The organism is Ensifer sp. (assembly GCF_035999185.1).
Taxonomy (GTDB): domain Bacteria; phylum Pseudomonadota; class Alphaproteobacteria; order Rhizobiales; family Rhizobiaceae; genus Ensifer.
Genome location: NZ_DASYHB010000163.1, coordinates 1 through 51034 on the forward strand (window position 1 = coordinate 1; position 51034 = coordinate 51034).

At 62.9% G+C, this 51034-nt stretch carries 43 protein-coding genes and 2 pseudogenes; 26 read left to right on the plus strand and 19 right to left on the minus strand.

Features of this window, described 5'->3' with window-relative positions:
* Positions 1 to 192 precede the first annotated feature (192 nt).
* The 5 genes and pseudogenes from VGO04_RS20495 to VGO04_RS20515 all read left to right on the plus strand — a co-directional run bounded on the left by VGO04_RS20495 (position 193) and on the right by VGO04_RS20515 (position 9443).
* Positions 193 to 450, plus strand: coding sequence for a glycine zipper domain-containing protein (locus VGO04_RS20495; protein ID WP_034802400.1), 258 nt, complete (start codon positions 193 to 195; stop codon positions 448 to 450).
* A gap of 199 nt (positions 451 to 649) precedes the next feature.
* Positions 650 to 1879: an MFS transporter gene (locus VGO04_RS20500; protein ID WP_327497802.1), complete on the plus strand. Its 1230-nt coding sequence runs from the start codon at positions 650 to 652 to the stop codon at positions 1877 to 1879.
* A 270-nt stretch (positions 1880 to 2149) separates the two neighbouring features.
* A complete protein-coding gene (locus VGO04_RS20505) occupies positions 2150 to 4063 on the plus strand; it encodes an autotransporter assembly complex family protein (RefSeq protein ID WP_327497803.1) in 1914 nt (637 codons plus the stop codon).
* 1534 nt (positions 4064 to 5597) lie between these two features.
* Positions 5598 to 8348, plus strand: a pseudogene (locus VGO04_RS20510) (translocation/assembly module TamB domain-containing protein); the annotation flags it as partial.
* A gap of 315 nt (positions 8349 to 8663) precedes the next feature.
* On the plus strand, positions 8664 to 9443 hold the full coding sequence (locus VGO04_RS20515; protein WP_327497805.1) for an APH(3') family aminoglycoside O-phosphotransferase: 780 nt from the start codon (positions 8664 to 8666) through the stop codon (positions 9441 to 9443).
* A gap of 66 nt (positions 9444 to 9509) precedes the next feature.
* On the opposite strand, the gene VGO04_RS20520 is transcribed toward VGO04_RS20515, so the two are convergent.
* Positions 9510 to 9992 (minus strand): VOC family protein, encoded by a 483-nt coding sequence (locus VGO04_RS20520; protein WP_327497806.1) that lies wholly within the window; start codon positions 9990 to 9992, stop codon positions 9510 to 9512.
* Between the two features lie 112 nt (positions 9993 to 10104).
* Positions 10105 to 10539, minus strand: coding sequence for an Lrp/AsnC family transcriptional regulator (locus VGO04_RS20525; RefSeq protein ID WP_173517699.1), 435 nt, complete (start codon positions 10537 to 10539; stop codon positions 10105 to 10107).
* 155 nt (positions 10540 to 10694) lie between these two features.
* On the opposite strand from VGO04_RS20525, the gene rocF reads away from it, so the two are divergent.
* From rocF to VGO04_RS20545, 4 genes are all read left to right on the plus strand, one after another.
* A complete protein-coding gene (gene rocF, locus VGO04_RS20530; RefSeq protein ID WP_327497807.1) occupies positions 10695 to 11618 on the plus strand; it encodes an arginase in 924 nt (307 codons plus the stop codon).
* A 26-nt stretch (positions 11619 to 11644) separates the two neighbouring features.
* Positions 11645 to 12850 carry an ornithine--oxo-acid transaminase gene (gene rocD / locus VGO04_RS20535; RefSeq protein WP_327497808.1) on the plus strand — a complete coding sequence of 402 codons (1206 nt, stop codon included), beginning with the start codon at positions 11645 to 11647 and terminating at the stop codon, positions 12848 to 12850.
* Between the two features lie 299 nt (positions 12851 to 13149).
* Entirely contained in the window at positions 13150 to 13629 is a 480-nt protein-coding gene (locus tag VGO04_RS20540) for a chemotaxis protein CheW (protein ID WP_034803080.1), read from the plus strand.
* Between the two features lie 433 nt (positions 13630 to 14062).
* Positions 14063 to 15847, plus strand: a complete 1785-nt coding sequence (locus tag VGO04_RS20545; RefSeq protein ID WP_327497809.1) for a PAS domain-containing methyl-accepting chemotaxis protein — start codon at positions 14063 to 14065, stop codon at positions 15845 to 15847.
* A gap of 155 nt (positions 15848 to 16002) precedes the next feature.
* Here VGO04_RS20545 and VGO04_RS20550 read toward each other — a convergent pair whose 3' ends face one another.
* The 7 genes from VGO04_RS20550 to VGO04_RS20580 all read right to left on the minus strand — a co-directional run bounded on the left by VGO04_RS20550 (position 16003) and on the right by VGO04_RS20580 (position 24103).
* The gene (locus VGO04_RS20550; RefSeq protein WP_327497810.1) at positions 16003 to 16236 is read right to left on the minus strand and encodes a formate dehydrogenase subunit delta; all 234 of its coding nucleotides are present in this window, start codon (positions 16234 to 16236) and stop codon (positions 16003 to 16005) included.
* The gene (gene fdhD, locus VGO04_RS20555; protein ID WP_327497811.1) at positions 16226 to 17065 is read right to left on the minus strand and encodes a formate dehydrogenase accessory sulfurtransferase FdhD; all 840 of its coding nucleotides are present in this window, start codon (positions 17063 to 17065) and stop codon (positions 16226 to 16228) included. Before fdhD ends, VGO04_RS20550 begins: the two co-directional genes overlap by 11 nt.
* A gap of 21 nt (positions 17066 to 17086) precedes the next feature.
* Positions 17087 to 19966, minus strand: coding sequence for a formate dehydrogenase subunit alpha (gene fdhF, locus VGO04_RS20560; protein WP_327497812.1), 2880 nt, complete (start codon positions 19964 to 19966; stop codon positions 17087 to 17089).
* Between the two features lie 11 nt (positions 19967 to 19977).
* Positions 19978 to 21534 carry an NADH-quinone oxidoreductase subunit NuoF gene (locus VGO04_RS20565; RefSeq protein ID WP_327497813.1) on the minus strand — a complete coding sequence of 519 codons (1557 nt, stop codon included), beginning with the start codon at positions 21532 to 21534 and terminating at the stop codon, positions 19978 to 19980.
* Positions 21531 to 22010 carry a formate dehydrogenase subunit gamma gene (locus VGO04_RS20570; protein ID WP_327497814.1) on the minus strand — a complete coding sequence of 160 codons (480 nt, stop codon included), beginning with the start codon at positions 22008 to 22010 and terminating at the stop codon, positions 21531 to 21533. The genes VGO04_RS20565 and VGO04_RS20570 overlap by 4 nt, the downstream gene beginning before the upstream one ends.
* A gap of 173 nt (positions 22011 to 22183) precedes the next feature.
* Complete coding sequence (locus tag VGO04_RS20575; protein ID WP_275021702.1) at positions 22184 to 23080, minus strand: LysR family transcriptional regulator; 897 nt, start codon at positions 23078 to 23080, stop codon at positions 22184 to 22186.
* Between the two features lie 255 nt (positions 23081 to 23335).
* On the minus strand, positions 23336 to 24103 hold the full coding sequence (locus VGO04_RS20580) for an SDR family oxidoreductase (RefSeq protein WP_327497815.1): 768 nt from the start codon (positions 24101 to 24103) through the stop codon (positions 23336 to 23338).
* Between the two features lie 170 nt (positions 24104 to 24273).
* On the opposite strand from VGO04_RS20580, the gene VGO04_RS20585 reads away from it, so the two are divergent.
* The 8 genes from VGO04_RS20585 (at position 24274) to VGO04_RS20620 (ending at position 32921) form a co-directional block, all read left to right on the plus strand.
* Positions 24274 to 25038 carry a DeoR/GlpR family DNA-binding transcription regulator gene (locus VGO04_RS20585; RefSeq protein WP_077967971.1) on the plus strand — a complete coding sequence of 255 codons (765 nt, stop codon included), beginning with the start codon at positions 24274 to 24276 and terminating at the stop codon, positions 25036 to 25038.
* 131 nt (positions 25039 to 25169) lie between these two features.
* Complete coding sequence (gene glpD / locus VGO04_RS20590; protein WP_327497816.1) at positions 25170 to 26687, plus strand: glycerol-3-phosphate dehydrogenase; 1518 nt, start codon at positions 25170 to 25172, stop codon at positions 26685 to 26687.
* Between the two features lie 139 nt (positions 26688 to 26826).
* Complete coding sequence (locus tag VGO04_RS20595; protein ID WP_327497817.1) at positions 26827 to 27897, plus strand: ABC transporter ATP-binding protein; 1071 nt, start codon at positions 26827 to 26829, stop codon at positions 27895 to 27897.
* A gap of 21 nt (positions 27898 to 27918) precedes the next feature.
* Positions 27919 to 28989 carry an ABC transporter ATP-binding protein gene (locus tag VGO04_RS20600; protein ID WP_327497818.1) on the plus strand — a complete coding sequence of 357 codons (1071 nt, stop codon included), beginning with the start codon at positions 27919 to 27921 and terminating at the stop codon, positions 28987 to 28989.
* A gap of 2 nt (positions 28990 to 28991) precedes the next feature.
* A complete protein-coding gene (locus VGO04_RS20605) occupies positions 28992 to 29858 on the plus strand; it encodes a sugar ABC transporter permease (RefSeq protein WP_327497819.1) in 867 nt (288 codons plus the stop codon).
* Positions 29859 to 29880: 22 nt separating this feature from the next.
* Complete coding sequence (locus VGO04_RS20610) at positions 29881 to 30699, plus strand: carbohydrate ABC transporter permease (protein ID WP_275021709.1); 819 nt, start codon at positions 29881 to 29883, stop codon at positions 30697 to 30699.
* Complete coding sequence (locus tag VGO04_RS20615) at positions 30699 to 31121, plus strand: DUF2160 domain-containing protein (protein WP_327497820.1); 423 nt, start codon at positions 30699 to 30701, stop codon at positions 31119 to 31121. Before VGO04_RS20610 ends, VGO04_RS20615 begins: the two co-directional genes overlap by 1 nt.
* A gap of 78 nt (positions 31122 to 31199) precedes the next feature.
* Entirely contained in the window at positions 31200 to 32921 is a 1722-nt protein-coding gene (locus VGO04_RS20620; protein ID WP_327497821.1) for an ABC transporter substrate-binding protein, read from the plus strand.
* A gap of 97 nt (positions 32922 to 33018) precedes the next feature.
* Here VGO04_RS20620 and VGO04_RS20625 read toward each other — a convergent pair whose 3' ends face one another.
* Both VGO04_RS20625 and VGO04_RS20630 read right to left on the minus strand, forming a co-directional pair.
* Positions 33019 to 34242 (minus strand): MFS transporter, encoded by a 1224-nt coding sequence (locus tag VGO04_RS20625; RefSeq protein WP_327497822.1) that lies wholly within the window; start codon positions 34240 to 34242, stop codon positions 33019 to 33021.
* 105 nt (positions 34243 to 34347) lie between these two features.
* A complete protein-coding gene (locus VGO04_RS20630) occupies positions 34348 to 34713 on the minus strand; it encodes an antibiotic biosynthesis monooxygenase (RefSeq protein WP_327497823.1) in 366 nt (121 codons plus the stop codon).
* Positions 34714 to 34873: 160 nt separating this feature from the next.
* Here VGO04_RS20630 and VGO04_RS20635 point away from each other — a divergent pair, with 160 nt between their 5' ends.
* Positions 34874 to 35785: a LysR family transcriptional regulator gene (locus tag VGO04_RS20635; protein WP_327497824.1), complete on the plus strand. Its 912-nt coding sequence runs from the start codon at positions 34874 to 34876 to the stop codon at positions 35783 to 35785.
* Positions 35786 to 35799: 14 nt separating this feature from the next.
* Here the strand turns inward: VGO04_RS20635 and VGO04_RS20640 are convergent, their stop codons facing one another.
* Entirely contained in the window at positions 35800 to 36255 is a 456-nt protein-coding gene (locus tag VGO04_RS20640) for a hypothetical protein (protein WP_327497825.1), read from the minus strand.
* A gap of 296 nt (positions 36256 to 36551) precedes the next feature.
* Here VGO04_RS20640 and VGO04_RS20645 point away from each other — a divergent pair, with 296 nt between their 5' ends.
* Together VGO04_RS20645 and VGO04_RS20650 are read left to right on the plus strand one after the other, a co-directional pair.
* Positions 36552 to 38036, plus strand: a complete 1485-nt coding sequence (locus VGO04_RS20645) for a nucleobase:cation symporter-2 family protein (RefSeq protein ID WP_327497826.1) — start codon at positions 36552 to 36554, stop codon at positions 38034 to 38036.
* 125 nt (positions 38037 to 38161) lie between these two features.
* Positions 38162 to 39109, plus strand: a complete 948-nt coding sequence (locus VGO04_RS20650) for a DMT family transporter (protein WP_414650573.1) — start codon at positions 38162 to 38164, stop codon at positions 39107 to 39109.
* A gap of 70 nt (positions 39110 to 39179) precedes the next feature.
* On the opposite strand, the gene VGO04_RS20655 is transcribed toward VGO04_RS20650, so the two are convergent.
* Positions 39180 to 39608 (minus strand): Fur family transcriptional regulator, encoded by a 429-nt coding sequence (locus VGO04_RS20655; protein WP_065774062.1) that lies wholly within the window; start codon positions 39606 to 39608, stop codon positions 39180 to 39182.
* Between the two features lie 121 nt (positions 39609 to 39729).
* On the opposite strand from VGO04_RS20655, the gene VGO04_RS20660 reads away from it, so the two are divergent.
* The 4 genes from VGO04_RS20660 to VGO04_RS20675 are packed head-to-tail and all read left to right on the plus strand — an operon-like array spanning position 39730 to position 43272.
* Complete coding sequence (locus VGO04_RS20660; RefSeq protein WP_327497827.1) at positions 39730 to 40635, plus strand: metal ABC transporter substrate-binding protein; 906 nt, start codon at positions 39730 to 39732, stop codon at positions 40633 to 40635.
* Positions 40632 to 41567, plus strand: coding sequence for a manganese/iron ABC transporter ATP-binding protein (locus VGO04_RS20665; RefSeq protein WP_327497828.1), 936 nt, complete (start codon positions 40632 to 40634; stop codon positions 41565 to 41567). The genes VGO04_RS20660 and VGO04_RS20665 overlap by 4 nt, the downstream gene beginning before the upstream one ends.
* On the plus strand, positions 41564 to 42424 hold the full coding sequence (locus VGO04_RS20670) for a metal ABC transporter permease (protein ID WP_327497829.1): 861 nt from the start codon (positions 41564 to 41566) through the stop codon (positions 42422 to 42424). The genes VGO04_RS20665 and VGO04_RS20670 overlap by 4 nt, the downstream gene beginning before the upstream one ends.
* Positions 42421 to 43272, plus strand: a complete 852-nt coding sequence (locus VGO04_RS20675) for a metal ABC transporter permease (RefSeq protein ID WP_327497830.1) — start codon at positions 42421 to 42423, stop codon at positions 43270 to 43272. Before VGO04_RS20670 ends, VGO04_RS20675 begins: the two co-directional genes overlap by 4 nt.
* A 39-nt stretch (positions 43273 to 43311) precedes the next feature.
* Here the strand turns inward: VGO04_RS20675 and VGO04_RS20680 are convergent, their stop codons facing one another.
* Both VGO04_RS20680 and VGO04_RS20685 read right to left on the minus strand, forming a co-directional pair.
* On the minus strand, positions 43312 to 44061 hold the full coding sequence (locus tag VGO04_RS20680; protein ID WP_327497831.1) for a F0F1 ATP synthase subunit A: 750 nt from the start codon (positions 44059 to 44061) through the stop codon (positions 43312 to 43314).
* Between the two features lie 324 nt (positions 44062 to 44385).
* Positions 44386 to 45291, minus strand: coding sequence for an aminoglycoside phosphotransferase family protein (locus VGO04_RS20685; protein ID WP_327497832.1), 906 nt, complete (start codon positions 45289 to 45291; stop codon positions 44386 to 44388).
* A 288-nt stretch (positions 45292 to 45579) separates the two neighbouring features.
* On the opposite strand from VGO04_RS20685, the gene VGO04_RS20690 reads away from it, so the two are divergent.
* Entirely contained in the window at positions 45580 to 46488 is a 909-nt protein-coding gene (locus VGO04_RS20690) for a DUF6030 family protein (protein WP_327497833.1), read from the plus strand.
* A gap of 34 nt (positions 46489 to 46522) precedes the next feature.
* Here the strand turns inward: VGO04_RS20690 and VGO04_RS20695 are convergent, their stop codons facing one another.
* Positions 46523 to 46954, minus strand: a complete 432-nt coding sequence (locus VGO04_RS20695; protein WP_327497834.1) for an Lrp/AsnC family transcriptional regulator — start codon at positions 46952 to 46954, stop codon at positions 46523 to 46525.
* Positions 46955 to 47081: 127 nt separating this feature from the next.
* Between VGO04_RS20695 and VGO04_RS20700 the strand changes: the two genes are divergently transcribed.
* Positions 47082 to 48185: a saccharopine dehydrogenase family protein gene (locus VGO04_RS20700; RefSeq protein ID WP_327497835.1), complete on the plus strand. Its 1104-nt coding sequence runs from the start codon at positions 47082 to 47084 to the stop codon at positions 48183 to 48185.
* Between the two features lie 94 nt (positions 48186 to 48279).
* Here the strand turns inward: VGO04_RS20700 and VGO04_RS20705 are convergent, their stop codons facing one another.
* The 3 genes and pseudogenes from VGO04_RS20705 to VGO04_RS20715 form a co-directional block, all read right to left on the minus strand.
* Positions 48280 to 49707 carry a mannose-1-phosphate guanylyltransferase/mannose-6-phosphate isomerase gene (locus tag VGO04_RS20705; RefSeq protein ID WP_327497836.1) on the minus strand — a complete coding sequence of 476 codons (1428 nt, stop codon included), beginning with the start codon at positions 49705 to 49707 and terminating at the stop codon, positions 48280 to 48282.
* A gap of 189 nt (positions 49708 to 49896) precedes the next feature.
* A complete protein-coding gene (locus tag VGO04_RS20710) occupies positions 49897 to 50298 on the minus strand; it encodes a F0F1 ATP synthase subunit epsilon (protein WP_327497837.1) in 402 nt (133 codons plus the stop codon).
* A gap of 118 nt (positions 50299 to 50416) precedes the next feature.
* Positions 50417 to 51034: pseudogene (locus VGO04_RS20715) on the minus strand (F0F1 ATP synthase subunit beta); the annotation flags it as partial.

The window sequence follows — 51034 nt, forward strand, 5'->3', positions numbered from 1 at the left end:
TGTCCCGTTCAGGAACGATATCCTTATCTTGCACGCGGGAAGAAACCGCCGGGACCCCGGTAGACTTTCGCGGGACGCGGCGTATTTTCCGGTTTGCAAGTTCAGGTGGAGCGGGATGTGCCCGGCTTCGCCATCATCCACTGGACGGACCGAGCGACAGGCTTGAGATCCGTAGACATCGGAGAGAACAACATGAAGAAAGCCATCGCACTTGTGCTGGTCGCCCTGGCGGTCGCAAGCTGCACCCAGACGGAAAAGGGCGCCGGCATCGGTGCCGTTTCCGGCGCGATCATCGGCGGCGCTGTCACCGGCGACGTCCGTGGCGCAGCGGTCGGCGCGGCTATCGGCGGCGTTTCGGGCGCAGTCATCGGTAACGTCACCGAACAGCCCGGCCAGTGCTACTACCGCGACCGCTACGGCCGCCGCTACATCGACTCCTGCCCGCGCTAAGCAGCAGACAGCCGCCCGTCGGCCGCGCCTGAGCGCCGTCCGATGCCTTCGGCTTACATCTCCCCCCTCACGGCTGACGGCCTTGAGGGGGTTTTTCGTTGGAGCGACGCCGATCCGAGCCCCGGCGATCCGGAATCGGGTGGCGACCGGTGGCGCAATCCCTTCATCTGACCTCGACAGATCACGTTCGAGGTTCTCCATGTCGAAACTGCCAGACGCAACGTTGCCGCCAGCCTTCAAACGGATCGGCTGGTCCAATCTGTTTGCACAATTCTCGGAGCAGATGGCGCTGGCCGCAGCACCGCTTGCCGCCGTCCTGCTGCTCGCTGCGGGTCCGGCGGAAACCGGATGGCTGCAGATGGCCCAGACGCTTCCGTTCCTGCTCCTGTCCATTCCCGCAGGCCTCATCGCCGACCGCGCATCGCGGCGCACGCTGATGGTCTCGTCGGAAATGCTGCGTTCCGTGTCGCTGGTTGCCACACTGCTCCTGCTCGTCGGCGGCGTCTTGTCCTTGCCGCTTCTGGCGGTGATGGGCTTCGTCGGCGCGATCGGCACCGTTTGCTACAATGTCGCAGCCCCCGCTTTGGTGCCGGCGATCGTGCCACGCCACCAGCTTTCCGACGCCAACCGCTGGCTGGAACTTGCCCGCAGCCTCGCCTATTCCGGCGGGCCGGCGATCGGCGGCGCGATCGTCGCCTGGATGGGCGCATCGCTCGCCTATATCGCAGCCACCATTCTTTCGCTTCTCTCCGTTGCTCTCCTTGCCGGCCTCAGCGACCAGATCCGGCCCGCCCCGGTGAAGCGCAAGCTTCTTCAGGATCTGGCCGAGGGCGCGCGGTTTCTTGCCGGCCACACGCTGCTCAGGCCGATCCTCGTCACCGCCATCGTCTTCAACACCGCATGGTTCGTGCTGCAGGCTGTCTATGTCGCCTACGCCATTCAAAACCTCGGCCTGACCGCGACCGGCGTCGGTGTTACCCTCGGCATCTACGGCGCCGGTATGATGATCGGAGCATTGGCCGCTCCTGCGATTGCCCGCCGTATCCCGTTCGGCGTGATGATTGTGCTCGGCCCGCTCGGCGGTCTGGCGGCCGCCGCAGTGATGCTCGCGACGATCTGGTTGCCGTCAGGCATCCTTGCCGGCCTGAGCTTTTTTCTCTTCGGCGCGGGGCCCGTGCTCTGGTCGATCGCCACCCTTACCCTGAGACAGGCGGTGACACCGAACGCCATGCTCGGCCGGGTATCGGCCTTCATCACCACAGCCACGTTCGGCGCAAGGCCGATCGGTGCGGCGCTCGGAGCTGTGGTTGCCACACGCTTCGGCGTCGAGGCCTGCCTCGCCGTCGCGGCCACCGGTTTCCTGGTCCAGTTTCTTGTCATCATAGCTTCTCGCGTGCCGCAATTGCGGGCACTTCCCGAGGCCGCGTAAGGCCGGAGAACTGCGTGCAACGTCGGCCGGACATGCGATCGGACGGCGTTGTTCTTGTCCGATCGCCGGTCCTTACGGAGTTGGCCGTTGTGCTGCGTTGACAACAATCCGGCGCTTTTTCGAGGAAATCGGCACGGAATCTCGACATCGGGGGTGGATGCTGCGGGCTGTCATCGTTAACAGATGGAAAACCTTAAGCATGCGATAGTGACCCGGCCGCATAAGCAGGCAGTTTGTATTGGGTCGCCTGAAGACGGGATGCGGAAGCGAATGTCCCCACCACGGTCGAGTATTGCGTACTGGAAGGCAGCGACTGCGTTTGCTGTTGCCTTCGCGTGCGCGCTTGGCCCGTTTTCCGCTGAAAAGGCCCATGCCTTCAAGCTGTTCGGCATGAAGTTTTTCGAAAGCGACGAGGACGAGGCGCCGGTCATCGATCCGGTCAACTACACCCTCACCTTCGACGCCGGCACCGAAGACAAGGAACTGAAGGAAGCGCTGGAGAACAGTTCGCAACTGGTCCAGGGCCAGGAAAAGCCTGTCTCCGGTGATCTCGGCCTTGCGATCCGGGCGCGTGACGATCGCGACCGGCTGCTTGCGGCGCTCTATGAAAAGGCCCGCTACGGCGGCACGATTGCCATCCGCGTCAACGGCCAGGACATCGACAGCCTGCCGCCGGATCCCTCCTTCCCGGACGGCAAGCCGATCCCGGTCACAGTCACCGTCACACCGGGTCCGGTCTTCACGGTCGGTTCGGTCACGTTTGAAGGCGACGCTGTCGGGTTCAATCCCGCCGACTACGACCTTGCCGCCGGCGCACGCGCCGACTCGACGCTGATCATCAAGGCCGGCGAAAAGGTCGTGAACGACCTGCGCGAGCAAGGCCGTCCGCTTGCCAAGCTGACCGAACGCAGCGCCGTTGCCAATCACGCCAACTCGACCGTCGACATCGTCATCGGCGCCACCGGCGGACCGGTCGCGCCCGTCGGAGAGGTCAGCGTCGACGGCACCAAGACCGTCGATCCCGGTTTCGTGCGCGACTATTCGCGTCTCAACGAGGGCCGCCCCTATTCGCCCGAGGATATCCGCAAGGCGTCCGAACGGCTGCGCCAGCTCGGGGTCTTCTCAAGCGTCACCATCAAGGAAGCCGACGCGCTTTCGCCTGACGGGTCGCTGCCGATGAAGATCGAGGTCTCCGAGGGCAAGCACAAGTATTTCGGTTTCGGCGCCCAGGTGTCGACCACCGACGGCCTCGGCCTTTCGGGCTATTGGGGACACCGCAACCTCTTTGGCCGCGCCGAATCGCTGCGCATCGAGGGCTCGGTCGACCGCATCGGCGAAACCAAGGAGCTGGACAAGCTCGACTATTCGGTCGGCATCCTCTTTGCAAAGCCCGGCGCCTTCGGTCCCGCCTCGACCTTTACCGCCAGCCTCAAGGCCAACATCCAGGATCCTGACGCCTACCGCGCCAAGATCCTGACGGGGGCGGCTGGCGCGACGTTCGAGCTCTCCGACACCGATACGTTTTCGGGCGGCGGCGAACTCAGCTGGGCCAACATCGACGACGCCTTCGGCTCGAATTCCTACCTCACCGCCGCCATCCCGCTCGAATATGTGCGCGACACCCGCAACGACAAGCTGAATGCGAGCGAAGGCTACCGGGCGATGATCAACGCCAAGCCGAGCTACGAGATCAAGGGCCAGACCTTCTTCTCGTCCTTCGAGGCGTCGGCATCGGGTTACCACGCGCTCGGCGACGAGAAGCGCTTCGTTCTCGCCGGCAAGATCGGCGCGGGCATGCTGGTTGGCGGCAGCGGGCTTGAGGATATCCCGGCCAACCGGCGCTTCTATCTCGGCGGCGGCGGCTCGGTGCGGGGCTATTCCTACCAGGAGATCGGCCCGCGGAACTCCGAAAACCGGGAGACCGGCGGTCGCTCCTATGTCAACGCCTCGCTTGAAGCCCGCTTCGCCATCACAGACACGATCGGCGTCGTTCCCTTCATCGATGCCGGCACGGTTTCCGCAAAGACGACGCCGGATTTCTCCGACATCCGCGCGGGCGCGGGCATCGGCCTGCGCTATCAGACGCCCTTCGGGCCGATCCGACTCGACTTCGCCGTACCGCTCAACAAATATCCCGGCGGCACCAAGTACGGCATCTATGCCGGCATCGGCCAATCGTTCTGATCCGGGTCGTTTCTTCCACCAGAACCGGCAAATTGCCGTCTTCGGCGGATAGTTTCTGCCTGCAGCGATTCCGCTGCAGCGCAACTTGCGTTATGGGTAACTCATGAATCAGGTCGTCCGCTTCCTTGGTACGACGCTGCGCTATGGCCTTCGTGTGCTTGGCGTCATCGCGGTCGTTGCCCTCCTTCTCGTCGCCTTCGTGGGCTTCACCACACCCGGCGCGCGGCTCGTCGCCTGGGCAATCGAGAAATATGCGGCAACCCCTGACCAGATCGTGCGCATCGCCGATCCGAGCGCGCTGTTGACGGGAGAGTTTACAGCGGGAAGCATCACGCTCTTCGACGGCGAAGGCGTCTATGCCGAGGTGCGCGACCTCAAGCTCGACTGGTCGCCGAGAGCATTGCTTGCCTTCCGCTTTGACGCCGCGGCCATCTCTGCCGGCCTGGTGCGCGTCGAACGCCTGCCGAAACCGTCCACCGAAACCAAGGAAGTCCGATCGACCTTCGTGCTTCCCGTTGACGTCAAGATCGACGCAATCGATCTCAAGGAAATCGTCATCGGCAAGGCGATTTTGGGCGAGGACCAGTTCCTGACCGCCAGCGGCAAGGTGAACGCCACCAACGAGAGCATCGCCCTTGGCCTGACGGCAGCCCAGCGCGACCGGCCGGACGCCCGCGCCATCGCGGATATCGTCTTCAACCCGGCGGGCAACGAACTCGAGCTCGAGGCAACCGTCAACGAGCCTCAAAACGGCGTGCTTGCAAAACTCCTGCGCCTGCCAAACGAGCCCGCGGTCAACATCAAGGTGACCGGTCAAGGTCCGCTCTCCGACTGGGCCGGCGCCGCGACGGCAGCACTTGACGGCAACGAGATCCTCAAGCTCGACGGCCGCCACGTCCAGACACCGGATGGCATGCACCGGCTGACGGTCGATGGCGGTGGCGGTTTCGGCTCGCTGATGCCGCCGGCACTGCGCCCGATGTTTGAAGGCGAAACCAGCCTCGACATCGCCGCCGCCTTCAATGGCCAGGGCCTGATCCGCATCGACAAGGGACAGGTGAGAACCGGCGCCCTGACCTTCGGCGCATTCGGCACTTTCGACAGCAAGGGTGACAACAACCTGCAGGCCAGGCTCGCGGGCACCAATGGCGCCATCGACTTCCGCTGGCCGCTTGAGAAAGGCGAAGCGCAGGCCAAGATCAACACCGTCAACCTGTCGCTGGTCGGCGAGGCGCAAGCGGCCATCCTGGATGTGGCGGCGGACCTCGCGTCTGTGTCGCTGCCCGATATGACGCTCGGCCGCATCAGACTGTCTGCCCAAAGCGACGGCTTCAATCTGCAGGCGCAGTCGGGTCCGCTGAAAACGAAGATCGAGGTCGGTGACGCCGGTTTCAACAACGCCAACCTCGCCCGCCTGGTACAGGCGCCGCTGAAGGTGGACGCCACACTGTCGGTGACGAAGGAAAACATCGCCTTCAATCCGGTGACGATCGAAAGCCCCGCGGTCGGCGGGTCGGTCACCGGCGCGTTCTATCGTGACGAGAACACGCTCTCCGCCGCCTTCAAGCTCTTCGCCATTCCGGATGCATTGCCGCCGGCTGCAGCCGCGAAGTTCGACGGCACGATTGCGATCGCCGGCGAAGTAAAGACGGCAAGTGACGGCAGCGTGACCGTCGAGGGGCTCGACCTGAAATCGAGCACGATCGAGGCGGCCGGCACGGTCGCCTTGGCCCAGAGCAACCTGACCGCAGACATCAAGGGCACCCTGCCCGATCTCGGCAAGCTGCTCGCCGACGCCAAGGGCAAGGCCGATTTCACCGCCGCCGTGACCGGTCCTCTTGCCGAGCTTGGCATCAAGGCGGAACTGTCCTCGAGTGGCGCGACGCTTGCCGGACGCACGCTCAGCGACCTCTCGGTCAAGGCCGATGCCAAGGCCAACCCGTCGAGCCCGCAGGCAAGCCTGACGGCAACCGGTGCGCTTGACGGTCAGGCGATCGACGTCAAGGCCGACGTCGTCTCCAAGGATGGCCGCACGTCCGTTCCGGTGCTCGAAGCGAAGATCGGCGAGAACAGGCTGAACGGATCGCTCAGCTTCACGCCCGATTTCAAGCCCGACGGCACTGTTGATTTCGATCTGCCCGACCTCGGCCTGCTCGCCGCCATGGCCGGACAGAAAGCGTCGGGCGACTTGAAAGGTTCGGCCGCGATCAAGACCGCAAGCGGCATTACCTCCGTCGTCGTCAAGGCCGGCGGCAGCGGCATCAAGCGCGATGCGCTGACAATTGCCAAGCCGACCGCCGACATCACCATCGCCGATGTCGCAGCACTTGCCATCAAGGGCAGCATCCGCGCCGAAACGGTTGCGCAAGGCGAGAACCGCGTGTCCGACCTTGCCGTCGATTTTGAGCAACAGGCCGGCCGCACCGGCTTTGCCGTCGACGGCAAGTACGACGGCGGTCCGCTGACCGCCAAGGGTGATCTCACCAGCGCCAAGGGCCGCACCGAAATCCGCCTTTCATCCTTCGGTGCGACACCAAAGGGTCTGCCGCTGAAGCTCGCCCAGCCGACGGTCATCGCCATCGAGAACGGCACCGTTCGCCTCAACGCCCTGACGATCCAGGCATCGAAGGGCACCATTGCCGTCAACGGCACCGCCGGCGAGAAGCTCGACATCACCGCCAAGCTCAACGCCCTGCCGGCGGCACTGATCAATACCTTTGCGCCGGAGCTCGGTGCCGACGGCACGATTGCCGGCACCGTCGATGTCGATGGATCGGCGTCCGCTCCGGTCGTCGCCTACGACCTGAAATGGTCCGCCGCGTCGCTCGCTGCCGCCCGAACCGCAGGTGTCACCGCCTTCGACATCACCGCGGACGGCAAGTTTGCCAACAACAAGGTGACGCTCGACACGACGCTGTCGGGCGCCGGTGGCCTTTCCTTCAAGGGCGGCGGCAATGTCGATATCGGCGGCAACATGCCGATAGCAATGAAGTTCAACGGCAACGTTCCCTTTGCGCTGATCGCCAACCTGATGGCGGAAAAAGGCTTCACGCTGACGGGCCAGGCAACCGTCGACGTCTCGATCTCCGGTTCGGCCAAGGCCCCGCAGATCACCGGCACCATCACCACATCAGGTGGTCGCCTCGTCGATGTCCGCCGCAACCTCGCGCTCAACAACCTGACCGCCAATGTCGCGCTCGACGGCAAGCAGGCGACGATCTCGAAGCTCTCGGCCAATCTGGCAACCGGCGGCTCGGTTGAAGCGTCCGGTACCGTCGGGACCGTGCCGGGATCCGGTTTCCCCGCCAACCTGACGATCAAGTTGAACAACGCAACCTACGTCGACGGCACGCTGTTTAACGCCAACGTTGCCGGCGACATGACACTGACTGGCCCGCTCGTCGCCACGCCGACGCTTGGCGGCAAGGTGACGATCCGCAAAGCGTCGATCACCATTCCTGAGAAGCTGCCGACCTCGCTTTCGGCGATCGATATCAAGCACAAGAATGCGCCGCCCAAGGTGCAGCAAATGGTCAAGGACCTGCGCAAGGACGAGGCGCCGGCGGCTGGCGCCAATGCCAGCGGCGTCATCGCCTTCGACCTCGGCGTCAATGCCCAGCAGATTTTCGTGCGCGGGCGCGGCATCAATGCCGAACTGGGCGGCGACCTGACGATCCGCGGCACCGCCGTGCAGCCGATCGTGTCCGGCGGATTCCAAATGCGCCGCGGCCGTCTCGAAATCCTCGGCAAGCGCCTGACCTTTGCAGACAGCAGCAATATCGGCTTTGGCGGCGACCTGGTCCCGACGCTCGACCTCAAGGCCACCTCGAGTGTTGGCGCAACCACCATTACCGTCTCGGTTGCCGGCCTTGCCAACAATCCGCAGATCGGCTTCTCCTCGTCCCCGGCCCTGCCGCAAGACGAGATCCTGGCGCAGTTGATCTTCAATCGCTCGCTGTCGAACCTCTCTGCCTTCCAGATCGCGCAGCTTGCCTCCGCCGTCAGCCAGCTGGCCGGAGGCGGGTCGACGTCGTTGCTCGACGGTCTGCGCAACAAGCTAGGCGTCGACGATCTCGACGTCACCACCGATGAGAACGGCGGCGCTTCGGTGCGGGCCGGCAAGTATCTCAACGACCGCACCTATATCGAGCTGCAGCAAGGCTCCGATTCCGCCTCCAGCAAGGCGGTCATCAACCTCGATGTCGGCAAGGGCGTGAAGCTCAAGGGATCCGCCGCCGGCGACGGCTCGGCGGCGGGCGGTATCTTCTTTGAAAAGGAATATTGAGGCGCTTGTCGGCCTACCTTCCATGCCGTCCATGAGATTCAAAGGGCCTGCGGAACGATCCGCGGGCCCTTTTTCATGGAAGACGCGAGGTCGTCTTGGCTCGACGTGCAGACGGCCCTCTGCAGGCGGCATTTGTGAGGGTTCGATCGAGGTTTGACGAAGAGACGCCGGGATCGACCGCCGGTGCCGCAAAGGCCCACGCAAAACGGGATCGCCCAGATAGAATTACCGCGCGGCCAAACCTACATCGCCATTCGGACGCGCCCGCGCCGTGTGTTTCAGTCTTTGTTTCAGGTGATTGCCTTGCCTTTCCCAATGCCCCAGATCGATTTGCCAGAGACGTTCCGTGCACACGTTGCCGGTTATCAATGGAACCGCGACAGCCTCGGCCAGTCACAATCCAGCATCTATCTGCTGAAGGACGCCGAGCGTCCGATGCTGGTGTTGAAGATCGAGGCCGCCAACCCTTTCGCCGAGCTTCCTGACGAAACTGCGCGGCTCGATTGGCTGGCATCGCAAGGCATTCCGTGCCCGTCCGTCCTTGCCCGCCACTTCGGGCCGGAAGCCAACTGGCTGCTCTTGCAGGCGATCGAGGGTACCGACCTCGCATCGACCACGTTGTCGCCAGCGCAACAGATCGCCATCCTGGCCGGCGCACTGAAACGGCTGCACGCACTTGACGAGGCAAATTGCCCCTTCGATCACCGCATCGACAACCGCATCATGATCGCCGAGGCGCGTATGAAAGCCGGTCTGATCGACGAGAGTGATTTTGACGAGGCGCGGCTCGGCCGGACGGCCGGCGACCTCTTTCTCGAACTGGAAACCCGCGTTCCACCGGAACACAGACGCGTCGTCACCCATGGCGACGCATGCCTGCCGAACATCATCGAAAGAAACGGCCGCTTCGCCGGCTTCATCGATTGCAGCCGACTGGGTATCGCCGACCCCTACCAGGACATCGCGCTTGCCTGCCGCAGCATCGCCCACAATCTGGGAGAGGAATGGGTTTCACCGTTTCTGAAACTCTACGGCATCGACAGGGACGAACCGCAAAGGCGCGACTTCTACTGCCTGCTCGACGAATTCTTCTGATCCTCCTTTGCCGCCATAGCTTGTCCCCAAGCGTCATGTCGGCCAATGCGAAAGGCCCGCAACGCCTCAGGCGGCGTTGCGGGCCACAATGTTCAGATCGACGACGTCGGCTTCCTCCAATGCGTTGAACAGCGCCCAGATATGGCCGAAAGGGTCGATGAAGGCACCGACGCGATCGCCGGTCGACAGCGTCTCGGCCGGATTGCGCAGGCTCGCTCCGGCGCCGATCGCCCGGCCGATCACGCGATCGACGTCACGCACATGCAGCTCCAGGATGACCGCAGTCGTGCCGAGCGCATGCGGCGACCGCGGTCCGCCGAGCTTGGGTTCGGCATCGCGGCGCGGGTTCGCCCCGGCAATCCGGAAGACCGATTCCCCGATCCTCAGGTCCGCACTGGTCAGAATGCCGCTCGGCCATTCATGCCGCTGCAAAAGCTCGGCACCGAGCGCCTCCCGGTAAAAGGCGATGGCGCGATCCTCATCGCCATGCCTGACAAACAGCTTCACACAGATCTGCCGATCGGCAAGCCTGCCGCCTTTGGCAACCATGACATCCTCCATCTTGGGTGAGGTGGGCATCATAGCGAAACACCGGAACAAATCAAGAACAATCAGACTTCGAGGACCATTTTCGCGATCCATTCCAGGTGCTACGAAGCCCTCAGAAAGCGCCCGTCATCTTGCTCGTTTTCAACAGGATGTTCGTCTCGGTGACGGTAATGCCATCGATCAGACGGATCCGCCGCAACGTTTCGTCGAAGGAGACGAGATCGCGATCCTCGAGTTCGGCGATGAAATCCCAGCGGCCGTTGGTACTGTGCAGCGCCCGGACCTGCGGCAGGCCCCGCAACTGTTCGGCAACCCGGTCGGCCATTTTGCCGTGCACTTCGATCATCACCACAGCCCGGACCCCGGACGCCGGAATTTCCGCGCCGGTGCGGATGGTGAAAGCGGCGATCGTGCCGTTGGCAACGAGCCTGTCGATGCGCGCGGCAACGGTCGCACGCGACACACCCGTCATTTCCGATAGCGTTGAAACGGGGATGCGCGCATTCTGGCGCAAGGCGCTGATGAGCGCCTGATCGAGATCATCCATCGGCTGTCACTTTGTAATAGGGTGCTTATCAATCTGTCGATTTTATCTCACTAATCGGCAGTTTTCCATCTTTTTGCTGGCACGCATTTTGGCCATAATCCGCGCGACGACCCAGACGGGTCACACGGATTGTCTTGAGAAGGAATCGGGCGGACATGACGACCATCACGCTGATCGGCGCACCCATCGAAGAAGGTTCTGGACGACGCGGCGCGGCCATGGGGCCGACGGCGCTGCGCATTGCCGGCATCGACACCGTGCTTCGCGACCTCGGCCACACCGTCTACGACGACGGCGACGTCAAGCCGCTGCCGGCCCGCGACCTCGCCAATCACCCGGGCGCCAACAACCTGCAGATCGTCGGCGCCTTCGCCCGCGCGCTGCATGATTCGGTGCACGACACTGTTCGCAAGGGCCATTTCCCGATCATCCTCGGCGGCGACCACGCGCTTTCCATGGGCAGCGTTTCCGGCATGGCGCGTTATGCCGCCGAAGTCGGTCGTCCGCTGTTCGTACTCTGGCTCGACGCCCATGCCGACTTCAATTCGCCGTCGACGTCGCCGTCCGGCAACATGCATGGCATGCCGGTCGCCTACTTCTGCGGCCAGGCCGAGTTCGCCCCCATCCTGCCGTCCGACCGTCCGTTCGTCGATCCGACCAAGGTCTTCCAGGTCGGCATCCGCTCGGTCGACGACCGTGAGCGTGAAGAGATCGCCGAGCACGGCGTGCGCGTCTATGACATGCGCGCGGTCGACGAACTCGGCATCGCCCACATCATGCGCCAGATCCTCGACGAGGTGCGCTCCGCCAACGGCCTGCTGCATGTCAGCCTCGACGTCGACTTCATGGATCCGGAACTGGCGCCCGGCGTCGGCACCACCGTTCCGGGCGGCGCCACCTTCCGCGAGGCGCACCTGATCATGGAAATGCTCTGGGAAAGCGAGCTCGTTTCCTCGCTCGATGTCGTCGAGCTCAACCCCTTCCTTGATGATCGCGGCAAGAGCGCGCGTATCCTGGTCGAACTGACGGCGAGCCTCTTCGGCCGCCGCGTGCTCGACCGGCCGACCCGCAGCGCCTGAAACAGAGAAACACCGGAGGACGATTCATGAATACGACGGCAGCCCTGATCGAAACCGAATACCGGCTCGGCGCCCATAACTACAAGCCGCTCGACGTGGTGCTCTCGCGTGGCGAAGGCGTTTACGTCTGGGACATGGAGGGCAATCGCTACCTCGATTGTCTGTCGGCCTATTCGGCCGTCAACCAGGGCCATTGCCACCCGAAGATCCTGCAGGCGATGATGGAGCAGGCGCAGAAGCTGACGCTCACCTCGCGCGCCTTCCGCAACGACCAGCTGGCGCATTTCTACGAAGAGATCGCCGCACTCACCGGCTCGCACAAGGTGCTGCCGATGAACTCCGGCGCCGAAGCCGTCGAAACGGCCGTCAAGGCCGTGCGCAAGTGGGGCTACGAGGTCAAGGGCGTGGCCGAGAACAAGGCCGAGATCATCGTCTGCTCCAACAACTTCCATGGCCGCACCATGGGCATTGTCGGCTTCTCGACCGACCCCGACGCCCGCACCGGCTTCGGCCCGTTCGCACCGGGGTTCCGGGTCGTGCCTTTTGGTGATATCGACGCCTTCCGCGCCGCGATCAACGAAAACACCGTCGCCTTCCTGGTCGAACCGATCCAGGGCGAAGCCGGCGTCATCGTGCCGCCGGTCGGTTATTTCACAATCGTTCGCGAACTCTGCACCAAGCACGGCATCACGCTGATCCTCGATGAGATCCAGACCGGCCTTGGCCGCACCGGCAAGCTGCTCGCCGAAGAGCACGAGGCGATCGAAGCCGACGTGACGCTGATCGGCAAGGCGCTGTCCGGCGGCTTCTACCCGGTCTCCGCCGTGCTTTCCAACTCGGAAGTGCTCGGCGTCCTGAAGCCCGGTCAGCACGGCTCGACCTTCGGCGGCAACCCGCTGGCCTGCGCCATCGCCCGTGCGGCGCTGAAGGCGCTGACCGAGGAAGGCATGATCGAGAACTCGGCGCGCATGGGTGACCGTTTCCAGAAGGGCCTGACGGATATCCGCTCCAACATCATCAAGGACGTGCGCGGTCGCGGCCTGATGCTGGCCGTGGAGCTGGTTCCTGAAGCCGGCGGCGCCCGCAAATATTGCGAAGCGCTGAAGGAACGCGGCATTCTTGCCAAGGACACCCACGGCGACACCATCCGCATCGCCCCGCCGCTCGTCATCACCGAAGGCCAGGTGGACTGGGCGGTCGAACAGTTCGCGGCGGTCCTCGCGTCGGCCTGACCCTGTTTCCGGTCCGCCCCCAGCCATCTTGGGGCGGGCCCTCATTTCCGGGGGTTGCCGACCAGCGCCTACAAAAGCAAGTCTTAACGAATCCCGGCCTATAGTGCCTTCCCAAAGCGCAAAGCGGTACTTCCGCGCATGATGCAGCTGCGCCCTGCCGGATGTGATCGGCGGATTGTAAGGATCTCTCCCGAACGGATTTTCGGTCGGCGCCATGCGCCGGCAACCGAGATGGAGATGTCTCGAATTTGGCGATGTCGCGCCTGTCGGCTGCGACCGGAAAGCTGGAAGGACCTTCGATGACAAGCACACTCAGGACGGCCGGTTTCGACGGCGAGACGCTGGAAATCATTGCGTTCCGCCTCCACGACCAAGAATTCTGCGTCAAGACGACGACGATCCGCGAGATCCGCGGCTGGGCGCCGTCCACCCCGATCCCGCATTCGCCGCCGGAAGTGATCGGTGTGATGAACCTGCGCGGCACGGTCATCCCGATCATCGACCTCGCCCACAAGCTCGGCATGAAGTCGACGACCGCCAATGAGCGCAGCGCGATCGTGGTCGCCGAGGTCCACAACATGGTCATCGGCCTCGTCGTCGACCGCGTCTCCGACATTCTGACTGTCCAGGGCAGCCAGGTGCAGCCGGTTCCGGAAGTGACCGCCTCCTTCGACAAGAGCTTCGCCGAAGGCATCATCGCCAATGAAACCGGCATGATCTGCTTCCTCAACCTTGCGCGCATGTTCAAGGAGCGCGAAGTCGAGGAGCTGGCCGCCTAAGGCATCAGATCAGCAACGTTCAAGGCCGCCCTACGTTTCGTTGGGCGGCTTTTTTAATGCTTGCTTGTTGGTTATTTGCCCAGCCGGCGGGCAATACTTTAGAAAAACAGGATAAACTAATTCAACTAAAATTGGACATATGAGTTCTTACAACTAAAATTTGATAGTTGCTATTTTAACAGCTGCTTAATAGTCATACAACTAACGTAGATTGTATCAACACGGCGCGTCGGGCATGAAGCCCAGCAGTTCGAACTCCCCTCACGAAGCACGAAACCGCTGACCCGGTGGGCCGGCGTAGGACGACCAGACATTTTTCGGCAGACCGGTATTTGTCTTAGTCCGGGAGTTGCGCCGCTTTGGCCCCGCACGCCCTGTCAGGCAAGGCATTAGGCCCCGGCTTGAGCCAAACAAACGAGATCAGAGGGTTACAATGTTCGCTCTCGGTAAAATTGCAGATGCGAGCCAGATCGTCGCCGCGCTTTCGAAGTCGCAAGCCATGATCCAGTTCGACCTCAATGGAAACATCCTGACCGCCAATGAGAATTTCTGCCAAGCCTTGGGGTATGGCCTCCAGGAGATCGTCGGCCAGCATCACCGCATGTTCTGCTCCGCTGACTACGCCCAGACGCAGGAGTACCGCGACTTCTGGGCGCGCCTCGGCCGCGGCGAGTTCGATGCCAATGCCTACAAGCGTCTCGCCAAGGGCGGCCGCGAAATCTGGATCCAGGCGACCTACAATCCGGTGCTGCGCAACGGCAAGCCATTCAAGGTGGTGAAATTCGCCAGCGACATTACCGCCGCCAAGGCAAGGGCGGCCGAGGACGCCGGCAAGCTCGATGCGATCTCGCGCTCGCAAGCGATGATCGAGTTCACGCCGACAGGCGAAATCCTGACCGCCAACGAGAACTTCTGTGCCGCACTCGGCTATAGCCTCGCCGAGATCCAGGGCAAGCACCACAGCATGTTCTGCGAGCCGACCTACGCCCGCAGCAGCGAATATGCGGATTTCTGGAAACGGCTCGCCGCCGGCGAGTTCTTCTCCAACGAATTCGTGCGCTACGGCAAGGGCGGCAAGGAAATCTGGATCCAGGCGGCTTACAACCCGATCCGGGATTTGAGCGGCAAGGTCTATAAGGTCGTGAAGTTCGCAACCGACGTCAGCGAACGCATGAGTGCCATCAAAAACCTTGGCGCCGGCCTTCAGGCTCTGGCTGGTGGCGATCTGACACGGACGCTGGACACGCCGTTCGTACCGAGCATGGAAGGTGTGCGGGCCGATTTCAACGGCGCCATCGCCAAGCTCTGCGACGCGATGCGCACCGTCGGCGACAATGCGACCGCCATCGCCTCCGGCGCCCGCGAAATCCGCGCCGCCGCAGACGACCTTTCCAAGCGCACTGAACAGCAGGCGGCTTCCGTCGAGGAAACCGCTGCCGCCCTCGACGAGATCACGACGACCGTATCGGACTCGAGCCGGCGGGCCGAAGAGGCGGGCGGACTGGTCGCCAAGACCAAGGCCGGCGCCGAACGCTCCGGCAATGTCGTCAAGAGTGCCATTGGCGCCATGGACCAGATCGAGCAGTCGTCCCGCGAAATCTCCAACATCATCGGCGTCATCGACGACATCGCCTTCCAGACCAACCTGCTGGCGCTCAATGCCGGTGTCGAGGCGGCGCGTGCCGGTGAAGCCGGCAAGGGTTTTGCCGTCGTCGCCCAGGAGGTGCGGGAGCTGGCGCAGCGCTCGGCGAGTGCGGCCAAAGACATCAAGGCATTGATCGGCACGTCCACCGAACATGTGAAGAACGGCGTGTCGCTCGTCGGCCAGACGGGGCAGGCGCTCGAGGAGATCCTTTCCCAGGTCCAGGAGATCAACGCCAACGTCTCGGCGATCGTCGAGGCCGCCCGCGAACAATCGACCGGCCTCAAGGAGATCAACCAGGCGGTCAACTCGATGGACCAGGCGACCCAGCAAAACGCGGCCATGGTCGAGGAAAGCACCGCCGCAAGTCACGCAATGGCGCGTGAGGCAGAAGCCCTGCACGAACTGCTCAGGCAGTTCCGCTACGGCGAACACGCCCAGGTCATCGACACAAACCGCCACTTCGAGGACCGCACGCAGCCGGCCCGGCTGCAGGCAACCGCCCGCGCCATGCGCGGCGGTGGACGAACAGTGGCTGCCGCGGCACCGTCCGCAGACGGCTGGCAGAATTTCTGAGCGCACATCCCTGCACCCCGCGCTCGGGAATGGGGAAGGCGGCTACCGGTAGCCGCCTTCCCTTAATTTTTCTGGGGGGTTGTGAAGTGCTTTGTCCGGCAGTCGACCGCGTGAAGCGGCGGGCCCATCGGCGCTTCGACGGGTCGGATAGGCGCCTAAGCCGCTTCCGGCCGCTTGATCTTCGACGCCGCTTCCAGCACCAGCGGCGTCAGCCCCTCGCCGCCCTTGTCGATATGCTCGAACAATTTGCGCCGCATGCGCGGCTCCCAGTATTTGTTGATGTGCGTTGCCACGCCCTGCGCCGCTTCGCTCGCCGGCTGGGTCTTGAAAAAGGTGGCAATCTGGTTCGCCATGTAGATCAGCTTGGCGTTTGGGTTGTCATGCGACATCGGCGACAGCTCCGGACTTGATGCGCTCGGCATGGGTGAAAATCTCGAACTCGTCGCCGCGCACCAAAGCGATCAACGTCATGCCCGCAGCCTCTGCCGTACGGATGGCAAGTGCCGTCGGCGCCGAGATGGCAATGATCACGGGGCTGCCGACCACGGCCGTCTTCTGCACCATCTCGACCGATACCCGGCTGGTGACGACGACGGCGCCTTCACTCCCCTTGAAACCGGCGCGCGCGGCAGCACCGACCAACTTGTCGAGCGCATTGTGACGGCCAACGTCCTCGCGCACCGCGATCAGGCCGCGGCCGGGCACGTAGAAGGCGGCGCCATGTACCGCGCGGGTTTCGAAGTGCAGCGGCTGCTGGCCATTGAGCAGAGCCACGGCGGAAACGACGTCTTCTTCAGAGAGCGTCAGCTTCGAGCCTGAGACATCCGGCGTCGGCCGCACCGCCTGCTCGATCGATTCGATGCCGCATAGCCCGCATCCGACAGGCCCGGCCATATGCCTTCGACGCTGGCGCAACATGTCGTTCTCTTCGTCGCCAAGCGCGATCTGCAGGTCGATGCCGAGATGGCCGGCCACCGTCTCTGCGACGATCTCGACCGTTTCGATCTGATCGGGGTCGGTAATGATGCCCTCGGTCAGGCTGAAGCCGATGGCGAAATCCTCGAGGTCACCGGGCGTGGCCATCATGACAGCGTGGGTCGAGCCGCCATAGGAGAAGGCAACCGGCGTTTCCTCCGGCACGGCGCGCGAACCGTCCCGAAGCGTGCCGTTGCGGCGGGCAGCCTCGGGAACGGTCGCGGATGTTTTAAACGTCGCCATGATCAGTCGCAGGGAATGGCATTACTCCGCCGCCTCCAGCTTGCCGGAAATCCGGCGCGACTGCCGCGCCTGCTCGTCATAATCCACCTGCCAGTCGGACGGACCATTCGACGGCATCACCTGTACCGCCGTCACCTTGTATTCCGGGCAGTTGGTCGCCCAGTCGGAGAAGTCCGTGGTGATGACGTTTGCCTGCGTCGATGGGTGGTGGAAGGTGGTGTAGACGACGCCGGGAGCGACGCGATCGGTGATCAGCGACCGCAAAGTGGTCTCGCCCGCGCGGCTCGCCAGCCTGATCCAGTCGCCATCACGAATGCCACGCTGCTCGGCATCATGCGGATGGATCTCCAGCCGGTCCTCCGCATGCCAGACGACGTTGTCGGTGCGCCGCGTCTGGGCACCGACATTGTACTGGCTGAGGATGCGGCCGGTGGTGAGCAACAGCGGGAAGCGCGGGCCGGTGCGTTCGTCCGTCGCCACATATTCGGTGCGGATGAATTTGCCCTTGCCGCGCACGAAGCCGTCGACATGCATGATCGGCGATCCCTCGGGATGCGTCTCGTTGCAGGGCCACTGCACCGAGCCCATCTTTTCGAGATAGTCGTAGGAGACGAGCGCGAAGCTCGGCGTCGTCGCGGCGATCTCGTCCATGATTTCGGACGGGTGACGGTAGTTCCAGTTGAGGCCCATGGTCTGCGCCAGCTTCTGGGTAACCTCCCAGTCGGCATAGCCGTTCTTCGGCGTCATCACCTTGCGCACACGATTGATGCGGCGCTCGGCATTGGTGAAGGTGCCGTCCTTCTCAAGGAAGGTCGAACCCGGCAGGAAGACATGCGCATAGTTGGCCGTCTCGTTGAGGAAGAGGTCGTGTACGACGACGCATTCCATCGCCGCGAGGCCGGCTGCCACGTGCTTGGTGTCAGGATCCGACTGCAGGATGTCTTCGCCCTGGATGTAGATGCCCTTGAAGGTGCCGTCGACGGCGGCATCGAGCATGTTCGGGATGCGCAGGCCCGGCTCGTTGGAGATCTCAACGCCCCAGAGTTTTTCGAATGTCTCGCGCGTCGCATCGTCGGAGACATGGCGATAACCCGGCAACTCGTGCGGGAAGGAACCCATGTCGCAGGAGCCCTGCACATTGTTCTGGCCGCGCAGCGGGTTCACCCCGACGCCCGGCCGGCCGATGTTGCCGGTGACCATAGCAAGGTTGGCGATCGCCATGACCGTGGTCGAGCCCTGGCTGTGCTCGGTGACCCCCAGACCGTAGTAGATCGCGCCGTTGCCGCCGGTGGCATAAAGCCGGGCTGCACCGCGCACCAGATCGGCGGGCACGCCGGTATAGGCTTCGGTCGCTTCGGGGCTGTGATAGGGCTCAGCGACGAAAGCCGCCCAGTCCTCGTATTCCGACCAGTCGCAGCGCTCGCGAATGAATTTCTCGTTGGCGAGCCCTTCAGTCACGATCACATGCGCGATCGAGGTCAAGATCGCGACATTGGTACCGGGTTGCAGCGGCAGGTGATAGGCGGCCTCCACGTGCGCAGAGCGCACGATGTCGGTGCGGCGCGGATCGATGACGATCAGCTTGGCGCCTTCGCGCAGCCGCTTTTTCAGCCGCGAACCGAAGACCGGATGACCATCGGTCGGGTTGGCGCCGATGATGACGGCAACATCGGTGAATTCGACCGAATCGAAATTTTGCGTGCCGGCCGAGGTACCGAAGGCCTGGCCGAGGCCATAGCCGGTGGGCGAATGGCAGACGCGGGCGCAGGTGTCGACATTGTTGTTGCCGAAGCCGGCGCGCACCAGCTTCTGCACCAGGTAGGTCTCTTCATTGGTGCAGCGCGATGAGGTGATACCGCCGACCGAATCGCGGCCATACTGGTACTGGATCCGCCGGAACTCGGAGGCCACATGCGCATAGGCCTCTTCCCAGGTAACCTCGCGCCAGGGATCGGAGATCTTCTCGCGGATCATCGGGTTGAGGATGCGGTCCTTGTGGTTGGAATAGCCATAGGCGAACCGACCCTTGACGCAGGAATGACCGCGGTTGGCCTGGCCATCCTTCCACGGCACCATGCGTACCAGCTCCTCGCCGCGCATCTCCGCCTTGAACGAGCAGCCGACGCCGCAATAGGCGCAGGTCGTCACTTCGGAATGTTCCGGCTGGCCGATCTCGATGACAGACTTTTCGATGAGTGTCGCCGTCGGGCAGGCCTGCACGCAGGCGCCGCAGGAGACGCATTCCGACGACATGAAGTCTTCGGCCATGCCAGCCGAGACACGGCTGTCGAAACCGCGGCCGCCGATCGTCAGCGCAAACGTGCCCTGCACTTCCTCGCAGGCGCGCACGCAGCGCGAGCAGACGATGCACTTCGCCGGATCATAGGTGAAGTAGGGATTGGACTCGTCCTTCGGCATCCATTTGGCGTTGATGTCGCCATTGTTGCGCGCCGTGACGTGGTTCTCGCCATCATAGCCGTAGCGCACATCGCGCAGGCCGACCGCACCGGCCATGTCCTGCAGCTCGCAATCTCCATTGGCGGCACAGGTCAGACAGTCGAGCGGATGGTCGGAGATATAGAGTTCCATCACCCCGCGGCGCACGTCCTTCAGCCGCGGCGTCTGGGTCGAGACTTCGATGCCGGCCGCGACAGGCGTCGTGCACGAAGCCGGCATGCCGTTACGCCCCTTGATCTCGACGAGACAGAGCCGGCAGGAACCGAAGGCATCCATCATGTCCGACGCGCAGAGTTTCGGCACTTCGATGCCGGCATCCATCGCCGCCCGCATGATCGAGGTACCCTCGGGCACCGTAACCTCGCGTCCATCGATGGTGAGCGTCACCAGCTTTTCTGACTTCGAAGCGGGAGTGCCGTAGTCGATTTCATGAATGAGAGACATGGTCTTTCTCCTCACTCCGCCGCTTCAACGCGCGGTGCCGGCTGAAAATCATCCGGGAAATGGGTCATGGCGCTGAGCACCGGATAGGGCGTGAAGCCGCCAAGGGCACAAAGCGAACCGAACTTCATTGTATTACAGAGATCGGCGAGCAGTTCGCGGTTCTTCTCCGGCTCGATGCCGGCTGCGATTTTGTCGGCCACCTCGACGCCGCGGGTCGAACCGATGCGGCAGGGCGTGCACTTGCCACAGCTTTCGACGGCGCAGAACTCCATGGCAAAACGAGCCTGGTGCAGCATGTCTGCGGTGTCATCGAAGACGACAATGCCGGCATGGCCGATGAGACCGTCGCGCGCCGCAAAGGCCTCGTAATCGAACGGCGTATCGAACAGGGCGCGCGGGAAATAGGCGCCGAGCGGACCGCCGACCTGCACCGCCTTGACCGGCCGGCCGCTTGCCGTGCCGCCACCGATGTGATCGATGATCTCACCGAGCGCGAGGCCGAAGGCGGTCTCAAAGAGGCCGGCATGTTTGACGTTGCCGGCGATCTGGATCGGGATCGTGCCGCGCGATCGGCCCATGCCAAAGTCGCGGTAGTAGGCGGCACCCTTGTCCATGATGATGGGAACGGAGGCGAGCGAGATCACGTTGTTGATCACAGTCGGACAGTCGAAGAGGCCCTTGTGGGCGGGCAGCGGCGGCTTGGCGCGCACGATCCCGCGTTTGCCTTCGAGGCTGTTCAGAAGCGCCGTTTCCTCGCCGCAGACATAGGCGCCGGCGCCTTCGCGCACCTCCATGTCGAAGGCCCGACCGGAGCCGAGCACCGAGGTCCCGAGCACGCCGGCCTTGCGCGCGATCTCGATCGCCTCAGCCATCGCCGCGATCGCATGCGGATATTCGGAGCGGGTATAGATGAAGCCCTTGGTGGCACCCGTCGCGATGCCGGCAATCGCCATGCCCTCGATCAGCACGAAGGGATCGCCCTCCATGATCATTCGGTCGGCAAAGGTGCCGCTGTCGCCCTCGTCGGCATTGCAGACGATGTATTTGCGCGCGCCCGCCGCCTCGAGAACCGTCTTCCACTTGATGCCGGTCGGAAAGCCTGCGCCGCCGCGGCCGCGAAGGCCGCTCTCGGTCACCTGCGCGACGATCGCCTCCGGTGCCATGGCAATGGCGTTGCGCAGGCCCGCGAGCCCGCCATGGGCCTGGTAGTCGTCGAGCGAGAGCGGATCGATGATGCCACAACGGGCAAAGGTCAGCCGCGTCTGCTGCTTGAGGAAGGGAATGTCCTCGGTCTTCCCGAGACAGAGCGCGTGGTCGCCGCCTTCAAGCAGCCCGGCGTCAAGGAGAGACGCGATATCGCGCGCCTTGACCGGGCCGTAGGCGACGCGACCTTGTGGCGTTTCCACCTCGAGCAAGGGCTCCAGCCAGTGCATGCCGCGCGAACCGTTGCGCACGATCACGACGTCAAGGCCGCGGGCAGCGACCGCCTCGGCCATGGCTTTCACGACCTTCTCGGCACCGAGCGCTATCGCCGCGGCATCCCGCGGAATATAGATCTTCGTGGTCATCGACGCGCCTCCTGAACCAGCGCCTCGAGATCGGCGGTATCGACCCGGGCATGCACCTCTCCGTCGAGCATGGCGGAGGGTGCGCAGGAACAGAGCCCGAGACAGTAGATCGGTTCCAGCGTCACCGCGCCATCCGGCGTCGTCTCATGGAAATCGATGCCGAGTAGCCGCTTGGCGCGTTCGGCAAGCTGATCACCGCCCATCGACTGGCAGGCCTCGGCCCGACAGAGCTTCAGCACATGGCGCCCGGCCGGATGCTCGCGGAAGTCATGGTAGAAGCTCATGACGCCGTAGACTTCGGCGCGCGACAGGTTGAGCTCGCGCGCAATGACGGGAAGACATTCCTGTGGCACGTAGCCGAATTCTTCCTGCAGCTCGTGCAGGATCGGCAGCAACGGGCCCTCGAGCCCCTTCAGCTCCTCGACAATGGCGAGCGTGGTCTCCGCGATATCCTTGCGCGGCTGATGGATGTTCAACAGGAGCCCTCCCGGCTCGTGGGCTCGCCGGCGCCCGAAACGAGCGACCGGTCCAGCCGACTTTCAATTCCTGGCGAAGGCCGTTCCTCGGCGGTCTCCGGCCTTGATCAAAAAGCTTCGCGCTTATGGCCCGGTGGGTCAATAAGGCTGTTCCGTCGATCGATAGAAAAAATCTATTGAACCTGATTTCGCTCGCCCAGGATACGCGCCTCGTGCAACAGAGCCGAGACGAGCGGCGTAAACGGCTCACGGTGTGTCGCAACCAGGCCGACGGTGTGGCGGGCATCCGGATCGACGATCGGGATCATTCGGATATCCTCGTGAAAACCGAATGATTTCGCGACGTTGAACGGCATGATACTCGCCCAGCGGCCGGTGCGCACATGCGAGAAAAGCACGATCATCGAGTTCGATTCGAGCGTCGGCTTGGCGACGACGCCGGCCTCGGCAAAATGCTGGTTGACGATGCGGCGGTTCTGCATATCGGCCGTCAATAGACAAAGCCGAACGTCGCTAACCTCTTTCCACGTCACGCTTTCCCGCTCCGAAAGCGGCGTTCCAGCGGCGGTGACGAGGTGATAGCGCTCGACCTGCAACGGCACGCTGGTCACCCGACCGAGCGGCTCGTTCTCCAGATAGGTGAGGCCCGCGTCGATCTCGAGATTTTCCAGCAACGCCAGGATTTGAAGCGACGTGGTCGACAGCACCGAGAAGGTGACATCCGGGTGTTTTTCCTGGAACGGCGCGGTAATCATCGGCACCATGGCAAGCGTCGTCGGCACCGCAGCCAGCCGGATGTGACCGGAAAGCCCCTTGCGCGCCGCGCGCATCTCCTCGCGCATGGTGCGGGCATCGCCAACGATGCGGCGCGCCCATTCGAGCACGCGCTGGCCCTCCGGCGTCAGCCCCTGGAAGCGCGAGCCGCGGCTGACGAGCATGACGCCAAGCTGATCCTCAAGCTGACGGATGGCGGCCGACAGCGTCGGCTGCGTCACGCCGCATTCCTCCGCCGCGCGGCCGAAGTGCCTTTCGCGTGCCAGAACAAGGAACATTTCCAGCTTGTCGATCATGTCATGCCTTTGGCGTTTTCAAGTCTGCCCCTCACCCTAGCCCTCTCCCCGCAGGCGGGGAGAGGGGACGTGCCCCGATCCAGACCACAGCAACATCAGCAGCGCCGCAACATCCCTTTCCATCTAACGGGGAAAGCGAACTCGCTCTGGTCCCGTGTCGGAATACAGGCGTCTCAGGAAGGTCCCCTCTCCCCGCAGGCGGGGAGCAGGTCCCGGCAGGCGAATGATGGGAAAAACTCTCCAACAAACATCCGCTCACGCGATCAATTGCCCGCCGTTGACCTCCAACACCTGCCCGGTGATGTAGCCCGACAGCGCATGCGAGGCGAGGAAGAGATAGGCTGGCGCGCATTCCTCCGACGTGCCCAACCGCCCGAGCGGAATGGTCTTGCGCGTCGCCTCCAGCTTTTCCGGCGACGAGTAGCGCTCATGGAACTCGGTGGTGATCGTGCCCGGCGACACGCAATTGACGCGAATGCCCTCGGGCGCGAGTTCGCGCGCCAACGCCTTGGAGTAGGTGGCGACGAAGGCCTTGGTGGCCGAATAGATCGACGAGCCGGCGCTGCCGCCGGTGACAGCCGAGATCGAGACAGTGTTGACAACAGCCGGATGCGTGCCCTTGCGCAACAGCGGCAGCATCGCCCGCGTCATCTCGACCACCGCCGTTTGATTGAGCTGAACGACGGTCTGGTATTGCTCGTCGGTCAGCTCGGCCGCCGGGAAGCGGCCGACCATCGTGCCGGCATTGTTGATCAGGATATCGATGCTTTGGAATTTGCTTCGAACCACGTCGGCCAACCCCTCGACGCCGCCCGGCGCAAGAAAATCTGCCGTCACGACATGGGCTCGGCCCTCCGTCGCTGCCGTTTCGAGAAAATCAGGCAAGTCGCCGATCGACCGGCCGGCATGGACGAGCACATGGGCGCCGCAGTCGAGGAACTGCCGCGCAACCTCCAGGCCAATACCGCGACCGGCCCCGGTCACCACGACGGTCATGCCCTTGAACAAGGCTGGATGGAACATGCTTCTTTCCTCTCAATCCGACGGCAGCGTCGCGCATCGGCGGAACGAATGCAACGCGCCTCGATGCTCTCAGCCGCAACGAAAGCGATTTCAGCGAAACCGCCGATTCTGAAATTGCGCGGCTTTCGTTTTTGCATATTATGAACCAAAACGAAAATGGGGAGGACGAAATGTACCTGACGGGCCGACAAGCGGAGATCCTGGAGCTGGCGAAGAGCGAGGGCCGCGTGCTCGTCGAAGAGTTGGCGCAGCGCTTTTCCGTCACGCCGCAAACCATCCGAAAGGACCTGAACGACCTCTGCGATGCCAAGGTTCTGAACCGCATTCACGGCGGCGCGATCTTCCCCAGCGGCAAGGAAAACGTCAAATACGATGCCCGCCGCCAGATCGCCGCACCGGAGAAACAGGCAATCGGCAAGGCAGCGGCCGAGCTTATCCCCGACAACGCATCGCTGTTCATCAATATCGGCACCACCACCGAGGCCGTCGGAGAGGCCCTGCTCGACCACAAGGAACTGATGGTCATCACCAACAACATCAACGTCGCCAATCGCTTGCGTGTTTTCCCCTCGATCGAGGTCGTCATCACCGGCGGCGTCGTGCGCGGGTCGGACGGCGGCATCGTCGGCGAGGCGGCCGTCGACTTCATCAAGCAGTTCAAGGTCGACTTCGCCGTCATCGGCGCCTCGGCAATCGACCATGACGGCGCGCTGCTCGATTTCGATTTCCGCGAAGTGAAAGTCGCCCAGGCGATCATCGCCAATGCACGCCATGTCATCCTGGTTTCCGACTCGACGAAGTTCGAAAGAACCGCGCCGGTTCGCATCGGTCATATCTCCCAGGTCCAGACCTTTATCACCGATCGCTGTACGCTCGAAAACGTCAGGAAAATCTGTGCCGAACAGGACGTTCGGCTGATCGAAACCGACGCCTGAAGCACGAGATTTAGACACCCCTTAAGATTCGCAGTGCATTCGTTTGACATTCGATATGTTTTCGTTTTAACTGATTTCACTTTCGCTGTTGCATCAATTTGTGCATTGCGAAATGTGGAGGGGAAACAGCAGTGTCAGAGCAGGCAATCTACGACGTCTTCGTCATCGGCGGCGGCATCAACGGATGCGGTATCGCGCGTGATGCGGTCGGCCGCGGATACTCGGTCGCCTTGGCCGAAATGAACGATTTCGCCTCCGGCACGTCCTCCGGTTCCACCAAGCTCATTCACGGCGGCCTGCGCTATCTGGAGCACTACGAGTTCCGGCTGGTGCGCGAGGCGCTGATGGAGCGCGAGGTGCTCTGGGCCATGGCGCCGCACGTCATCTGGCCGATGCGCTTCGTGCTGCCCTACCACAAGGGCGGCCTGCGCCCAGCCTGGCTCATCCGCCTTGGCCTCTTCCTTTACGACCACATCGGCGGCCGCAAGCTGCTGCCGGCCACCGCGACGCTGGACATGAACCGCGACCCGGCCGGCAAGCCGCTGAAGCGCCTGTTCAACAAGGCCTTCGAATATTCCGACGGCTGGGTCAACGACGCACGCCTGGTGGTGCTCAACGCCCGTGACGCCGCCGATCGCGGCGCCGTCATCATGGCCCGCACCCGCGTCGTTTCGGCGCGGCGCGACGGCGCGCTTTGGACCATCGAAACCGAAAACCAGGCGAACGGTGAACGCAAGACGCTGCAGGCCCGCATGCTCATCAATGCCGCAGGCCCCTGGGTCGATGCGGTGCTGTCAGGCGCACTCGGCAAGAACGACGTTCACAATGTCCGCCTCGTGCAGGGCAGCCACATCGTCGTGAAGAAGAAGTTCGACGATCCGCGCGCCTATTTCTTCCAGAACCCGGACGGCCGCATCATGTTCGCCATCCCTTACGAGGAAGATTTTACGCTGATCGGCACCACCGATCGCGACTACACCGGCAATCCGGCGGATGTCCGCATCAGCGACGCCGAGGTCGACTATCTCTGCAAGGCGGCGAGCGAATACTTCCTCGAGCCGGTGACGAAGAACGATATCGTCTGGACCTATTCGGCCGTGCGCCCGCTCTATGACGACGGCGCCAGCAAGGCGCAGGAAGCAACCCGCGACTACGTGCTGCGCGTAGAGGGCGACAAGGGCGCAGCCCCGCTGCTCAACGTCTTCGGCGGCAAGCTGACGACCTACCGTCGCCTCGGCGAATCCGCGCTTGAAAAGATCGGCGAGGCGATCGGCGTCAAGGGCTCGAAATGGACCGCTGGCTCCAAGCTTCCGGGCGGCGACTTTCCGACCGAGGGCTACGCCGACGAGGTCGCAAGATTGCGGAAGCAATACCCGTTCCTTGCCCCCGCGCATGCCCGACGCCTCGTGCGTCTCTACGGCACGCGGGCAGCAGCTATCCTCGGTTCGGCAACGAACGAGGCGGCCCTTGGTCGTTGTTTCGGCGCCGATCTCTATGAGGCCGAGGTCAAGTGGCTAATTGCCAAGGAATGGGCGCGGCACGCCGAGGACGTGTTGTGGCGCCGCACGAAACTGGGATTGAAGCTGACGCCCGGCGAGGCGCTGGCCCTGGAGGAATACATGCGAGGCGCGGCCAACGCAGCCGCTTGAAGAGGCTCGCATTTGAAGCATTTCCCGGCAGGAACGCGCAGCGGTCTTGCGTCCGGAAATGCCAAAGGGATGAAGACAGAGGATTTCCGCGGCGGCGTGGAAACACTCGGGACTGCCGTAGGGCTGGGTGGAGAATTCAATGCTTGAAATGAAGAAGATATCCAAGGTCGTGGGCGGGGAGACGCATATCTACCCGACCGACCTGGTGCTGGAGAGGGGGTCGCTCAATGTGCTGCTCGGCCCGACGCTGTCCGGCAAGACGTCGCTGATGCGGCTGATGGCCGGTCTCGACAAGCCAGCCTCCGGTTCGCTGATCTTCGACGGTACCGACGTGACCGGCCAACCGGTGCAGAAGCGCTCGGTCGCCATGGTCTACCAGCAGTTCATCAACTATCCGGCGATGACGGTCTATGAGAACATCGCTTCGCCGATGCGCATCAGCGGCGCCGATGCCGCCACCATCGACCGCGAAGTGCGCAAGGCGGCCGAGCTTTTGAAGCTCACGCCCTATCTCGACCGTACGCCGCTCAACCTTTCCGGCGGCCAGCAACAGCGCACGGCGCTTGCCCGCGCCATCGTCAAGAATGCCGACCTCGTGCTTCTCGACGAACCGCTCGCCAACCTTGATTACAAGCTGCGTGAGGAACTGCGCGAGGAGCTGCCGAAGATCTTCGCCGCCTCCGGCGCGATCTTCGTCTATGCGACGACAGAACCATCGGAAGCGCTGCTTCTCGGCGGCAACACGGCCGCCCTCAGCCAGGGCCGCATCACCCAGTTCGGCAAGACCATCGACGTCTATCGCCGTCCGGTCGATCTCATCACCGCCCGCACGTTCGCCGACCCGCCGTTGAACACGATCGAGCTCGTCAAATCCGGCTCGACCTTCACGCTCGACGGAAAGCCGGTGCTGACGGTGCCGGCGCATCTGAGTGCCATTGCCGACGGTCCCTGCACCGTCGCCTTCCAGCCTCACCATATTGCATTCGAACGGCCGCAGGGCGGCGGCGACGGGCTCACCGTCAAGACCGCGATCTCCGAGATCGCCGGCTCGGAGAGCTTCATTCACGTGGGATTTGCCAATGCGCGCTGGGTCATGCTGGCGCAGGGCATCCACGACATCGAACCGGACGCGACCCTTACGGTCTTCGTCGATACCCGCCACCTCATGGCCTTCGGGCCTGACGGACGCGCCATCGGCGGCGCGGCCTAAAGGGGGCGCTGGGAGGAAAACATGGCACGCATCGATCTCGAACATATCCGCCACGCCTACGGCGCCAAGCCGAAGTCGGAAAACGACTACGCGCTGAAGGAAGTGCATCACGAATGGAACGACGGCGGCGCCTATGCGCTGCTCGGTCCGTCCGGCTGCGGCAAGACCACACTGCTCAACATCATCTCGGGCCTGATCAACCCGTCGGAAGGACGCATCCTCTTCGACGGCAAGGACGTGACGCATCTGTCGACCCAGGAACGCAACATCGCCCAGGTGTTCCAGTTCCCGGTTATCTACGACACGATGACCGTCTACGACAATCTGGCCTTCCCCTTGCGCAACCGGCATGTGCCGGAGGCCGAGGTCGACCGCCGCGTCAAGGAGACGATCGAGATGATCGGCCTCGGCGGCTGGGCGAAGAAGACCGCCCGCGGCCTCACCGCCGACCAGAAGCAGAAGATCTCGCTCGGCCGCGGTCTCGTGCGCAACGACGTCAGCGCCATCCTGTTCGACGAGCCACTCACCGTCATCGATCCGGAAATGAAGTGGGTACTGCGCTCGCAGATCAAGCGGCTGCACAAGCAGTTCGGCTTTACCATGGTCTACGTCACCCACGACCAGACGGAAGCGCTCACCTTCGCCGACAAGGTCGTCGTCATGTATGACGGCCAGATCGTCCAGATCGGCACGCCGGCCGAACTCTTCGAGCGTCCGCGCCACACCTTCGTCGGCTATTTCATCGGCTCTCCGGGCATGAACGTGCTGCCGGTCAAGCTCGACGGCAACACGGCGACGGTGGGCGGCGAACACCTGGCACTCAATTTCCAGCCAAACGTGAAAACCGGCGCCAAGACCGAACTCGGCATCCGCCCGGAATTCGTCTCGCTCGGCCGCGAGGGCATGCCGGTCGCGATCACCAAGGTCGAGGACATCGGCCGCCACAAGATCGTGCGCGCCCGCTTCGCCGATCAACCGATCTCGATCATCGTCGACGAGGATGGCGAGATCCCCGCCGATCCGCGCGTCAGCTTCGATCCGAAAGCCATCAATATCTACGCCGATTCCTGGCGCGTCGGCGAGGAGGCCTGACCATGGAGAAAACCTGGAACAACAAGGCCTGGTTCATGGTGCTGCCGGTGCTCGTGCTGGTCGCCTTCTCGGCCGTCATCCCGCTGATGACCGTCGTCAACTATTCGGTCCAGGACACCTTCGGCAACAACCAGTTTTTCTGGGCCGGAACCGACTGGTATGTGCAGGTCCTGACCTCCGACCGCTTCTGGGACGCGCTTACCCGCAACCTGATCTTCTCGGCGATCATTCTGGCGATCGAAATCCCGCTCGGCATCATCATCGCGCTCAACATGCCGAAGAAGGGCCTCGGCGTGCCGGTCTGCCTCGTGCTGATGGCGCTGCCGCTCCTGATCCCGTGGAACGTCGTCGGCACCATCTGGCAGGTCTTCGGCCGCGTCGATATCGGCCTTCTCGGCCGCACACTCGAAGCCATGGGCATCAACTATAACTACGTGCAGAACCCGGTCGCTGCCTGGGTGACGCTGATCGTCATGGACGTCTGGCACTGGACGAGCCTCGTCGTGCTGCTCTGCTATGCCGGCCTCGTCTCGATCCCGGACGCCTATTATCAGGCGGCCAAGATCGACGGCGCCTCGCGCTGGTCGGTGTTCCGCTACATCCAGCTGCCGAAGATGAAGCGCGTGCTTTTGATCGCCTTCCTGCTGCGCTTCATGGACAGCTTCATGATCTACACCGAGCCCTTCGTCGTCACCGGCGGCGGCCCGGGCAACTCCACCACCTTCCTGTCCATCGACCTCGTCAAGACGGCCATCGGCCAGTTCGACCTCGGTCCGGCGGCAGCGCTATCGATCATCTACTTCCTCATCATCCTGCTGCTCTCGTGGATCTTCTACACCGTGATGACCACGAGCGACGCGCAGGGCTGACAAAGGCGGGAGGAGAAAAAACATGCAGACAAAACCACTTACCGAACGCCTCTCCTGGCTGGTGCCGACGATCTACATCGTCTTCCTGCTCTTGCCGATCTATTGGCTCGTCAACATGAGCTTCAAGGAAACGAGCGAGATCTTGAGCACCTTCTCGCTCTGGCCGGTCAACCCGACGCTCAGGAACTATGAGGTGATCTTCACCGATCCCTCCTGGTACAACGGCTACATCAACTCGATCATCTACGTCGTCATGAACACGGTGATCTCGGTTGCGGCAGCGCTTCCGGCGGCCTATGCCTTCTCGCGCTACCGGTTCCTCGGCGACAAGCACCTGTTCTTCTGGCTCTTGACCAACCGCATGGCGCCGCCGGCGGTCTTCGCCCTGCCCTTCTTCCAGCTCTATTCGGCCTTCGGCCTGATCGACACGCACATCGCAGTTGCCCTTGCGCACTGCCTGTTCAACGTGCCGCTCGCCGTCTGGATCCTGGAAGGCTTCATGTCGGGCGTGCCGAAGGAAATCGACGAAACCGCCTATATCGACGGCTACTCGTTCCCGCGCTTCTTCGTGAAGATCTTCATGCCGCTGATCGCGTCCGGCATCGGTGTCGCCGCCTTCTTCTGCTTCATGTTCTCCTGGGTCGAACTGCTGCTTGCCCGCACGCTGACGACCACGGACGCCAAGCCCATCGCCGCGACCATGACCCGTACGGTTTCCGCCTCTGGCCTCGACTGGGGTGTGCTGGCCGCTGCCGGCGTGCTCACCATCATTCCGGGCGCGCTGGTGATCTATTTCGTTCGCAACTACATCGCCAAGGGCTTTGCCCTGGGGAGGGTATGATGACTGCTCAACCCGATCGCAAGGCCCGTTGGCAACTGCCCTTCGCCGCCGTTCTCGTTGTCTATGTCGCTGTCGCCGGCGTGCTCATGAGCATGCTGCCGATCAAGGACGGTGCGCGCGACTGGTTCGCGCCGCTGGTCGCCGGCGGCTGGATGGCCTGGTCGTTTCCGTCGGCCATGTTCTTCCTGACGATCTTCGCACTGCTGTCGATGATGGCAGTCTGGGAATACGCCTCGCCCGGTGGCAACCCGCGCGTCGGCATCCTGCGCTTCGAGACGACACGGGGCGATCGCCTCTTCGTGTCGCTGCTCGGCAGCGCCTTCATTCACCTCGCATGGCTCGGCTTCGTCGGCGGGCAGAACCTGTGGTGGGCGCTCGCGCTCTCCCTGGTCTATGCCGTCGGCGTCTTCCGCTACGTCTGAGGCGAGCAAATTTGCGGGGCCGTTCCGCGGCCCCCCAAAGCCAAAAGATACGCAATCGCAAACCTAAGGGAGGGAATTATGCGACGGCATCTTCTGACTACGACGGCAGCCATGCTGCTGGCATTCACCGGCACCGCTTTTGCCGGCATGGACGAAGCAAAGAAGTTCCTCGACACCGAAATCGGCGACATGTCCTCGCTCGACCGCGCGGCCCAGGAAGCCGAAATGCAGTGGTTCGTCGATGCGGCCAAGCCCTTTGCCGGCATGGAAATCAAGGTCGTTTCCGAAACGATCACCACGCATGAATACGAATCGAAGACGCTCGCCAAGGCGTTCTCCGATATCACCGGCATCAAGATCACCCACGACCTGATCGGCGAAGGCGACGTCGTCGAAAAGCTGCAGACGCAGATGCAGTCGGGCGAGAACGTCTACGATGCCTACATCAACGACTCGGACCTGATCGGTACCCATTGGCGTTACCAGCAGGCCCGCAGCCTGACCGACTTCATGGCCAATGAAGGCAAGGACGTCACCAACCCGAACCTCGACATCGACGACTTCATCGGCAAGTCCTTCACCACGGCTCCGGACGGCAAGCTCTACCAGCTGCCCGACCAGCAGTTCGCGAACCTCTATTGGTTCCGCTACGACTGGTTCAACGACGAGAAGAACAAGGCGGACTTCAAGGCGAAGTACGGCTACGACCTCGGCGTTCCGGTCAACTGGTCGGCTTACGAAGATATCGCCGAGTTCTTCACCGGCCGCGAAGTCGACGGCAAGAAGGTCTATGGCCACATGGACTACGGCAAGAAGGACCCGTCGCTCGGCTGGCGCTTCACCGACGCCTGGCTGTCGATGGCCGGCAACGGCGACAAGGGCATCCCGAACGGCAAGCCGGTCGACGAGTGGGGCATCAAGGTCGACGAGAACTCGCGTCCGGTCGGCTCGTGCGTCGCCCGCGGTGGTGACACCAACGGCCCGGCCGCCGTCTACTCCATCCAGAAGTACCTCGACTGGATGAAGGCCTATGCACCGGCTGCTGCCCAGGGCATGACCTTCTCGGAATCGGGCCCGGTTCCGTCGCAGGGCGAAGTCGCCCAGCAGATGTTCACCTACACGGCGTTCACCGCCGACTTCGTCAAGCCGGGTCTTCCGGTCGTCAACGAGGACGGCACGCCGAAGTGGCGTTTTGCTCCGAGCCCGCACGGCGTCTACTGGAAGGACGGCATGAAGCTCGGTTACCAGGACGCCGGTTCCTGGACGCTGCTGAAGTCTACGCCTGACGATCGCGCCAAGGCCGCCTGGCTCTATGCGCAGTTCGTCACTTCGAAGACCGTCGACGTGAAGAAGAGCCATGTCGGCCTCACCTTCATCCGCCAGTCGACGCTCGACCACAAGAGCTTCACGGACCGCGCTCCGAAGCTCGGCGGTCTGATCGAGTTCTACCGTTCGCCGGCCCGTCTGCAGTGGTCGCCGACCGGCACGAACGTTCCTGACTATCCGAAGCTGGCTCAGCTGTGGTGGCAGGCGATCGGTGACGCATCCTCGGGTGCCAAGACCGCTCAGGAAGCCATGGATTCGCTTTGCGCCGAGCAGGAGAAGGTTCTCTCCCGTCTCGAGCGTTCGGGCGTCCAGGGCGACATCGGTCCGAAGCTCGCCGAAGAGCACGATCTCGAATACTGGAACAAGGACGCCGTATCCAAGGGCAACCTCGCTCCGCAGCTGAAGATCGAGAACGAGAAGGAAAAGCCGCAGACCGTCAACTACGACGATCTGGTCAAGAGCTGGCAGAAGTAACAAGGAAGGCCGCCCTCACCGGGCGGCCTTTTTCTTTCAGGAGATGCGGCGGAACCGGGGTCGGCAACGGCCCCGGTTTTTCGTTGCCGTCAATCAATCAACGAAGCGGGCGCGGAAAGCCCTGCCGCCCAAACCACACCGCAACCAGAGCCGGGAGCAGGATCGCCAAAAGTACGACCGGAAGAACGGCTGCGCCGACGCTGTCGAGCAAGAGACCCCCTGCCAAACCACCGCCCGCCATCGCGGCATTCCAACCGGTCACGATCATCGACTGCGCCGCGTCGGCCTCCGCGCCGGCAGCCTTTGCGGAGGCCGTCTGAAACAATGTCGGCGCCCCACCGAAAGCCAGCCCCCAGGCAACGACGCCGAGATAGATCGCCACTGGTTGCTCGGTGAAGACGGCAAGCAGCAGCGATGCGGCTGCAAACAGCGCCGTGGTCGAAAGCACCAGCGCGCGCAGGTGCCGGTCGACGAGCGCGCCGACGATCGGAATGACGGCAAGCGAGGCGACGCCGAACATGAGCAGCACCCGATCGGCTTTCACATCCAGGCCCGAGGGCTGCAGATACGGCACAATGTAGGTGTAGAGGATGTTGTGGGCGAGAACGACGGCGAACATCACAAACAGCACCGGCCGGATCCCGGGCAGCCGGAACACCGATAGAAGCGCCAGCCGCCGCGCGGTGCGCTGCCCTGGGAAATCGGGAACCGCCAGCAGAACCCAGCCGACGAGCATCACCGTCATGACACTGAGGAGGCCGAAGGTCATGCGCCAGCCGGTCATGGCGCCAAGCATCGTGCCAGTGGGAATGCCGATCGACAGCGCCACCGGCGCGCCGAGCATCGCAATCGCGATCGCCCGTCCCTGCAACTGCGGCGCGACCAGGCGGCTGGCATAGCCGGCCGCAAGCGCCCACAGCAGGCCGGCAAAGACGCCGGCAAGGAAGCGTGCGGCCATCGTCAGAACGTAGTCGTTTGACAGCGCGGTCACCGTGTTGACCACGGCAAAGCCGGAGATTGCCGCAATCAGCAGCGGCCGCCGGCGCCAGGTCCTCGTCAGTGCCACGAGCGGGATGGCAGCGACGAGCGAGCCGATCGCGTAGATCGTCACCATCTGTCCGGCCAGCGATTGCGAGACGTCGAGATCGGCGCTGATTTGCGGTAGCAAGCCGGCCGGCAGCGCTTCCGTCAGGATGGTGATGAATCCGGCGGAGGCAAGCGCCAGCAGGGCCGAGATCGGCAGCTTGGCCTCAGGAACAGCGGCGGCGAACGTCGCTGCAGCCTCCCCAGCGGCCGGAGGTACGCAGTTGGTGGATTGCATGGAAACGGTCTTTCGGGGACGGCACGCCGAGCATGCGCGTCCGGCGCTGGCGGGTTGGGTCTGATGAGGGCGTACGCCGCCGGCGCATGCGGGCGGCGAAATCTCCTATGCCGATGCGGCAGGTGCAGCGCGCTTGGGCAGGATCAGATCGTCGACGCGATAGGTGTGGAACTCATGGGTCGAAACCGAATTCAGCGCCTGGAATTTCTCAAGAAACACCGGGTCGCCGAAGAACTCCTCGACGTTCCCTTCCCCGGCTATCGCTTCGATATTGACCACGGTCTTGCCGTCGGTGCTCTTGGAGAGATTGCTCCAGAGAAAGCCCTCCTTGCGCTCGGCCACGTAGTTGACCACGTCCTGGATCAGGCGAAACGCCTCTTCCTGCTTGCCCTCGTGGGCATGGATCACGTTGACGATGAAGACGGTGGGTTCGGGATCCCGGCGGAAACCGGCCAAAAGTGCCTTCTGCATGTTTTCTCCTTCTTTCGCCGACAATGTTGACCCGCGTCACAAACGCGGCGTGTCGGGCAGGCGGACTATGGCGAGCTTCCAATCGCAGAAAAATGCGCTACAGATCCAAAGATACCGGACAGAAATATCCGCAATCCGAGACGACGGACGAGGAGAACGAATGGACAGCCTTGGCGCACTCAACGCATTCGTGCAGGTCGCGGAGGCGCGCAGCTTCACCGGGGCCGCCACGCAACTCGGTGTTTCACCGTCGGCCGTTGGCAAGGCGATCGCCCGTCTGGAGGAACGCTTGAGCGTTCGCCTCTTTCATCGCAGCACACGCAGCGTCACGCTGACGCCGGAGGGCACGCTGTTTCTCGAACGCTGCCGCCGGATTTTTTGCGAGGTCGAAGCGGCCGAAGCCGAACTGATGCAGAGCCAGGAGGTCCCGAGGGGCAAGCTGCGCGTCAGCCTGCCGATGGCGGGCATGCTGCTGATGCCGACGCTGACGGCCTTCATGCGCGCCTATCCGGAGGTCGAGATCGATCTCGATTTCTCCGACCGCATGGTCGATGTCATCGAGGAAGGGTTCGATGCCGTGATCCGCAGCGGCGAGCTCGGTGATTCCCGTCTGATGACGCGCCAGATTGGCACGTTCCATCCCTTTCTCGTCGGTTCACCCGCCTATTTCGCCGAACATGGCACGCCGACGACGCCGCGCGATCTAAAGCATCATCTCTGCCTGCATCATCGCTTTCCCTCGACCGGCAAGCTCGAGCCGTGGCCGCTGATGGAGGAAGGCAGTGCAGTCAGTGTCGATCTGCCGGTGACGGCCGTCTCAAATGCGCTGGACCCGCTGATCCATCTGGCCGAGCAAGGACTCGGTATCGCCTGCCTTCCGGATTTCACGATCAGGCGGCAGATGCGCGAGGGAACGCTCGTACCCGTACTCGAACACAACCTGCGCCGCTGCGGCACCTACCGGGTCCTGTGGCCGTCGAGCCGGCATCTCTCGCCGAAACTGCGGGTCTTCGTCGATTTTATGGCCGCCAACCTCTTCCCAACCGAAGGCGCCAAATCGGGACCGACCTGATCGGCAGCAGAGCTCTACGATTTCACCATCACGCGGCGCGCTGATTTTTCCGATCGACGTTTGTCGAAGATTGCCCTGACGGCCCGTGTCGAGCCGTCATCCATCTTCACGCTCATGTCCATGTAAAGATGCTTGTCGACGAGCGCGATGCGGATGTCGAAGGGCTGGCCGCGATAGTGGCTATTGCCGACTTCGCTCCAGCGACCGATTCCCTCGGCGCTATGGTCGCCCCCGACACGCCCGAGATGAACCACGGCAAACCATCCGCCCTTGCCCGTTACCTTCAGAACCGGGCCGTTGCGCCTGATTTCGACCCAGCAGGTCTCACAGGCATCCGTGCCCGATGCGACCTGCTGCCATTGCCCGGGAAAAGTCGCGCCGTTGGCGCGCGCGGCAACCGGTGAAAGGGCGAAGGCAAGCGCCAACAGCACCGCGAGCAAGCGCCAGGAAGCCAGTGTCCAAGATACCATCGATCGTGATCCCGTAAGAACAGCGCCGGGGGCACCGGCTTGAGGACCATCGCTGCTTCGCATTGCGGCTACGTTGCATGGTTCCGGCCGCGCTAGGCTCGCTTGCGACCTTTGACCGGTCCGACCCTGCGGCAACAACGCTCGCCACCAGCGCATCGGGACCGATTACCCCAAGATTTCAGAAAGTGTTTTCGTATCTGCGATACTTGCGACATTCTGCCTCGGCACGGAAAAATTGCGCTCCCCTGTTGGAGGACAGGGGAAACGGACTGGTCGACGTAATGGGAGGAGGAACCATGAGCGACGTTTCCAGCATACACCCGGTGGACGAAAAGCTGCCGGTCGGCAGGCTCGCCACCCTCGGGATCCAGCATGTTCTCGTCATGTATGGCGGCGCCGTCGCAGTGCCGCTCATCGTCGGCCGCGCCTTGCAGCTCAGCCCCCAGGACGTCGCCTTCCTGATTTCCGCCGATCTGTTCGTCTGCGGCATCGTCACGATCATCCAGTCGCTCGGCCTCGGCCGCAGCATCGGTATCCGCCTGCCGGTCATGATGGGCGTTACATTTGCATCCGTCGGCCCGATGGTCTCGATGGCGGCGATGACGCCGGGCCAGGAGGGCGCGCGCATGATCTTTGGCGCCATCATCGGCGCCGGCCTCGTCGCGCTGTTGCTCGCGCCCCTGATGGGCAGGCTCCTGAAGTTCTTTCCGCCTGTTGTCACCGGCACGATCATCCTCGTCATCGGCGTCTCGCTGATGCGCGTGGGGGTCAACTGGATCTTCGGCAATCCCTTCGGCCCGACCGCGCCGAAACTGGTCGATCCGACCCATGCCGAATGGCTGGCGGGGTTGAAGACGGCCGCCGCTGCCGGAGGCCCTGCTGTTCCCGATGGGCTGGTGCTCGGCGCCACCATGCAGAACCCCATCTATGCCCAGCCGAGCCACATCGCGCTTGCCGCCTTCGTGCTCGTGTCCATTCTCGTGATCGCGCGCTTCGGCCGCGGGCTGATCAGCAACATCGCGGTGCTGACCGGCGTCGTGCTCGGCTGCGTCGTTGCGGCCGCCCTCGGCATGATGCACTTCGACCGAGTGGCGGATGCCGGCTGGTTTGCCGTGGTGACGCCCTTGCGCTTCGGCATGCCGATCTTCGATCCGGTGCTGATCGGCACCATGTCGCTGGTGATGATCGTCGTCATGATCGAATCGACCGGCATGTTCCTGGCGCTCGGTGAGATGACCAACCGCGAGGTATCGCAGCAGCAGTTGACCGCAGGGCTTCGGGTCGATGGCCTCGGCACGATGATCGGCGGTCTGTTCAACACTTTCCCCTATACCAGCTTCTCGCAGAATGTCGGTCTTGTCGGCGTCACCGGCGTCAAGAGCCGCTATGTCTGCGTGATGGGCGGCGTGATCATGATCGCGCTCGGCCTGATCCCGAAGATGGGCGCGCTGGTCGAGGCCGTGCCGACCTTCGTGCTCGGTGGCGCCGGCCTTGTCATGTTCGGCATGGTCGCAGCCACAGGCGTGCGCATCCTGTCGGTGGTCGACTTCAAGTCGTCGCGCAACAACCTGTTCGTCGTCGCCGTCTCCATCGGCTTCGGCCTGATCCCGTTGATCGCCCCGAACTACCTGATGTGGCTGCCGCACGCGATCCATCCGATCATCGAGTCCGGCATCGTGCTCGCCTCGATCTCTGCCGTGGTGCTCAACGCCTTCTTCAACGGCCTGACCGTCGAGCGGTCCGCATCCGTCAACGCCGCGAAGCTCGCCGACAGCCATTGAGGTTCAAGGAAAGTATCGCCCCGGCGCCCCGAAAGGTGGCGCCGGGGCTTTGTCGTGTTGAGCAAAGCACGCTCACGATACTTCGACCGCTACCGAAGCATCTGCCACCCGTACGGCGCTAGAAGATGGGCAACGACGACGACACGAAGGTTTCAATTGTCATGGCCAAGACCAATCTCACCCTCGAGCTTTCTCTGCTCCTTGCGCTCGCCACACTCTGGGGTGCCTCCTACACCTTCATCAAGATCGGCATCGAGACCATCCCGCCGATCACGCTGATCGCCGCCCGCACCCTGATTGCCGGCGCCATACTGCTTGCAGTCCTTCGCTGGCGTGGATTGAAGATGCCGCGCGACGCCGCGACCTGGCGGAAGTTCCTGTTCCAGGCCTGCCTCAACAGCGTCGTGCCCTTCACGCTGATCGCCTGGGCCGAACAGACGATCGATGCCGGCATCGCCTCGATCCTCAACGCGACGACGCCGATCTTCGCCTTCCTGATGACGGCACTGATTACCCGCCACGAGGCGGTCACTGCCCGCAAGCTCGTCGGCGTTATTGCCGGCATGACCGGCATCAGCCTGATCATTGGCATGGAAGCCTTTGGCGGCCTTGGCGAACAATTGCTGCCGCAGCTCGCCGTGGTGCTCGCGACCGTCTGCTATGCCGGTGCCGCGATCTTCGGGCGCAGCTTTAGGGGGCTCGACCCGATGATGCCCGCCGCCGGTTCGCTGATTGCAGGCACCGTGCTCCTGATCCCGACGAGCCTCATCGTCGACCGGCCCTGGACGCTTTCGCCCTCGATGGATTCCCTGCTGGCGCTTCTCGGGCTTGCCGTGTTCTCAACTGCGCTGGCCTTCGCCATCTACTTCCGGCTGATCCAGACGCTGGGCTCGGTCGGTGCGACGGCTCAGGCCTATCTGCGCGTGCCCGTCGGCGTTACCATCGGTGCTTTCTTTCTCGGCGAGCGGCTGTCGGACACCGCCTGGATCGGCCTTGGCTGCGTCATCATCGGCGTCGCGGCCATGACGATACCGGCGCGGCGAAGTGCCGTGGCTACCGTTGATCGTGGATGATGGTGCCGAGATCGCAGAACAGCGCGGCGCCCACCCTCGATCGGGCGGGCCGCAGCGGCCAGAAACTGGCTTAATCCTTGCGCTTGCGGCAGTAGAGCTCCAGCCGGTGGCGCACCAGATCATAGCCGAGCTCGGCGGCAATCTCCGCTTGCAGCTGCTCGATCTTGTCGGAGCGGAACTCGATCACGGCGCCCGTGTCGATATCGATCAGATGGTCGTGATGCGGCGCGTCGGCGGTCTCGAAACGGGCCGTCGCACTTTCGAACGCATGGCGATGCACGACGCCCTGCTGCTCCAGCGCCGACAGGGTCCGGTAGACGGTCGACAGCGATACGGTGGCGTCGATTTCCTTGGCGCGGCGGTGCAGCTCGCTCGCATCCGGATGGTCTTCGGCAGTCGCCAATATCTTCAGGATCGCGGCACGCTGGCGCGTCACGCGCACGCCGCCGTCCCTCAAAACACCTTCCAGTTCTTCGACACGATTCTTGTTCTGTTTCATGGCCGTACACTAGCCAAGGGCGCTGGGTTTGAAAATAGCCAGTTGCGAATGCTTCTCATTTGCATTGACTTATGCAAATCATTCCCCTACTCCTGTCAACGTCAACACTTGGGAGTATGGAATGATCGATCAGACAAGGCGCGCGATCCTGGCATCAGCAGTTGCCATGGCAGCCATCGCGCTCGTTCCTGCCGCCGCCTGGGCGCAGGAAAAGTTCAAGGCAGTGACGACCTTCACGGTCATTGCCGACATGGCGAAGAACGTTGCAGGCGATGCGGCCATCGTCGAATCGATCACCAAGCCGGGCGCCGAGATTCACAACTACCAGCCGACCCCGCGCGATATCCTGAAGGCGCATGACGCCAAGCTGATCCTCTGGAACGGCCTGAACCTCGAGCGCTGGTTCGAAAAATTCTTCCAGAATTTCGACGACGTGCCCGGTGTCGTTGTTTCGACCGGTGTCGAGCCGATGGGCATCGCCGAAGGCCCCTACAGCGGCAAGCCCAATCCGCATGCCTGGATGTCGCCCTCGGCAGCCCTCATCTACGTGGACAACATTCGCGACGCTTTCGTGAAGTACGACCCCCCCAACGCCGAGACCTACAAGGCCAATGCCGAGGCCTACAAGCAGAAGATCGAGGCGACCATCGCGCCGATCCGCGCCGAGATCGCCAAGATCCCCGAAGACAAGCGCTGGCTGGTGTCGAGCGAAGGCGCCTTCAGCTACCTGATCCGCGATTTCGGCATGAAGGAACTCTACCTCTGGCCGATCAACGCCGACCAGCAGGGCACGCCACAGCAGGTGCGCAAGGTGATCGACGCGGTCAGGGCCAACAACATCCCCGTCGTCTTCTCCGAAAGCACGATTTCACCTGATCCGGCCGAGCAAGTGGCGCGCGAGACCGGTGCAAAATACGGCGGCGTGCTCTACGTTGATTCCTTGAGCGAAGCAGACGGCCCGGTTCCGACCTACGTCGATCTGCTGCGCGTCACGTCGGAAACCATCGCCAAAGGCCTTTCTCAATGAACCTTCAGGTGAAGTCCCGCTCCGGCCCCGTCCCGACCTCCGGCGAGCAAGGCAGCGGCATCCGCGTCTCAGGCGCAACCGTCACCTATCGCAACGGCCTGAGGGCCCTTCGCGACGCCACCTTCGAAATCCCGACCGGTACGATCACCGCCCTCGTCGGCGTCAACGGCAGCGGCAAGTCCACACTCTTCAAGGCGATCATGGGTTTCGCACGCCTGTCGCGCGGCGAGATCTCGGTCCTCGGACGGTCCGTGCCCGAAGCGCTGAAGAGGAACCTTGTCGCCTATGTGCCGCAGGCAGAAGAGGTCGACTGGAACTTCCCGGTTCTGGTCGAGGACGTGGTCATGATGGGCCGCTACGGCCACATGAACATGCTGCGCATCCCCAAGAAGGCCGACCATGAGGCGGTCGAGGCGGCGCTCGCCAGGGTCGGCATGAGCGACTACCGCAAGCGCCAGATCGGCGAACTGTCGGGCGGCCAGAAGAAGCGCGTCTTCCTCGCCCGCGCGCTCGCCCAGGACGGCAAGGTGATCCTGCTCGACGAGCCCTTCACCGGCGTCGACGTCAAGACCGAAGACGCGATCATCCGGCTTTTGATCGGCCTTCGCGACGAGGGCCGGGTCATGCTGGTCTCGACCCACAATCTCGGCAGCGTCCCGGAATTCTGCGACCGCACCGTGCTCTTGAAGAACACCGTTCTCGCCTACGGCCCGACCGAAACGACCTTCACCCGCGAAAACCTCGAACTCGCCTTCGGCGGCGTGCTCCGGCATTTCGTGCTCGGCGGCGACAGCCTGCATGACGATGCCGACCCGCGGCAGCTGGCCGTCATCACCGACGACGAGCGCCCTCTGGTCATGTACGGCGACAAGGACCGCATGGTGGCGCAGCCGGCAAAACCCGAGACCAACGGGGAGCAGAACGGCAAATGATCGCCACGCTTCTCGAACCCTTCACCTACGGCTACATGGTGAACGCAATGTGGGTGAGCGCGCTGGTCGGCGCCGTCTGCGCTTTCCTGTCCTCCTATCTGATGCTGAAAGGCTGGTCGCTGATCGGCGACGCGCTTTCGCACTCGATCGTGCCTGGCGTTGCCGGTGCTTACATGCTCGGCCTTCCCTTCTCGCTCGGCGCCTTCTTCTCCGGCGGACTTGCCGCCGGCGCCATGCTCTTCCTCAACCAGCGCACCCGGTTGAAGGAAGACACGATCATCGGCCTGATCTTCACCTCCTTCTTCGGTCTTGGCCTGTTCATGGTGTCGCTGTCGCCGACGTCGGTGAACATCCAGACGATCGTGCTCGGCAACATCCTGGCGATCACGCCGGCCGATACGCTGCAGCTCGCGATCATCGGCGTCGTCTCGCTCGTCATCCTAACGGTGAAGTGGAAGGACCTGATGGTCACTTTCTTCGACGAGAGCCACGCCCGCTCGATCGGCATTCCCACTACTTTCCTCAAGGTACTGTTCTTCACGCTGCTTTCGGCCTGTACGGTGGCGGCCCTTCAGACCGTCGGCGCCTTCCTCGTCATCGCCATGGTGGTAACCCCGGGCGCGACCGCCTACCTTCTGACCGACCGGTTTCCCCGGCTGATCCTGATCAGCGTCGCCATCGGTGCGCTCACCAGCTTCTTCGGCGCCTATTTCAGCTATTTCCTCGACGGCGCCACCGGCGGCATCATCATCGTGCTGCAGACGCTGATCTTCCTGGCGGCCTTCGTCTTTGCACCGAAACACGGCGTGCTCGCCGCGCGCCGGCGCGGCGCCGAACCGGTGGAGGCAGCCCGATGATCTCGCTCGACCTGCTGCTTGCCGTCTTCGAGTTCGAGTTCATGCGCAATGCGCTTTTGATCTCGGTGCTGGTGGCGATCCCAACCGCAATGCTCTCCTGCTTCCTGGTCTTGAAGGGCTGGTCGCTGATGGGCGACGCCATCTCGCATGCCGTCTTCCCCGGCATCGTAATCTCCTACATCGTCGGCCTGCCGCTCGCCGTCGGCGCCTTTGCCGCAGGCATGTCCTGCGCCCTTTTGACCGGCTACCTCAAGGAAAACAGCCGCATCAAGCAGGATACGGTCATGGGCGTGGTCTTCTCGGGTATGTTCGGCTTCGGGCTGGTGCTCTACACCAAAATCCAGAGCGACGTGCATCTCGACCACATCCTCTTCGGCGACATGCTCGGCATCGGCTGGCGTGATATCGCCGAGACAGCCGTTATCGCGCTGGTCACGTCAGGCATCCTCGCTGTGAAATGGCGTGATTTCCTGCTGCATGCCTTCGATCCGGCGCAGGCCAAGGCCGTCGGGCTGCCGGTCAACTGGCTGCACTATGGCCTCCTGGCTATCCTGTCGCTGACGATCGTCGGAGCGTTGAAGGCCGTCGGATTGATCCTGGCGATCGCCATGCTGATCGCACCCGGCGCCATCGCCTTCCTGATCACCCGCACCATGGGGATGATGCTCATCGTCGCCGTGCTGGTCGCGATGACGGCTTCGTTCTGCGGCGTCTATCTGTCCTTCTTCATCGACAGTGCACCGGCGCCGACCATCGTGCTCCTGATGACGGCGATGTTCCTCATCGCGTTTGCCTGGTCATCGTGGCGAACCTGGCGCAACGAAGCGCGACGAACAGCGGTCGAATGACAAGGAGGCTCCCTTCCTCAGGGAGCCTCTTCTGGTTTCTCAATGGCTCGGATGCAGCGCGTCGTTGAGGTACATGCAGGTCAGCATGGTGAAGATATAAGCCTGGATGACCGACATCAGCAGCTCCAGGCCCGTCAGCGCCACGGTCATCATCAGCGGCAGGGCCGCGCCCACCATACCCAGCGCACCGAAGCCGGTGAGGCTGACGACAAAACCGGCGAAAACCTTGAGCGTGATGTGGCCGGCGAGCATGACCGCGAACAGACGAACCGAGTGACTGACCGGACGCGAGAGGTAGGATACCACCTCGATCGGGATGATGATCGGCGCCAGCACCAAGGGCACGCCAGACGGCATGAACAACCGCAGAAACCCAAAACCGTGCCGGTAGAGGCCATAGAGCGTGACTGTCAGGAACACGAGCAGCGCCAGCGCGAAGGTGACGGCGATATGGCTCGTGACCGTGAAGGCATAGGGAAACATGCCGATCAGGTTGGCGGTCAGGACGAACATGAACAGCGAGAACACCAGCGGGAAGAAGCGCATGCCCTTTTCGCCGGCATTTTCGCGCAATGTCTTTGCCGCAAATTCATAGAGGATCTCGGCCGCCGATTGCGCCCGGTTCGGCACCAGCCCGCGCCTGCGCGTCGACAGGATCAGGAACAGGCTGGCGATCGCCACCGTCAGAACCATGTAGGCGGCCGAATTGGTAAAGCTGATCTGATGGCCGCCGACCTCGGCGATCGGAAACAGCGACTTGATCTCAAATTGTTCGATGGGTCCAGCCATCATCAACCTCGTTGTCTTGGGTGATGACACGGTCAGCGGCGCACGGCGGCGGCCGCCGGCGCGTCAGTGTGTTGTTGTGTGGGTGACGGACAGCCAAACTGGTCGCGCGTGGCGATCGCTCCGGACGGAAATACTCAGCTGTTCGATAAAGGTCAGGGGCGCACAGGCGCACCGCCGGCGGTGGGGCTGCATGATGCAATCGACTCCAATATATCTCGGTCGAGATAATGGGGCCGTCCCCGGGCGTTCTTCGACGCGGGTCGTCCCGCGTGCGCCCGAACTAGAGGCTAATAGTCCGAAGGTCAAGCCAACGGGCACAAGGCCTCAACCAAAGCGACGATGGTCCTCAAGCACCGCGTCGACGACCCGGCGTTGCCTCGTCATTTCGTCGACCGGCGCACCCGTCATCCCGGCGACAACGATCAGCGCCTTCCACAGTGCCCAACCACGGCCGCGCGCCCAGGCGCCACGGTCAAGCGCCATGCCATTGCGGAACACTTCGCGGGCTTCGCCGCTGAAAAACGTCCAGGCGATGGCAAGGTCGCAGGCCGGATCGCCGATCCCCGAGGTGCCGAAATCGATCACCGCGCTCAGCCGGCCGTTCTCGACAAGCAGGTTGCCCCAGGCGATATCGCCATGGAACCAGACGGGGGGACCCTCAAACGGTACGGCGAGCGCGGCCTCCCACACATCTCTCGCCGCGGATGTGTCGAGCTGTCCGTGCAGCAAAGCAAGCGCGCGGCGTGTCTCTTCGTCGTAGAAGGCGGGCGGGCCACCGCGATGAAAATTGTGGTCGCAGGGCAAAGGCCCGCCCGTGGCGTCCGCCTGCATGAGCGCTCGAAGAAAGCGCGTCAGGTCGCTTGCCACTTGCCGAACGTCGTCAACCCGCTCGACCGCTAACGTCTCGCCCGGCTGCCAGCGATAGACCGACCAGTGCCAGGGGAAGCCTTCTCCGGGTGTGCCCTTGGCCAAAGGTTCTGGGATGGGCAGCGGTAGATGCGGCGCCAGTCGCGGCAGCCAGAGATGTTCCTTTTCCACTTGCAGAACGTAGTGCGCAGCACTTGGCAGCCGCACAGTCATTTCCTCACCGAGCCGGAACGTCCTGTTATCCCAGCCGCCGGGCTCAATCGGCCGCACCTCGAGGCCCGACCACTCCGGAAACTGCGCCGCGATCAGCCGCCGCACAAGCGGCGTGTCGATCGAGGAGGCGGCAAATGTCGATGCTGTCATGACCTTCCCGAACCCGTTCAATCCGCAGCCCAAACTATGGAACCGCCCTCGGATTTCAACTTTTTGTTCACGACGCTTCTCGTCGGCAAGGCATTGCGCTGCGACGCGGGCGGTCCACCTGCCCTAGATCGGCGGTTGCATATTGCCGCCGCGACAGATTTCGAGGATGAAGAAGGCTTGGATATCTTGGACATATTGACAACCTGAGACCATGGAAACCCGGCCGACCGACCGCCTTTCGCTGAAGGCTCAGCGCCTCATTGCCCATTATCGGGCAAGCGAGGCGGCATGAGCGCGGCCAAGGGCAAGACACCGGTCGAGAAGCCCCGCCGCACGGGCCTGCGCTTCTTCTTGGTCGCCCTTCTGGTTATCGTCACCGCCATTCTGGCAACCGCCCTGCTGGCCAACGGGCAGAGGAATCTCAGGAAGGCCCTGCTGGCATTCGGCCTTCCGACGACCTTTCTCGACAAGCAGAAGCCCGTCGAACAGGGAGAGGCCGGGCCGACGAAGCGCCAGCCGCCACGCATCGCCCTGCCCGCCTGGACCTTCCAGGATCTCGGAACACCGGACCAACAATTCCTGCGCGTCATCCGCAGCGATCCGAAGGCGCTCTGCGACGAACTGCGCGAGGCGGGATTTCGCGAACTGGAATGGAAATCGAGTGCCGGCGAACGGGGGCAATGGGAGTGTTCGTCGCTCGTCAACTTTCCCCGTCCGGGTGAGGACAAACCTTCGTCGATCTTCATTTTCGTCAAGGGCAGCGGTGAGGAGGAGATCACCTCCTTCCGCGTCAAACTCAACATCGAACGAAAGGAGGATGCGCAGGCGGTCACCACCGCAGCCGCCCGCGCCGCGTCCGTGTTCCTCGATCACGTGCGCTGGGCCGATGCTGCCAGCATCACCTTGCAGATCCAGGCGTTGAGGGAATTCGACCTCAAGCACTTCGGCAGTCGGGTGCAGTTCAAGCGCGAATCCGACGAGACAACGCCACGCTACAATTTCCTCGCCAACCAGCCGCCCCGCGCGCGGCCAAAGAGCATCGCCGAACTCTATTTCGATCGGAGCAAATGGCTCGCCTATGGCGACGGCAGCCTGCGCACCTTCGTTAAGGGGCCAACCGCCTGGAATGTGCCGGCGAACGTGCCCGAAGGTGCGGCCAGCAAGAAAGAGGCCACCTCTCCGTCCGGGAAACCGTAGCAGCGGCGGTCGCCAGGCAACGGAAAGCGATCGCCTACCGATCGATCCGGGTCGACAGAATGATCGACGACAGGGTGCGGTCGACGCCGTCGATCTCGCCGATGCGATCGATCAGCAGGTCAAGCTCGCTGATCGACGTCGCCGCGACCACGGCGATAAGATCGAAGCTGCCGCTGACCGAATGCAGGGTCTGGATTTCCCTGATAGCGCTGAGTTCCGGGGTCACGCGGGAAAGCGCTCTCGGCGCGATCGTGATCAGCACATGCGCTTTCACCAGTCCCTTCTCATAGCTTTCCGACAGCCGGACGCCATAGCCGGCGATGACACCCTCGCGCTCCAGACGCTCGATCCGTGCCTGCACGGTCGTGCGCGACAGTCCGAGCCGCCGCGCGATCGTCGCCGTCGGCATGCGGGCATTTTCGCTGAGGATGGCGAGAAGCTCTCGATCCTTGTCCGTGATTTGCATTTCGTCGGTCCAGTTGGGCAATCTGCCGAATTTATATAGGCGATTTAGTCATATCAGCGCTTCAAATCAACAACTCCTCCCCCGACAATAGAGACAGAAGCAGTTTCTCATGCCCTGGGGGGAAAGAATGAAGAATATCGTCGTCATCGGAGCAGGCAAGATCGGCTCCACCATCGCTCGCATGCTCGCCCATACCGGGGACTACAGCGTCTGTGTCGCCGACCGCGCCGCCGAGCAGCTGGAGCAGGTGGAAAAGCACGCTGCGATCACGACCGCAACGGTCGACATCAGCGACAAGAAGGCGCTCGTCGCCCTTCTCTCCGGCAAGTTCGCGGTCCTCAGCGCCGCTCCGTTCCACCTGACGGTGGCAATCGCCGAAGCCGCCGCCGAAGCCGGTATCCACTACCTCGACCTCACCGAAGACGTCGAGTCCACCCGCCAGGTCAAGGAAATCGCCGCCAAGGCAAAGACCGCCTTCATTCCGCAGTGCGGCCTCGCACCGGGCTTCATCTCGATCGTCGCCAACGATCTCGCCAGCCGCTTCCAGACGCTCGAAAGCGTCCGCATGCGCGTCGGCGCCCTGCCCCAGTATCCGTCGAACGCGCTGAACTACAACCTCACCTGGAGCACCGACGGCGTCATCAACGAATACATCGAGCCCTGCGAGGCGATCGTTGAAAGCAATCTGATCGAAGTTCCGGCCATGGAAGAGCGCGAAGAATTCTCGCTCGACGGCGTCACCTACGAAGCCTTCAACACCTCGGGCGGCCTCGGCACGCTGTGCGAGACGCTGAAGGGCAAGGTCCGCACGCTGAACTACAAGACGATTCGCTATCCCGGCCACGCCGCGATCATGAAGGCGCTCCTCAACGACCTCGGCCTGCGTCACCGCCGCGAAGTCCTGAAGGACATCTTCGAAAATTCGCTGCCGACCACCACCCAGGACGTCGTCGTGATCTTCGTCACCGTTTCGGGCTTCCGTGACGGCCGCCTGATCCAGGAAACCTACGCCAACAAGGTCTATAGCGGCGTCGTTGCCGGTCGCATGCAGAGCGGTATCCAGATCACCACCGCCGGCAGCATCTGCGCCGTGCTCGATCTGCTCGCCGAAGGCAAGATCGCCCAGAAGGGTTTCGTCCGTCAGGAAGACATCGCACTCGATACCTTCCTCGCAAACCGCTTCGGTCACTACTACGCCCAGAAGGGCGAGAGCGAGCGCGTCGCCGGCTGAGCCAATCTCGGTCCGAATGCGCCGACTTCAATGCCTGGGTCTTTGGCCCGGGCATTTTTCATTTTCACAGTGGAACGGGTCTCAATCGAGGCTCTTAGCTACGGCCGAACTCGTCCTCCATGCGAATGATGTCGTCGTCTGCGAGATAGGAGCCGGTCTGCACCTCAATCAGCTCCAACGGGATTTTGCCCGGATTGTGCAGCCTGTGCACGGTCCCCTGCGGAATGAACACCGACTCGTTTTCGTGCAGGAGCCGCGTCTCTCCGCCCATGGTGATCTCCGCCGTACCGCGCACCACGATCCAGTGCTCGGCGCGGTGGTGATGTTTCTGCAAAGAGATCTTCTTGCCCGGCGTCACCCGCAGGCGCTTGACGGAGAAACGTTCCCCCTCCGAAAGCGCCGCCACGGCGCCCCAGGGGCGATATGACGTCGGATGCACCTCCGTCAGCGCTGATGTTTGGCGCGACCGTGCCAGCACCTTGACGATGTTGCCGACGCTCTGACTGTCGTCCAGGCGTCCGACATAGACGGCGTCTTCGCCAGCGATGACGGCTACATCCTCAAGCCCCTGAACCGCCAGGTGAATGTCGCGTGACAGAACCAGCGAGTTGCGCGTGTTCGATACGGTGGCCCTGTCTATGACCACATTGCCGTTACTGTCCTTGGCGCCTGTCTTCCAGACCGCGTCCCAGCTTCCGAGATCGGACCAGGGGAAGGAAGACGGAACGACCGCGGCGCACTCGGTCTTTTCGAACACGGCGTAGTCGACGGAAATATCCGGAGCGGACGAGAAGCTCTCCGTTTCCAAACGGGTGAAGTCGAGATCCCTGTAAGCGCGCGCGACGGCGTTTTGGGCCGCCTCCCACACCTGCGGTGCGTAGCGCTGCATCTCGTCGAGGAACGACTTCACCGGCAACATGAAGATGCCCGAGTTCCATAGGTAGCGCCCGGTCTCAAGCATCGCTTCCGCCTTGGCCCGATCGGGCTTCTCAACGAACCGTGCGACACGATGGACACCTTCGCTCACCTGCTCGCCGCTCTCGATATAGCCATAGCCGGTGGCTGGCTCCGTCGGTGTGATGCCGAACGTCACCAGCGCGCCGCCCAACGCCGCCTGCTGCGCGCGCGCGACGCAGTCGGCGTAGACGGCACCCGCGTCGATCTGATGATCGGAGGCGAGCACATGCATGATCGCCTCAGGGCCGAAGCGATCGAGGATTGCGAAAGCGGCGGCGGCAAGGGCTGGCGCCGTGTTGCGCGCCACCGGTTCAAGCAGAATATCGCCGAGATCGATGTCGATCGCGCGCGCCTGTTCGGCGACGATGAAACGAAAGTCGCTGTTGGTGACCACGATCGCCGGCGCGTAGCGCTCCGCATCGCTGACGCGTTCGAGCGTTTGCTGGAACAGCGACCGTTCAGACAGGATCTGCAGGAACTGCTTTGGCGCAGCGGAGCGCGAGAGCGGCCAAAGACGGGTGCCTTTTCCCCCCGCCATGATCACCGGAACAATCTTCGACGTCATGCGAGCGCTCTTCCTTGGTAGGCTGCGTGATCAGCGATGAATACAGGATCGGTGGTGAAGAATAGCTAAAGCGGTGGATCGGTGCCACCATTCGCCCTTAGATCAGTCGAAACCGGTCCGATCGGACAACAAAAAACCCCGCTCGAAGGCGGGGCTTTTTCATTCGCGCTACCCTTGCGGGTGTCCCTTTCAGGCCGGGATCACGACCTCGCCGAGCTTCGTCAGTTCGGCGACGAATTGCTCAAGACGGGTCTTTTTCTCGTCGCCGGCACCTTCAAGCTCTGCGCGAACCGCTTCGATGCGGTTTTCGAGAGCCGTGCGGTCGAGTTCGTCGACGTGAACGGCGGATTCGGCGAGCAACGTGCAACCGGTCGGCAGGATGTCGGCGAAGCCGCCAAACACTGCGAAACGCTCGGTCTTGCCGTCGGCCGTCTTGACCGTAACCACGCCGGGCTTGATCGTCGTCATCGTCGGAGCGTGATTGGCCATCACGGTCATCTCGCCCTCAGTCGCCGGAAGAACGACTTCCGTCACTTTTTCGGAGAGGAGCAGGCGCTCGGGGGAAACAAGCTCAAAGTTGAAATCGGCCATGACCATTCACTTTTCGTGGGCGCGCCACCTCAAAAGGCGGCTGTGCATGTCTTCCCTGCCCTTATCGAAAGGCAGGATGAAAGCCTCGGCGCCGTGGCGCCGAGGCTTAACAGTCAAATCAAGCGGCTTCTGCAGCCAGCTTCTTGGCCTTTTCGACCGCTTCTTCGATCGAGCCAACCATGTAGAAGGCAGCTTCCGGCAGGTGGTCGTACTCGCCGTTGACCAGGCCCTTGAAGCCCTTGATCGTGTCTTCGAGAGCAACCAGCTTGCCCGGCGAACCGGTGAAGACTTCGGCGACGAAGAACGGCTGCGACAGGAAGCGTTCGATCTTACGAGCGCGAGCAACGGCGATCTTGTCTTCTTCAGACAGTTCGTCCATGCCCAGGATGGCGATGATGTCCTGGAGCGACTTGTAGCGCTGCAGGGTCGTCTGGACCTTACGCGACACTTCGTAGTGCTCTTCGCCAACGATCATCGGGTCGAGCATGCGCGACGTGGAGTCGAGCGGGTCAACGGCCGGGTAAATGCCCTTTTCGGCGATCGAGCGCGACAGAACCGTCGTTGCGTCCAGGTGGGCGAACGAGGTAGCCGGCGCCGGGTCGGTCAAGTCGTCGGCCGGAACGTAGATGGCCTGAACCGAGGTGATCGAACCCTTGGTCGTGGTGGTGATGCGTTCCTGCATCTGGCCCATGTCGGTCGCCAGGGTCGGCTGGTAACCCACGGCCGACGGAATACG

What these genes read in the sequence shown, in the direction of transcription:
- VGO04_RS20670 (WP_327497829.1), top strand. Translation starts at nt 41,564, where the DNA reads ATGATCGCCACGCTTCTCGAACCCTTCACCTACGGCTACATGGTGAAC.
- VGO04_RS20655 (WP_065774062.1), bottom strand. Translation starts at nt 39,608, where the DNA reads ATGAAACAGAACAAGAATCGTGTCGAAGAACTGGAAGGTGTTTTGAGG.
- fdhD (WP_327497811.1), bottom strand. Translation starts at nt 17,065, where the DNA reads ATGGCGACGTTTAAAACATCCGCGACCGTTCCCGAGGCTGCCCGCCGC.
- VGO04_RS20580 (WP_327497815.1), bottom strand. Translation starts at nt 24,103, where the DNA reads ATGTTCCATCCAGCCTTGTTCAAGGGCATGACCGTCGTGGTGACCGGG.
- VGO04_RS20495 (WP_034802400.1), top strand. Translation starts at nt 193, where the DNA reads ATGAAGAAAGCCATCGCACTTGTGCTGGTCGCCCTGGCGGTCGCAAGC.
- VGO04_RS20500 (WP_327497802.1), top strand. Translation starts at nt 650, where the DNA reads ATGTCGAAACTGCCAGACGCAACGTTGCCGCCAGCCTTCAAACGGATC.
- VGO04_RS20710 (WP_327497837.1), bottom strand. Translation starts at nt 50,298, where the DNA reads ATGGCCGATTTCAACTTTGAGCTTGTTTCCCCCGAGCGCCTGCTCCTC.
- VGO04_RS20650 (WP_414650573.1), top strand. Translation starts at nt 38,162, where the DNA reads ATGGGCAACGACGACGACACGAAGGTTTCAATTGTCATGGCCAAGACC.
- VGO04_RS20525 (WP_173517699.1), bottom strand. Translation starts at nt 10,539, where the DNA reads ATGGATGATCTCGATCAGGCGCTCATCAGCGCCTTGCGCCAGAATGCG.
- VGO04_RS20595 (WP_327497817.1), top strand. Translation starts at nt 26,827, where the DNA reads ATGCTTGAAATGAAGAAGATATCCAAGGTCGTGGGCGGGGAGACGCAT.
- VGO04_RS20685 (WP_327497832.1), bottom strand. Translation starts at nt 45,291, where the DNA reads ATGACAGCATCGACATTTGCCGCCTCCTCGATCGACACGCCGCTTGTG.
- fdhF (WP_327497812.1), bottom strand. Translation starts at nt 19,966, where the DNA reads ATGTCTCTCATTCATGAAATCGACTACGGCACTCCCGCTTCGAAGTCA.
- VGO04_RS20675 (WP_327497830.1), top strand. Translation starts at nt 42,421, where the DNA reads ATGATCTCGCTCGACCTGCTGCTTGCCGTCTTCGAGTTCGAGTTCATG.
- rocD (WP_327497808.1), top strand. Translation starts at nt 11,645, where the DNA reads ATGAATACGACGGCAGCCCTGATCGAAACCGAATACCGGCTCGGCGCC.
- VGO04_RS20540 (WP_034803080.1), top strand. Translation starts at nt 13,150, where the DNA reads ATGACAAGCACACTCAGGACGGCCGGTTTCGACGGCGAGACGCTGGAA.
- VGO04_RS20565 (WP_327497813.1), bottom strand. Translation starts at nt 21,534, where the DNA reads ATGACCACGAAGATCTATATTCCGCGGGATGCCGCGGCGATAGCGCTC.
- VGO04_RS20615 (WP_327497820.1), top strand. Translation starts at nt 30,699, where the DNA reads ATGACTGCTCAACCCGATCGCAAGGCCCGTTGGCAACTGCCCTTCGCC.
- VGO04_RS20505 (WP_327497803.1), top strand. Translation starts at nt 2,150, where the DNA reads ATGTCCCCACCACGGTCGAGTATTGCGTACTGGAAGGCAGCGACTGCG.
- VGO04_RS20705 (WP_327497836.1), bottom strand. Translation starts at nt 49,707, where the DNA reads ATGACGTCGAAGATTGTTCCGGTGATCATGGCGGGGGGAAAAGGCACC.
- VGO04_RS20585 (WP_077967971.1), top strand. Translation starts at nt 24,274, where the DNA reads ATGTACCTGACGGGCCGACAAGCGGAGATCCTGGAGCTGGCGAAGAGC.
- VGO04_RS20600 (WP_327497818.1), top strand. Translation starts at nt 27,919, where the DNA reads ATGGCACGCATCGATCTCGAACATATCCGCCACGCCTACGGCGCCAAG.
- VGO04_RS20625 (WP_327497822.1), bottom strand. Translation starts at nt 34,242, where the DNA reads ATGCAATCCACCAACTGCGTACCTCCGGCCGCTGGGGAGGCTGCAGCG.
- VGO04_RS20545 (WP_327497809.1), top strand. Translation starts at nt 14,063, where the DNA reads ATGTTCGCTCTCGGTAAAATTGCAGATGCGAGCCAGATCGTCGCCGCG.
- VGO04_RS20700 (WP_327497835.1), top strand. Translation starts at nt 47,082, where the DNA reads ATGAAGAATATCGTCGTCATCGGAGCAGGCAAGATCGGCTCCACCATC.
- VGO04_RS20635 (WP_327497824.1), top strand. Translation starts at nt 34,874, where the DNA reads ATGGACAGCCTTGGCGCACTCAACGCATTCGTGCAGGTCGCGGAGGCG.
- VGO04_RS20515 (WP_327497805.1), top strand. Translation starts at nt 8,664, where the DNA reads ATGCCCCAGATCGATTTGCCAGAGACGTTCCGTGCACACGTTGCCGGT.
- rocF (WP_327497807.1), top strand. Translation starts at nt 10,695, where the DNA reads ATGACGACCATCACGCTGATCGGCGCACCCATCGAAGAAGGTTCTGGA.
- VGO04_RS20605 (WP_327497819.1), top strand. Translation starts at nt 28,992, where the DNA reads ATGGAGAAAACCTGGAACAACAAGGCCTGGTTCATGGTGCTGCCGGTG.
- VGO04_RS20690 (WP_327497833.1), top strand. Translation starts at nt 45,580, where the DNA reads ATGAGCGCGGCCAAGGGCAAGACACCGGTCGAGAAGCCCCGCCGCACG.
- VGO04_RS20550 (WP_327497810.1), bottom strand. Translation starts at nt 16,236, where the DNA reads ATGTCGCATGACAACCCAAACGCCAAGCTGATCTACATGGCGAACCAG.
- VGO04_RS20575 (WP_275021702.1), bottom strand. Translation starts at nt 23,080, where the DNA reads ATGATCGACAAGCTGGAAATGTTCCTTGTTCTGGCACGCGAAAGGCAC.
- VGO04_RS20695 (WP_327497834.1), bottom strand. Translation starts at nt 46,954, where the DNA reads ATGCAAATCACGGACAAGGATCGAGAGCTTCTCGCCATCCTCAGCGAA.
- VGO04_RS20645 (WP_327497826.1), top strand. Translation starts at nt 36,552, where the DNA reads ATGAGCGACGTTTCCAGCATACACCCGGTGGACGAAAAGCTGCCGGTC.
- VGO04_RS20680 (WP_327497831.1), bottom strand. Translation starts at nt 44,061, where the DNA reads ATGGCTGGACCCATCGAACAATTTGAGATCAAGTCGCTGTTTCCGATC.
- VGO04_RS20610 (WP_275021709.1), top strand. Translation starts at nt 29,881, where the DNA reads ATGCAGACAAAACCACTTACCGAACGCCTCTCCTGGCTGGTGCCGACG.
- VGO04_RS20620 (WP_327497821.1), top strand. Translation starts at nt 31,200, where the DNA reads ATGCGACGGCATCTTCTGACTACGACGGCAGCCATGCTGCTGGCATTC.
- VGO04_RS20640 (WP_327497825.1), bottom strand. Translation starts at nt 36,255, where the DNA reads ATGGTATCTTGGACACTGGCTTCCTGGCGCTTGCTCGCGGTGCTGTTG.
- VGO04_RS20630 (WP_327497823.1), bottom strand. Translation starts at nt 34,713, where the DNA reads ATGCAGAAGGCACTTTTGGCCGGTTTCCGCCGGGATCCCGAACCCACC.
- VGO04_RS20665 (WP_327497828.1), top strand. Translation starts at nt 40,632, where the DNA reads ATGAACCTTCAGGTGAAGTCCCGCTCCGGCCCCGTCCCGACCTCCGGC.
- VGO04_RS20520 (WP_327497806.1), bottom strand. Translation starts at nt 9,992, where the DNA reads ATGGTTGCCAAAGGCGGCAGGCTTGCCGATCGGCAGATCTGTGTGAAG.
- VGO04_RS20660 (WP_327497827.1), top strand. Translation starts at nt 39,730, where the DNA reads ATGATCGATCAGACAAGGCGCGCGATCCTGGCATCAGCAGTTGCCATG.